Source organism: Actinomadura meridiana, from assembly GCF_039537545.1.
GTDB lineage: Bacteria > Actinomycetota > Actinomycetes > Streptosporangiales > Streptosporangiaceae > Spirillospora > Spirillospora meridiana.
Genome location: NZ_BAABAS010000007.1, coordinates 112,739 through 167,599, shown reverse-complemented (window position 1 = coordinate 167,599; position 54,861 = coordinate 112,739). Strand labels below are relative to the sequence as shown.

Annotated in this window: 58 protein-coding genes and 1 tRNA gene (2 of these 59 only partly in view); 28 read left to right on the top strand and 31 right to left on the bottom strand. The window is 67.0% G+C overall.

Annotation, left to right across the window (positions count from 1 at the left end; genetic code table 11):
* The 3 genes from ABD808_RS18735 to ABD808_RS18725 form a co-directional block, all read right to left on the bottom strand.
* Positions 1-559: the 5' portion of a hypothetical protein gene (locus tag ABD808_RS18735; protein WP_344898342.1), read on the bottom strand. It extends 164 nt beyond the left edge of the window; 559 of the gene's 723 nt are visible here — the first part of the coding sequence; the start codon lies at positions 557-559; the stop codon falls past the left edge of the window.
* Between the two features lie 110 nt (positions 560-669).
* Positions 670-1,809, bottom strand: coding sequence for a TerD family protein (locus tag ABD808_RS18730; RefSeq protein ID WP_344898340.1), 1,140 nt, complete (start codon positions 1,807-1,809; stop codon positions 670-672).
* A 413-nt stretch (positions 1,810-2,222) separates the two neighbouring features.
* On the bottom strand, positions 2,223-2,630 hold the full coding sequence (locus ABD808_RS18725; protein ID WP_344898337.1) for a MerR family transcriptional regulator: 408 nt from the start codon (positions 2,628-2,630) through the stop codon (positions 2,223-2,225).
* Between the two features lie 50 nt (positions 2,631-2,680).
* On the opposite strand from ABD808_RS18725, the gene ABD808_RS18720 reads away from it, so the two are divergent.
* On the top strand, positions 2,681-3,565 hold the full coding sequence (locus tag ABD808_RS18720; protein ID WP_344898333.1) for an NAD(P)-dependent oxidoreductase: 885 nt from the start codon (positions 2,681-2,683) through the stop codon (positions 3,563-3,565).
* Positions 3,566-3,611: 46 nt separating this feature from the next.
* On the opposite strand, the gene ABD808_RS18715 is transcribed toward ABD808_RS18720, so the two are convergent.
* Complete coding sequence (locus tag ABD808_RS18715) at positions 3,612-4,091, bottom strand: protein-tyrosine phosphatase family protein (RefSeq protein ID WP_344898330.1); 480 nt, start codon at positions 4,089-4,091, stop codon at positions 3,612-3,614.
* Positions 4,092-4,614: 523 nt separating this feature from the next.
* Between ABD808_RS18715 and ABD808_RS18710 the strand changes: the two genes are divergently transcribed.
* Positions 4,615-4,773 (top strand): hypothetical protein, encoded by a 159-nt coding sequence (locus ABD808_RS18710; protein WP_344898327.1) that lies wholly within the window; start codon positions 4,615-4,617, stop codon positions 4,771-4,773.
* Positions 4,774-4,794: 21 nt separating this feature from the next.
* Here ABD808_RS18710 and ABD808_RS18705 read toward each other — a convergent pair whose 3' ends face one another.
* Positions 4,795-5,919, bottom strand: coding sequence for an SEL1-like repeat protein (locus ABD808_RS18705; RefSeq protein WP_344898324.1), 1,125 nt, complete (start codon positions 5,917-5,919; stop codon positions 4,795-4,797).
* Between the two features lie 437 nt (positions 5,920-6,356).
* Here ABD808_RS18705 and ABD808_RS18700 point away from each other — a divergent pair, with 437 nt between their 5' ends.
* A complete protein-coding gene (locus tag ABD808_RS18700) occupies positions 6,357-6,629 on the top strand; it encodes a hypothetical protein (protein ID WP_344898322.1) in 273 nt (90 codons plus the stop codon).
* Complete coding sequence (locus ABD808_RS18695) at positions 6,626-7,201, top strand: nucleotidyl cyclase domain-containing protein (RefSeq protein WP_344898320.1); 576 nt, start codon at positions 6,626-6,628, stop codon at positions 7,199-7,201. Before ABD808_RS18700 ends, ABD808_RS18695 begins: the two co-directional genes overlap by 4 nt.
* Positions 7,202-7,326: 125 nt before the next feature.
* On the opposite strand, the gene ABD808_RS18690 is transcribed toward ABD808_RS18695, so the two are convergent.
* Together ABD808_RS18690 and ABD808_RS18685 are read right to left on the bottom strand one after the other, a co-directional pair.
* Positions 7,327-7,650 (bottom strand): HflX-like GTP-binding protein, encoded by a 324-nt coding sequence (locus ABD808_RS18690; protein ID WP_344898318.1) that lies wholly within the window; start codon positions 7,648-7,650, stop codon positions 7,327-7,329.
* A gap of 344 nt (positions 7,651-7,994) precedes the next feature.
* Positions 7,995-10,235 (bottom strand): ATP-dependent nuclease, encoded by a 2,241-nt coding sequence (locus ABD808_RS18685; RefSeq protein WP_344898316.1) that lies wholly within the window; start codon positions 10,233-10,235, stop codon positions 7,995-7,997.
* A 227-nt stretch (positions 10,236-10,462) separates the two neighbouring features.
* Between ABD808_RS18685 and ABD808_RS18680 the strand changes: the two genes are divergently transcribed.
* On the top strand, positions 10,463-11,122 hold the full coding sequence (locus ABD808_RS18680; RefSeq protein ID WP_344898314.1) for an HAD family hydrolase: 660 nt from the start codon (positions 10,463-10,465) through the stop codon (positions 11,120-11,122).
* Here ABD808_RS18680 and ABD808_RS18675 read toward each other — a convergent pair.
* Positions 11,103-12,380: a helix-turn-helix domain-containing protein gene (locus ABD808_RS18675; protein ID WP_486303654.1), complete on the bottom strand. Its 1,278-nt coding sequence runs from the start codon at positions 12,378-12,380 to the stop codon at positions 11,103-11,105. The two genes, ABD808_RS18680 and ABD808_RS18675, sit on opposite strands and share 20 nt — an antisense overlap.
* A 528-nt stretch (positions 12,381-12,908) precedes the next feature.
* On the opposite strand from ABD808_RS18675, the gene ABD808_RS18670 reads away from it, so the two are divergent.
* Both ABD808_RS18670 and ABD808_RS18665 read left to right on the top strand, forming a co-directional pair.
* Complete coding sequence (locus tag ABD808_RS18670) at positions 12,909-13,280, top strand: ATP-binding protein (protein WP_344898310.1); 372 nt, start codon at positions 12,909-12,911, stop codon at positions 13,278-13,280.
* Between the two features lie 305 nt (positions 13,281-13,585).
* A complete protein-coding gene (locus tag ABD808_RS18665) occupies positions 13,586-13,933 on the top strand; it encodes a hypothetical protein (protein ID WP_344898308.1) in 348 nt (115 codons plus the stop codon).
* A gap of 651 nt (positions 13,934-14,584) precedes the next feature.
* Here ABD808_RS18665 and ABD808_RS18660 read toward each other — a convergent pair.
* Positions 14,585-14,669: transfer RNA gene (locus ABD808_RS18660), tRNA-Tyr, on the bottom strand.
* Positions 14,670-14,818: 149 nt separating this feature from the next.
* On the opposite strand from ABD808_RS18660, the gene ABD808_RS18655 reads away from it, so the two are divergent.
* Positions 14,819-15,307 (top strand): YajQ family cyclic di-GMP-binding protein, encoded by a 489-nt coding sequence (locus ABD808_RS18655; protein WP_344898306.1) that lies wholly within the window; start codon positions 14,819-14,821, stop codon positions 15,305-15,307.
* A 134-nt stretch (positions 15,308-15,441) separates the two neighbouring features.
* Here ABD808_RS18655 and htpX read toward each other — a convergent pair whose 3' ends face one another.
* From htpX to ABD808_RS18620, 7 genes are all read right to left on the bottom strand, one after another.
* Positions 15,442-16,299, bottom strand: coding sequence for a zinc metalloprotease HtpX (gene htpX, locus ABD808_RS18650; protein ID WP_344898304.1), 858 nt, complete (start codon positions 16,297-16,299; stop codon positions 15,442-15,444).
* Positions 16,300-16,364: 65 nt separating this feature from the next.
* Complete coding sequence (locus tag ABD808_RS18645) at positions 16,365-17,846, bottom strand: NADH-quinone oxidoreductase subunit N (protein WP_344898302.1); 1,482 nt, start codon at positions 17,844-17,846, stop codon at positions 16,365-16,367.
* Positions 17,846-19,351 (bottom strand): complex I subunit 4 family protein, encoded by a 1,506-nt coding sequence (locus tag ABD808_RS18640; RefSeq protein ID WP_344898300.1) that lies wholly within the window; start codon positions 19,349-19,351, stop codon positions 17,846-17,848. Before ABD808_RS18640 ends, ABD808_RS18645 begins: the two co-directional genes overlap by 1 nt.
* Positions 19,348-21,363: an NADH-quinone oxidoreductase subunit 5 family protein gene (locus ABD808_RS18635; protein ID WP_344898298.1), complete on the bottom strand. Its 2,016-nt coding sequence runs from the start codon at positions 21,361-21,363 to the stop codon at positions 19,348-19,350. The genes ABD808_RS18640 and ABD808_RS18635 overlap by 4 nt, the downstream gene beginning before the upstream one ends.
* Positions 21,360-21,725, bottom strand: a complete 366-nt coding sequence (nuoK, locus tag ABD808_RS18630; protein ID WP_344898296.1) for an NADH-quinone oxidoreductase subunit NuoK — start codon at positions 21,723-21,725, stop codon at positions 21,360-21,362. Before nuoK ends, ABD808_RS18635 begins: the two co-directional genes overlap by 4 nt.
* Positions 21,725-22,270: an NADH-quinone oxidoreductase subunit J family protein gene (locus ABD808_RS18625; protein ID WP_344898294.1), complete on the bottom strand. Its 546-nt coding sequence runs from the start codon at positions 22,268-22,270 to the stop codon at positions 21,725-21,727. Before ABD808_RS18625 ends, nuoK begins: the two co-directional genes overlap by 1 nt.
* Positions 22,267-22,704 carry a 4Fe-4S binding protein gene (locus tag ABD808_RS18620; RefSeq protein ID WP_344898292.1) on the bottom strand — a complete coding sequence of 146 codons (438 nt, stop codon included), beginning with the start codon at positions 22,702-22,704 and terminating at the stop codon, positions 22,267-22,269. Before ABD808_RS18620 ends, ABD808_RS18625 begins: the two co-directional genes overlap by 4 nt.
* Before the next feature lie 312 nt (positions 22,705-23,016).
* On the opposite strand from ABD808_RS18620, the gene ABD808_RS18615 reads away from it, so the two are divergent.
* Entirely contained in the window at positions 23,017-23,691 is a 675-nt protein-coding gene (locus tag ABD808_RS18615) for a ComEA family DNA-binding protein (protein ID WP_344898290.1), read from the top strand.
* An 18-nt stretch (positions 23,692-23,709) separates the two neighbouring features.
* Here ABD808_RS18615 and ABD808_RS18610 read toward each other — a convergent pair whose 3' ends face one another.
* The 4 genes from ABD808_RS18610 to ABD808_RS18595 are packed head-to-tail and all read right to left on the bottom strand — an operon-like array spanning position 23,710 to position 26,606.
* Entirely contained in the window at positions 23,710-24,663 is a 954-nt protein-coding gene (locus tag ABD808_RS18610) for a complex I subunit 1/NuoH family protein (RefSeq protein WP_344898288.1), read from the bottom strand.
* Positions 24,656-25,393 carry an NADH-quinone oxidoreductase subunit C gene (locus tag ABD808_RS18605; RefSeq protein ID WP_344898286.1) on the bottom strand — a complete coding sequence of 246 codons (738 nt, stop codon included), beginning with the start codon at positions 25,391-25,393 and terminating at the stop codon, positions 24,656-24,658. The genes ABD808_RS18610 and ABD808_RS18605 overlap by 8 nt, the downstream gene beginning before the upstream one ends.
* The gene (locus ABD808_RS38520; protein WP_425548943.1) at positions 25,390-26,175 is read right to left on the bottom strand and encodes an NADH-quinone oxidoreductase subunit B; all 786 of its coding nucleotides are present in this window, start codon (positions 26,173-26,175) and stop codon (positions 25,390-25,392) included. The genes ABD808_RS18605 and ABD808_RS38520 overlap by 4 nt, the downstream gene beginning before the upstream one ends.
* Positions 26,176-26,234: 59 nt before the next feature.
* Entirely contained in the window at positions 26,235-26,606 is a 372-nt protein-coding gene (locus ABD808_RS18595) for an NADH-quinone oxidoreductase subunit A (protein ID WP_344898284.1), read from the bottom strand.
* 281 nt (positions 26,607-26,887) lie between these two features.
* Between ABD808_RS18595 and ABD808_RS18590 the strand changes: the two genes are divergently transcribed.
* The 5 genes from ABD808_RS18590 (at position 26,888) to ABD808_RS18570 (ending at position 34,431) form a co-directional block, all read left to right on the top strand.
* On the top strand, positions 26,888-28,087 hold the full coding sequence (locus tag ABD808_RS18590; protein ID WP_344898282.1) for a hypothetical protein: 1,200 nt from the start codon (positions 26,888-26,890) through the stop codon (positions 28,085-28,087).
* Positions 28,088-28,810: 723 nt separating this feature from the next.
* Positions 28,811-29,815: a LolA-like protein gene (locus tag ABD808_RS18585; protein ID WP_344898280.1), complete on the top strand. Its 1,005-nt coding sequence runs from the start codon at positions 28,811-28,813 to the stop codon at positions 29,813-29,815.
* Between the two features lie 575 nt (positions 29,816-30,390).
* Entirely contained in the window at positions 30,391-32,235 is a 1,845-nt protein-coding gene (locus ABD808_RS18580) for a 2-oxoacid:acceptor oxidoreductase subunit alpha (protein WP_344898278.1), read from the top strand.
* The gene (locus tag ABD808_RS18575) at positions 32,228-33,316 is read left to right on the top strand and encodes a 2-oxoacid:ferredoxin oxidoreductase subunit beta (protein ID WP_344898276.1); all 1,089 of its coding nucleotides are present in this window, start codon (positions 32,228-32,230) and stop codon (positions 33,314-33,316) included. Before ABD808_RS18580 ends, ABD808_RS18575 begins: the two co-directional genes overlap by 8 nt.
* A gap of 503 nt (positions 33,317-33,819) precedes the next feature.
* Positions 33,820-34,431: a SecDF P1 head subdomain-containing protein gene (locus ABD808_RS18570; RefSeq protein ID WP_344898274.1), complete on the top strand. Its 612-nt coding sequence runs from the start codon at positions 33,820-33,822 to the stop codon at positions 34,429-34,431.
* A gap of 73 nt (positions 34,432-34,504) precedes the next feature.
* Here ABD808_RS18570 and ABD808_RS18565 read toward each other — a convergent pair whose 3' ends face one another.
* The gene (locus tag ABD808_RS18565; protein WP_344898272.1) at positions 34,505-34,987 is read right to left on the bottom strand and encodes an ATP-binding protein; all 483 of its coding nucleotides are present in this window, start codon (positions 34,985-34,987) and stop codon (positions 34,505-34,507) included.
* A gap of 119 nt (positions 34,988-35,106) precedes the next feature.
* Here ABD808_RS18565 and ABD808_RS18560 point away from each other — a divergent pair, with 119 nt between their 5' ends.
* From ABD808_RS18560 to ABD808_RS18550, 3 genes are all read left to right on the top strand, one after another.
* Complete coding sequence (locus ABD808_RS18560) at positions 35,107-35,919, top strand: helix-turn-helix domain-containing protein (protein ID WP_344898270.1); 813 nt, start codon at positions 35,107-35,109, stop codon at positions 35,917-35,919.
* Positions 35,916-36,116: a DUF397 domain-containing protein gene (locus tag ABD808_RS18555; protein WP_344898268.1), complete on the top strand. Its 201-nt coding sequence runs from the start codon at positions 35,916-35,918 to the stop codon at positions 36,114-36,116. The genes ABD808_RS18560 and ABD808_RS18555 overlap by 4 nt, the downstream gene beginning before the upstream one ends.
* Positions 36,117-36,295: 179 nt before the next feature.
* A complete protein-coding gene (locus ABD808_RS18550) occupies positions 36,296-36,613 on the top strand; it encodes a hypothetical protein (protein WP_344898266.1) in 318 nt (105 codons plus the stop codon).
* Here the strand turns inward: ABD808_RS18550 and ABD808_RS18545 are convergent.
* Entirely contained in the window at positions 36,608-37,363 is a 756-nt protein-coding gene (locus ABD808_RS18545) for a DUF4352 domain-containing protein (RefSeq protein ID WP_344898264.1), read from the bottom strand. The genes ABD808_RS18550 and ABD808_RS18545 overlap by 6 nt on opposite strands.
* A gap of 290 nt (positions 37,364-37,653) precedes the next feature.
* On the opposite strand from ABD808_RS18545, the gene ABD808_RS18540 reads away from it, so the two are divergent.
* Both ABD808_RS18540 and ABD808_RS18535 read left to right on the top strand, forming a co-directional pair.
* Positions 37,654-38,061 (top strand): hypothetical protein, encoded by a 408-nt coding sequence (locus ABD808_RS18540; RefSeq protein WP_344898262.1) that lies wholly within the window; start codon positions 37,654-37,656, stop codon positions 38,059-38,061.
* Between the two features lie 244 nt (positions 38,062-38,305).
* Complete coding sequence (locus ABD808_RS18535; protein ID WP_344898260.1) at positions 38,306-38,494, top strand: hypothetical protein; 189 nt, start codon at positions 38,306-38,308, stop codon at positions 38,492-38,494.
* A gap of 85 nt (positions 38,495-38,579) precedes the next feature.
* Here ABD808_RS18535 and ABD808_RS18530 read toward each other — a convergent pair whose 3' ends face one another.
* Positions 38,580-38,984 carry a winged helix-turn-helix transcriptional regulator gene (locus ABD808_RS18530; RefSeq protein WP_344898258.1) on the bottom strand — a complete coding sequence of 135 codons (405 nt, stop codon included), beginning with the start codon at positions 38,982-38,984 and terminating at the stop codon, positions 38,580-38,582.
* Between the two features lie 117 nt (positions 38,985-39,101).
* On the opposite strand from ABD808_RS18530, the gene ABD808_RS18525 reads away from it, so the two are divergent.
* Together ABD808_RS18525 and ABD808_RS18520 are read left to right on the top strand one after the other, a co-directional pair.
* Entirely contained in the window at positions 39,102-39,665 is a 564-nt protein-coding gene (locus ABD808_RS18525; protein WP_344898256.1) for an SRPBCC domain-containing protein, read from the top strand.
* A 169-nt stretch (positions 39,666-39,834) separates the two neighbouring features.
* Positions 39,835-40,398 (top strand): NADPH-dependent FMN reductase, encoded by a 564-nt coding sequence (locus tag ABD808_RS18520; RefSeq protein ID WP_344898254.1) that lies wholly within the window; start codon positions 39,835-39,837, stop codon positions 40,396-40,398.
* Positions 40,399-40,623: 225 nt separating this feature from the next.
* Here ABD808_RS18520 and ABD808_RS18515 read toward each other — a convergent pair whose 3' ends face one another.
* The 3 genes from ABD808_RS18515 to ABD808_RS18505 form a co-directional block, all read right to left on the bottom strand.
* The gene (locus ABD808_RS18515; RefSeq protein ID WP_344898252.1) at positions 40,624-40,926 is read right to left on the bottom strand and encodes a hypothetical protein; all 303 of its coding nucleotides are present in this window, start codon (positions 40,924-40,926) and stop codon (positions 40,624-40,626) included.
* Positions 40,927-40,993: 67 nt separating this feature from the next.
* Positions 40,994-41,353 carry a hypothetical protein gene (locus tag ABD808_RS18510; protein ID WP_344898250.1) on the bottom strand — a complete coding sequence of 120 codons (360 nt, stop codon included), beginning with the start codon at positions 41,351-41,353 and terminating at the stop codon, positions 40,994-40,996.
* A 384-nt stretch (positions 41,354-41,737) separates the two neighbouring features.
* Entirely contained in the window at positions 41,738-42,109 is a 372-nt protein-coding gene (locus ABD808_RS18505; RefSeq protein ID WP_344898248.1) for a winged helix-turn-helix transcriptional regulator, read from the bottom strand.
* A 128-nt stretch (positions 42,110-42,237) separates the two neighbouring features.
* On the opposite strand from ABD808_RS18505, the gene ABD808_RS18500 reads away from it, so the two are divergent.
* On the top strand, positions 42,238-42,975 hold the full coding sequence (locus tag ABD808_RS18500) for an SDR family oxidoreductase (RefSeq protein ID WP_344898246.1): 738 nt from the start codon (positions 42,238-42,240) through the stop codon (positions 42,973-42,975).
* A gap of 104 nt (positions 42,976-43,079) precedes the next feature.
* Here the strand turns inward: ABD808_RS18500 and ABD808_RS18495 are convergent, their stop codons facing one another.
* Positions 43,080-44,678, bottom strand: a complete 1,599-nt coding sequence (locus ABD808_RS18495; RefSeq protein WP_344898244.1) for an MDR family MFS transporter — start codon at positions 44,676-44,678, stop codon at positions 43,080-43,082.
* A 126-nt stretch (positions 44,679-44,804) separates the two neighbouring features.
* Between ABD808_RS18495 and ABD808_RS18490 the strand changes: the two genes are divergently transcribed.
* Positions 44,805-45,398: a TetR/AcrR family transcriptional regulator gene (locus ABD808_RS18490; protein ID WP_344898242.1), complete on the top strand. Its 594-nt coding sequence runs from the start codon at positions 44,805-44,807 to the stop codon at positions 45,396-45,398.
* A 105-nt stretch (positions 45,399-45,503) separates the two neighbouring features.
* Positions 45,504-46,913, top strand: a complete 1,410-nt coding sequence (iaaH, locus tag ABD808_RS18485; protein WP_344898240.1) for an indoleacetamide hydrolase — start codon at positions 45,504-45,506, stop codon at positions 46,911-46,913.
* A gap of 242 nt (positions 46,914-47,155) precedes the next feature.
* On the opposite strand, the gene ABD808_RS18480 is transcribed toward iaaH, so the two are convergent.
* The 4 genes from ABD808_RS18480 to ABD808_RS18465 form a co-directional block, all read right to left on the bottom strand.
* Entirely contained in the window at positions 47,156-50,275 is a 3,120-nt protein-coding gene (locus tag ABD808_RS18480) for an AfsR/SARP family transcriptional regulator (protein WP_344898238.1), read from the bottom strand.
* Between the two features lie 49 nt (positions 50,276-50,324).
* Positions 50,325-51,557 (bottom strand): MFS transporter, encoded by a 1,233-nt coding sequence (locus ABD808_RS18475; RefSeq protein ID WP_344898236.1) that lies wholly within the window; start codon positions 51,555-51,557, stop codon positions 50,325-50,327.
* A gap of 118 nt (positions 51,558-51,675) precedes the next feature.
* The gene (locus ABD808_RS18470; RefSeq protein WP_344898234.1) at positions 51,676-52,254 is read right to left on the bottom strand and encodes a TetR/AcrR family transcriptional regulator; all 579 of its coding nucleotides are present in this window, start codon (positions 52,252-52,254) and stop codon (positions 51,676-51,678) included.
* A 24-nt stretch (positions 52,255-52,278) separates the two neighbouring features.
* Positions 52,279-52,734 (bottom strand): MFS transporter, encoded by a 456-nt coding sequence (locus ABD808_RS18465; protein WP_344898232.1) that lies wholly within the window; start codon positions 52,732-52,734, stop codon positions 52,279-52,281.
* 10 nt (positions 52,735-52,744) lie between these two features.
* Here ABD808_RS18465 and ABD808_RS18460 point away from each other — a divergent pair, with 10 nt between their 5' ends.
* The 4 genes from ABD808_RS18460 to ABD808_RS18445 all read left to right on the top strand — a co-directional run.
* Positions 52,745-52,954: a TetR family transcriptional regulator C-terminal domain-containing protein gene (locus tag ABD808_RS18460; protein WP_344898230.1), complete on the top strand. Its 210-nt coding sequence runs from the start codon at positions 52,745-52,747 to the stop codon at positions 52,952-52,954.
* A 103-nt stretch (positions 52,955-53,057) separates the two neighbouring features.
* On the top strand, positions 53,058-53,462 hold the full coding sequence (locus tag ABD808_RS18455) for a VOC family protein (protein ID WP_344898228.1): 405 nt from the start codon (positions 53,058-53,060) through the stop codon (positions 53,460-53,462).
* A 34-nt stretch (positions 53,463-53,496) separates the two neighbouring features.
* The gene (locus ABD808_RS18450; RefSeq protein WP_344898226.1) at positions 53,497-53,835 is read left to right on the top strand and encodes a YciI family protein; all 339 of its coding nucleotides are present in this window, start codon (positions 53,497-53,499) and stop codon (positions 53,833-53,835) included.
* Positions 53,835-54,861 carry the 5' portion of an RNA polymerase sigma factor gene (locus ABD808_RS18445; protein ID WP_344898224.1) on the top strand. It continues 188 nt past the right edge of the window, so 1,027 of the gene's 1,215 nt are visible here — the first part of the coding sequence; its start codon is at positions 53,835-53,837; its stop codon lies off the right edge, out of view. Before ABD808_RS18450 ends, ABD808_RS18445 begins: the two co-directional genes overlap by 1 nt.

Below are 54,861 nucleotides of genomic sequence, written 5' to 3'. Positions count from 1 at the left end.
GCCGGGACGCCCCGTCGCTGAGCACCGCGGCCCGCCGCACGTTTGTGACCGGCACCTCCCCCGTCAGCCCCTCGTAGGCGGCCTCCGGCCTCGTGCTCGCCACCCAGAACCCGCCCGGACTGTTCCGCGATTTCCGGACGCCTTCAAGCGTGTAGTCGGGCAGATGGTCGATGCGGGGGTCGCGAAACACCTGTATTTCGCCGACGTCCATCACGATGGGCGAATCGGCCAGGACGAACCATTCGACGGCTTCGTGCCTCCGCCGCAACAGGGACACAGTCGCGGACGGGCTGTCCGGATTCTCCAGATCGCACGTACCGGTGTGCGTTTCGCCCGTCACCTTGATCGCCTCGGCCACCAGATCCGGTAGGGGTTTGCCGTCCTCCAGCGCCAGCAGCGCCGCGATCCACCCGCCCAGCCGCCGCACCAGCCATGCCGGATCGTGCCGGCACCCGCTGTCCACCCCGGCGGGGGCGGTCGCCCCGTCCAGCAGCACGACCCATCCGGGCCCCGCGGCGACGAAGTCCTCGTTCTCCCGTCCCGGAGTCGCCTCACTCACATAACTAACCTGCACAGATGCAGGTCTACCCCCTATAAGGCGTTTCTGGGACGGATAGACCAAACACTCGCCCCGCGCCCCGACGACCCGTCCTGGTGCTGTATCTCAGGTCAGCCGTCGATGTCGACGCCGAAACCTTGGGCGAGCGCGTCCAGGCCGAAGTCGTATCCCTGCCCCACCATGCGCAGGCGCCAGCCGCCGCCCCGGCGGTAGAACTCGGCTAGCAGCATCGTCCGTTCGCTGGTTCCCGCATCGAGCGTCGCCTGCGCCAACGCCCGCTCACCGTCGTCCGGGCCCCTGGCCTCCGGCGGCTCCGGCGTCTCCGGAGTTCCGGAACCCGACGGTGCCATTGCGGGCGTCGGCTGCTTCGGCGTGCCATGCAGTGTCCCCGCCCGGACGTTATCGAGCAGTTTCAGAAACGTCCGCTCGTCGACGACCGGAACGCCTTCCGCGAGGGCCCGGCGCGCCTTGGCCGACCCCGAACTCACGTCGTTCGTGACCAGGACACTCGTGTGCCGACTCACGGACGTCATCACATTCAGCCCCGCAGCCACGGCACGCTCGACCAACTGCTCTCCAGGGACATCAGTCTCGCCAGTTATGGCCACCTTCATGCCCTGGACGAGTTCGCCGCGCAACGGACCAGGGCATCGATAGGCACAACGCGTCTTCGGGATTCGCTGCCAGGTCGCGCCCTGCTGCTTCGGCGGACATGCGACCAACGGCAACGACAGCCCCAGTCTGGCCGCTTCCGCGAGGGACCCGCGCAGCACACCCGTGAGGGTCCGGACGTCCTCCAGCGCGTCGTGGGCGACTCGCTGCCGTACACCGTAATGAGCGGCCAGGGTCGCCAATTTCAGATCGGGCGTGGCCGGGGAAAGCCGCCGGTTCAATGCGAGAGTGCACAAGCGCCGCTCCACCGGAAGGCGCGCATTCGCGCGCCTGAACTCCTCCGCCAGGAAGCCATAGTCAAAGGGCGCATTATGCGCGACGAGAACGCGCCCGACGAGCATATCCGACACACGCTGTGCCACGTCCGGAAATTCCGGCGCACCTTTCAGTCGCTGCGCCGTCAACCCATGAACATGGACCGGCCCGGGATCACATCCAGGGTCGAGCAGTGTGGAGAACTCGCCGTTCGTCCGACCGTCTGCGTCCATGGTCACCACGGCTACCGATAGAACCCGGTGCTGAACCGCCCGAAACCCCGAAGTCTCAACATCAACAAGCGCCCACTCATGCCCGAACATGGGGGCAAGGCTAATCCGCCTCAAACCCTTCCTGTGGGCGTTCCCACAGCCTGCCCACATGCGGACAACCAGCACTCATCGCACGGCACGCACCGCCCACCCTCCGCTAGAAAAAGCGATTACCTCTGAGCCAGACCAGACGCCGGTAGCGTCATTAAAACGCAGCAGCCCTCAAATAGCCAAGTCTTCAATCGAGATGAAGTCTGAGCGCTAAAATTTCGCGCCACGAACACTACGACAATCCTGCCAAGAATAGTCACCAGCGCGAACGATCTTACGCTCTGACCCGAGCACCCAACGCAACCGACGACTCCATCAGAGAAGCTACCCGCGATACCACCCACAGCGCACCCTGAACCTGGACAGCTGCAGAGGCGGCGTTAGGGAAAGCTGGTTCGGGATCGACAACTCACTCAGGTCGGGATGGGCTCCCGTCCAATATGGTCAAAGGGTGGATAGGTCTCGTAGCCCGTTCGCTCAGCCGCGCTGATGTAGTCGACAAGGGCGCCACGGGACTGGGCGAGCACGGCCATCTGATCGTCCAACCGGCGCAGTCTGGTCCGCATCGCCGCCAACAACTCGGGACATCCGGGCAGGTCCGGGGCCTCCCCGACCGCACAGGGCAGCAGGTACGCGATGTCCTCGGAGGACAACCCCGCACCGAGCAGATGCCGGATCTGCTTCACCCGCAGGACGGCACTCTCGTCGTACACGCGATAGCCGTTCGCTCCCCGATCCGCCTCAAGCAGCCCCTGGGCCTCGTAATAGCGCAACTGGTGGGCGTTGACGCCCGTCCGACGGCTCAGCTCCCCGATCAACATCGAATCCCCCGCTTGACCTTCACACCGGTATCAACGTTAACGATGCTGCCATGACCAGCAACGAAAACGCCCCCGTGACAGTCATCGGGCTCGGCCTGATGGGCCAGGCACTCTCCCGCGCGTTCCTGAAGGCCGGGCACCCCACGACCGTGTGGAACCGCACCCCCACCAAGGCCAAGCCACTGGTCGCTGAAGGCGCGCAAGTGGCACCAACCATCAACGACGCCCTCAAAGCGGCGCCCCTGACGATCGTCTGCCTCACCGACTACGAAGCCGTGCACGAGTTGCTCGGCGGAAGCGACATCGACCTGGACGGCACGACCTTGGTCAACCTGACATCAGGCACGTCCGCCCAGGCCCGGCAAGCGGCCCAGTGGATCGAGCAACGCGGCGCCCGCTACTTGGACGGCGCCATCATGGCCGCCCCACCGGCGATCGGAACCGCCGAAGCCGTGATTCTGCACAGCGGACCACAACGGGACTTCGAAGCGTCCAAGCCAACACTCGACGCCCTCGGCATGATCACTCACCTAGGCGCGGACCACGGGTTGGCGTCCCTGTACGACGTGGCGGGTCTGGCCATGATGTGGAGCGTGCTCAACGCCTGGCTGCAAGGCACCGCCCTACTCCAAACCGCCGGTGTTGACGCCACGACCTTCGCACCCTTCGCCCAACAGATCGCCACCGGCGTAGCCGAATGGCTCCCCGGATACGCCGAGCAGATAGCCGACAACGCCTTCCCAGCCGAAGTATCGGCCCTGGAGACCGACGCCCGAGCGATGGCGCACCTGATCGACGAGACCAAGGCCGCAGGGATCAACACCGAGCTACCGACCTTGATCAAGAAAATGGCCGACCGCTCAATCTCGGCCGGACATGGCAAAGAGCAGTATCCCGTGCTGATCGAAGAGTTCACCCACCCCAGCGACAACTGATCACTTCCCCACCACTTCAACCACAGTGACTCGCGGAAGGCGCAGATCAGGCTTCGAGCCCCGTCAGCAGTCGCGCGACATCGAGTCCAGTATTCAGGTAGTCGACAAAAAGCGCGTTATTCAGCGCCCACTTCGACCGGCGGTAGCGGATCAGGAAGATCGCATCATCGGCGCGATAGCCCAAATGCATAAGAGCTTGGGCGACGACCAGCCCAGACCGGTTGTAGCCAGAATGGCAGCGAACCAGCACACGACGACTGTCCCGGACGGACTCAGCAACCAACTCGGCCGCCCGGCAGACGGCCTCGATTTGCTCCGAGCTCAACGGCCCATCGGGGAGGTCCACACAATGGTGCGCGACGTCACCGCTCGGACCGTGTCCTTCACGCACGTACAGGCTGACCACGAGATCGAAGTCGCTACCGACAACGGCCGGTGCCCGCGTTCCCTCCGGGCCTTGGTAGTGATGGCCGCCCATCCACAACAGCGGAATGATCTCGTCCCAGGGCGCCCCGGCATCGGGCACCCGTCGACCCTCAGTTCGCATGGCCTCGCTCTCAGCACCGCCGCCCGACGCGACAGGCCGGGCAAGATCAGTAAGTCACGCGATCACCGTACAGCCTGAACCCACGTCCAGCACCACCAAACCACCCGACCACCGCGAACCACACGATGGCCGATCACTCAGCCCGACACCCGATGAATACACAGCGACAACCTCTAGAGACACACCCTCACACAAAAACCAGCGAAGCTGCGGTTGCCCAAATGGACCCCACGCCCACACTCCTCAGCCGCCCACCCCAGAATCCCGACACCCAGTAGCCCGCGAACCGCACACCCCGAAGGTACGGATGGACACACGAGCGCACGCTAGACCTAACGCAATCACCCGGCAGGACAAGACCGCCCACACCGCGCCAACACCGCCCCTATCCCAGGCTATAACCTTCTTTGAAAGCGCAATCGACGTCGGGTCCCCATAACACAGCGGGTCACCCCAACAACAGCAACCGTCGCCCTCAGTATCCGTCCCTTGTGCCGGTGAAATGGAGATGACAAACGCCGACTCCATTGGCGTCCTCGTGCTCAACGAGGCGACCGACAATGCCGAGCAACGCACCTTGGCGGCCCGAGCTGACCGCGTCCTGGAGCAGGACGGCACGTTGCCGATCGCATGCCCCCGGTCGTCCAAAGGAAGCGCCTGATGGGCGGCGCCGCCGGGGTGGCTAGTCGACCGGGGGTTGGTGCTGGGCGGCCTCAGTGAAGGCGAACAGCGCGGAGGCGGTCTCCCCGCGGGCCTCGTAAATCATTCCGAGCCGGGCAAGGGCGCCCAGATGTCCGGCGCACGCCGCAGCCTGGTAGTACGTCTCGGCCCCGGTCAACGTCGGTGACTCGGAGCGGTCCTGGCGATAACCGGGCAGGGTGAACTCGTAGGCGAGTTCAGCGGCCAGTTGTTGACGCTGGTCAGGATCGGCATTGATCAGGACCTCCGCGGCTTCGTCGCCGGACCGGGCCGCCGAGTTCAACCACGCGATGGCTTCCGCAGGCCTCCTATGGCACAGCAGCAGGATCCCAAGCCGACAGGCCGCGTCGGGGTCACCGTGCTCAGCGCCATCCAGTAGATCAACCCCGTGCTGGCTGAACAGCTGGTAGAAGCGGCGGTGCGCTCTGGAGGGCAGCTCAGGCAGCCAGCGCCCGAGTTCGTCCGCGTTCATCGAAGACCAGATGATCTGCCACGGCAACGGCGAATGGTGGCTGCCTGTACTAGGTGCCGTCCAGCGCCCATCGCGCTCCCGGGTCTCGTCAACGAGCCCGTCCGAGCCACCTCCCATGGGCGGTGCGGCGAGCACAACGGCCGGAACCGCGGGCAGCTCAGCGTCCCCCGTGCCAGCCCCAGCGGACGACGCGCCCGCCGACGCGGCCAGGTCGACCTGCGGGGCAGGTTCCAGTGCGAGGTCAGGCCGAGGCATCTCCGTACCTGCCTGCGCGGGAAGCCGAACCAGTTGATCACGCATGGCTTGGTAGCGGATGTGCCAGCCCTGAAGGTCGGCGGGACCAGGGAAATCAGGCGTGATCCCAGTCTTCTCGACGTAGTGCAGGCAGGTCAGTACATAGGTGGCGACCCATCCCCAGGACTGCGGCCCCTGCCGCTTTCGAGTCATCACGTTGCTGATCGCGGTGAGCGACAGCGTCCGCAGCACCGGGATGCGCTTCTTGTGGCGCGCCAGGACCTCGGGCGCGAGTTTGGCCAGCTCCCGGTAGTGAGGAGAGCCGCACGCATGCGTGAACTGGAGGAGATCGCGGATGAACTCGTCCAGCGGGGGGCTTACTCGCAGGGGGGTGGTCGACATCCCATGGCCCTAACGTGAAGATCATCATCGGCGCTGGATCGTTAACGGCGATGAGATGGTCTCATCACTGCGGCCTTTGCGTGCAAATAAGAGGCGAGTCATGCCGTTCCGGATTGTTCTGTCCCGCCCGGAACCATCCCCTGACGTGCGGTTCTAGCCCAGCCAGTACGACCCGGAACAGCCAAGAACACCCAGGAACAGTCGGGAACGCCGTCCTACCAAGGCTTTGTGTCACACGACACAAACACTAGAGAAATCGAATTGTGTTCGCACGAAAAAGACAGAAATGAGGCCATCTGTCCGATTACCCGACGACCGAAGCCGCAGCACACCGTTCCGATTGTTTCTGATCCCCGCCTCCCCATGGCCTGGCCCGGAACGCCACTGGCTTACTGGTGCCCATCACCCCCATGACAACCAACAGGGACACACCTCCAATGCCCATACGCATACCCGCCACCCCCACCACCGATCGCCAAGCCACCCACCACCACCCAGCCCTAGGAGGACACCCCGCCCCCACCACCCCCGCCCGATTCAGCGATGACGACATGCTCCTACTCCTACTGATCTCCACCTGGGAGCTGTACACCGCCCGCCCCGCACTACCCAGCCCGCCGACCGAAATGACCGAACAGGAGCTCATCGACTACTGGACCGACCCCGCCGACGGCCCGGCACAGGCGCCGAGCCCGGGGCAGCCCACATGACCCAGCCTCCACGACCACTGACGACCACACTTGCGGCAGTCGACATCTGCAGCTTCGGCACCCGCCAGGACGCCCAGACCCAACTGCACCTGCGACGCGAGATGTACACCCTGATCGCCGAGGCCTGCCGTATCACCGGCGTTCCCTGGCCCGCCTGCTACCGCGAAGACCGAGGAGACGGCGCGCTGTTCCTCCCCCCACCTGACGTCGCCGCCGATCACCTGGTCGACCCGTTCGCCCACCACCTGGTCGCCCTGCTACGCCGCCACAACCGTCTCGCCAGCCACACCGCCCAGCTACGACTACGACTGGCCGTCCACACCGGCCGCGTCTACCACGACGACAACGGCATAGCCGGCCCCGCCCTGGTCCACCTCTTCCGCCTCCTGGACGCCCCGGTCTTCAAGAAAGTCGCCGCCGAAATAGTCGCCGACCTAGCCATGATCGTCTCCGACCGCCTCTACACCGACCTAACCGAGTCCGGCGCCCTAATCGACCCAACCACCTACACCCAACACCGAATAGCCACCAAGGAAACCCGAACCCGAGCCTGGATCTGGTCCCCCCACTAACCTAAACCTCAAACCCAGTCGAGGCACCAGCATCCACGACATGCCTTCACCACCGCAAAGATCACACACCTCACCGAGCATTCGCTCGGACATCTACCAACGATCGCCCCTAACAGGCCACAGCATCAAAGCCTGCGGTTGTCACCACCATTAACGAGCTCACTGTGGCTAAAGACTGGGCAGCCGAGCAAGGATGCGAGGACGGTCCGTTGTCTGGCGGTCAGCTCGTTAGCGAAAACCACCGCCTTGGCATCCGTCTCGACTCGCACAACAGCCATCTCCTGCACCTTGCCGCTGCTCATCAGTGTCCGCGACGAGTAGGGCCTCTCCAAGTTCGCCCTGCCCCCAGGCGCATGGCCCTTCTTCTTACCTGAGACCCCTCGACGCTGCACGAACTGTTCCACCACACGACCGCCCAACCGCTCAACCTCACCCACCAGAACGCTCATGACCTCGGCGTAGTCCTTCTGCTTCGCAGAGAAGAGGCCAGCGACAAGAACACCACTCCCGTTGATAACAGTCCACGGCGATATCGGCGCGTCGAGCGGACGGCGACGAGACCACACTGTCGATCGAGTTGGGCGGCGACGACGTGCGCACCGTCCGGCGGACCACCACCCAACCCGTCCGCAGCATCAAAGCACACCGGCGGCCCCGCAAGGCCGCCCCATAAAACCAAGAACATCCGTCAAGCATGTCCTGGGACCAAAACGACAAGCATCTCGTGGGACTAGACAAGCTATTACGCCCAACGCGATCGCCGCTTACACTCCGAGACTCGGGCGAGGACAGGCTAGCTGTCGCCGATTTCCCGAAGAATCATTTGCAGCTCATGCGCAATGTGTTCCGGACCAAAATGCCGTGCGATGGTGGCGCCATCTCTCGTCTTCTTGAAATTGATTCCACATCGACGCAAAACACCCTTAAGCAATTCATCGCCAGGAATGAGATTGACTTTATTTGCAGCCCAACTACTTTCAACTTCTTCTTTGGCTTGACCGACAAGTGCAAGCGCGTCATTTTTGAACGACTTCAATCGCTCTTCATGTGAACGGAACTCGTGCTCTACGGCGCTCTCCAGATCGGAATCAGGGTCAGATCTAATGGCCTCTCGATCGAGGAACATGGGCTGACATATGCGTGATGAAACTCGGCGCGCTACCACATTGTGTTTTGAGGCTTCGCACACCTCATCAATCGTGTTAGTTATCTCTTCGGCACTAGGGGTTTTATCGGGGCTTCGCTCGGCTACGAAAGATTGAAGGCATTCTGGAACCGCCAAATAGTTCTCCAGTTCTCGGCGTTGCAAGACGTAGACCTTCCCCATGCCTCCGAGTAGTTGTTCCAATCGCTCGACATCGTTAGCATCTCGTTCATCACGATCAACAATGAAAAACACCTTAACGCGTCGTCGCGCCAGAAAGCTAAGCGTGTCCGCAGTTGCGTAGTGAGTGAAATTCCTTGACCCACCCGTGGCTACAAAGCCCACACTGGCTTGAGCAAAATTGACCCCAATTTGCTTAGCAAACTCTCTCAAAACCTGCTCATCTGAAGACCCTTCGACGAATACCAATCGGTCGTACATAAAAAGCGAGCTGAGTCGAATTCCCAGCTCTTCAGGTATGGCCTCTTCAGCCTCATCCATTTTGAGGAGTTGCAGACTAGTCGAATCGTCCACTTTTCTAACGAGATAAACGTTTCTAAGTTCCGCAGTGTCCAGAAAGTTCGTCGAATGTGTAGTTATAAAGACTTGGCAACGTTGAGATATTTGCCTAAGGTATTGCAGGAGAGCTATTTCAAGCGCGGGATGGAGATAGACTTCAGGCTCTTCGATAAGGATGATATCTGGCTGTTTGAACTCGTAATCCAAGATCAGGCGAAGGGACTGACGAATCCCGGAGCCGTTTATCTGAGCCAGGAACTCGTCAACGTCGAGTTCAGCAGGAACGTTGCTACGAATTCTCGTGATTCCATGGTTACGTTGCGTCGGCTGATCTGCTGCGAAGGCGTCGATCTCCACTCCTAGCAGGCTGCGCACAGTTTCTTGCAAGCCACGAAGCCTTTCTCCATGACCACGGCTCATCTTCAATTGGAGAATATCCGCTGCTTCGGACTCTCCAATAGGCGATCTGGTTTCGGGTAGATAGTGAACTTTGAGGCCCGCAACCATACCGATGAATAGATTCACATACTCAGGCACTGCGGTGACTTCACCTGAAAATGCTTGGAAGGGTATAGGATTTGGCCTCGATGCCAACGCTTGTGCCTCGTGTTGAAGCGTTTCTACTTGACTCCGTACAGCTTCCTTAAACGAGGTGATATTAGTTGAAGACTCGACAGCGTTGGTGATGATATCCACTACTTCGGAGGGAACACCTCCGGGAATAAGGTGCCTAAGGGAAACCGAGGGGCGGCGACCAGGAGTTGACGGGTCACCCTTAATCATCTGCCATTCGTCGAGATCTATTGGCTCCATTATTCCCAAAGCTCGTGTCGCCTGGGCCTCCAGCGCCCGCCTTTGCTGAAGCTGCCCCGCCATCACCTCAGCAGCTTGTTGGGACATCTTGAAAAGCATGTGATTTTTGTTTTGGAGGCCGGAGGCTTCACCTACAACCCCATCGAGGAAGACGATACTGTCGATATAGCCGATAGGGGTATCACTTTTCAGGAAAGAGACAACACATCTTACGATACTCTCCTCGGATATTTCAGCGAGGGCGTTCCTCATTTGGGGCGCGTGGTGACCAATGCTTTCACGCAGGGCCGAAGACTCGTCCAGCGCTAGTTCGAAGTCAATGGCGATGCTAATCTCACTCGTTTTTTCTTTCTTAAAACAATCCGTCACCTTGAGCGAGTTATCACGGACGGCAACACTTCCTTGAGCGAAAAAGCCAAAGAATCGCTCAAGCGCATTCAATACATTGGATTTTCCAGAATTATTTTTGCCGATCAGAACATTCAAATTTCCGGACTCTTCAATAGATGCCTGCCTTATACTGCGATAGTTCTTCATCTCTATCTTTGCAAGGCGCATATTTTTCTCCGTATAGGCTGATGGGCGTTAGTCTTAGACGCTTGACGAACGAAGTAGCTGGCCAGCTTACAGGGGAGAGTAGGACGTGTCCGTGGTATCAGACAAGTCGGATACCTAAGCGTGGAAGCCTAGCCCGACCCGCACATCACCCTTGAGATGCACGCTGTACCGCATAAGAGGCTCCGCCGCGCTCTACGGTTCTGGGCCGCCGTCGTAGGCTGGTGATCGTGATCCGAGCTGTGGTGTTCGATGTTGGTGAGTGCCTGGTGAACGAGACCCGAGAGTATGGGACGTGGGCTGACTGGTTGGGGGTGCCTCGGCATACGTTTTCGGCGATGTTTGGGGCGGTGATTGCTCGGGGGTTGGACTATCGGGAGACGTTCCAGGTGTTTGCGCCGGGGTTTGATCTGACGGGGCAGCGTGAGGAGCGGGCGTCGGTGGGGCGGGCTGAGACGTTTGGGGAAGAGGACTTGTATCCGGATGCGCGGCCGACGTTGGCGAAGTTGCGGGGTGATGGGCTGTGGGTGGGGATCGCGGGGAATCAGACGGTGCGGGCTGGGGGCATCTTGCGGTCGTTGGAGCTGCCGTGTGACATGGTCGCGACGTCTGATGACTGGGGGGTGTCCAAGCCTGATCCGGGGTTCTTCCGGTGTGTGGTGGAGGCTGCGCCGTGTGAGGCTGGGGAAGTGCTGTACGTGGGTGACCGGTTGGACAACGACATCATGCCTGCGGCTGAGGTGGGGTTGCGGACGGCGCTGATCCGGCGGGGGCCGTGGGGGATCATTCAGCAGGACGACCCGGAAGCCGACCGCGTTCCGACGATGCGGATTGATTCGCTGGCTGAGCTTCCGGGCCGTGTCGCTGGGTTCAACGCTGGAGCGCGCTGAGGGTCGTCTGCCATCCGTAGAGGCGGTCGTCCAGGTGGCGGACGTGATCGGTGTCGGCCCAGGGCTGGAGGGCGCGGCGCACTTGGTGGACGCGGTCCATGCCGGTGGCGTACCAGGTGATCGCGAGTTGATCTAGGGCCTGTTCGGCGTAGGAGCATGCGGCCTCGGGGTTGCGTTGGGCGACCTCGACGGCGGCCAGGTCGCCGAGGATGACGGTGCGCTGTTTGGCGTTGGTGTCGCCGATCGCGTCCAGGACTCCCACGAGGGTGGCTTTGGCTTGGGCGGGCTGACCGGCTTTGAGCTGGGTGTCTCCCTTGAAGGAGGCAAGGCTTATCGGGGAGAACCAGTTGAACCAGTCGGGGGCCGGTTGTCCGGTGCTCTCGGAGAGCGTGTGTTCGGCGTGGTTGATGAGGCGGAGTGCCTCGCGGGGGTGGCCGCATCGGGTTTCGCACTCGGCTTCGACGGCGTCCAGCCATGCCAGGAACTCGGCGGGTGCGGTGCCGCGTCGGGCGTAGGTGCGAGCGGCGCGCATGCGTTCGGCGGCTTCGTCGCGTCGGCCGTCCCATCCGGGGATGAAGGCGGCGTGAGCGAGGATCGCGGCTCCTAGTAGGGGGTCGTCGGCTTCGCCTGCGGCCTGGAGGGCTCGGACGTAGGAGGCGTCGGCGTCCTCGGGGCGGCGTAGGTCGAAAAACTCGATGCGGCCGACGAGTAGCAGGGACTCGGCGAGTGCGGTCGCCAGGATTCTTCGTGGGACGCCTGCGGTCTCGGCGAGAAGCTGCGTGCCCAACTTGGTGTGTTCGACCACGGTGGGGTGGAGCTGGGCGGGCTGGACGGAGAAGTAGAGGCGGCGCAACGCTCCGTTGATGGCGGCGAAGTCGGCTCCGACCGTGGGTGGCTGAACGGCGGAGTTGGCCGTAGGTAGGGGCAGGGTGGCGCCCGTGCTCTGGCCGGTGGTCGTAGGAGTTGGCGCGCTGGGTCGTGGAGCCGTGGGAGCGTCGGCCGTTTCCCAGGGTGGGGTGAAGCCCAGTTCTTCGATCGGCAGATGGAGTAGATGGGCCAAGAGGCGTTGGTGGTCGGCGCGGGGCCATGGCGGTGATGCGGACTCCCATCGGCGTATCTGCCGTGCGCTGATCTGAAGGTTGCCCAAGCCCAGCAAAGGGGCGGCTGTCGTCATGGCGTCGGCTAGCGCCTGCTGCGACGCATACCCGGCGTGCTGTCGAGCGGCCTTGAGACGTGCGTTGCCCGCTGGGCGAACCATCTTCGTTCCCTCCACTGTGAGTCCTCTGCGAGTCCGACTCTAGCTCTCATAAGGGCCATGGGCGGACACGTTGACGCCTGGATCTAGTGAATAGGTCCTCATAGCGTCCTCACAAGGACCTTTATAGGACCTTCAATAGGACGTTACGAGGCGCGAGAGTTGGCCTCATGCGTGATGAGCAGGCAAGTGACGGGGCCGGGTACGGCGACGGAACGAACAACTGTGCTGCGTGCATGGGGCGCGGGTGGTCGTGGGTGTCGTCTCGGGTCAATCTGTTGCTGGCGCGGCGTGGTTCTGTGCGTGGTCCGGAGCGGCGCCGGGAGCGGTGCGTGGACTGTTCCGGGCCCGCTCAGGCTGACGTGGCCTGATCAAAAGCTGCGGGTCCGGTGATACGGCGCGGGTCTCCGATGTCTGGTCTGGCTTGCCCCCGGCGCCAGCGGACGGAGGTGACGGGTGGGGCCCCGTATCGCCGGACTCGCTTCCACCCCGTTGAAAGGCGCGGGCAGGTGCCCGGGAGGCTGATGTCTGATGATCGAGTTCAAGCCTGATCCGGTGAAGGTGAAGGTGGCGCGGGAGCATGTCGCGGAGATCACGGCTGATTGGCCGATTGATCCCGATGACGTGGGTCTGGTCACCTCGGAGCTGGTGAGCAACGCCGTCCGGCATGCGGGCACCGACACGATCCAGGTGGACGCCTTCTCCGACGCTGACGACCACGAGGGCGTGTACGTGGTGGAAGTCTGGGACGCCGACCCCATGCGTCCCGTGGCGGGCCGCCCTTCGGCTGAGTCGGTGGGCGGGCGCGGGTTGTGGGTCGTCGCGCAGGTCGCCGACGAATGGGGCGTGCGCTTCGACCATGAAGACGGCGGCAAGGTCGTCTACGCGGAGTGGGTGCGATGACTCCCGATGATGTCCTGGTCGACACGTGGTTTCAGCTCGCGGTGGTGCGCGTGTATGGGCCGTGGCTGTCTCGCGGCTTCGCTGTGCCGGACGCTGAACGTGGGTGGGCCACCCGCCGCGTGGAGCATGCGCGTCTCGTCTTGGCGCTACGCGAGGTAGAGACTTCCTCGCCCCCTTACGCCCGTGTGGCGTTCAACCCTTCGGAGGACTCATCGTGATCACCCACGACTCGGAATTCGGCCCCGACCAGAGATTCAACTGTCAGCGGTGGAGTACCTGCGGGGATTCCGTAGGGAGGCGTGTTGATGGGTGAGGCCCAAGACCAGTTCGACTTGTTGTCCGCCTGGGTCGAGGGTGTTGGTGATGCGGTGCGTGGCGGGGCCATGGATGAGCTGACGCTGTCTGAGGTGGCGTCCGCGCTGGACACCCTGACCGATGTCATTGGACACGTGACGGACCTGGTCGCAATGGTTCACGAGCGTGGTACGGCGGTCCGGGAGAGCGAGAAGGCGCGTCGGGACCAGGAATGGTTTGCTGTGACAGGGATCGCGCTACTGGAGGTGGAGCACACCGGAAACATGCTCATCGTGGCGCATCACCTATCAGCGCGGGCGCATAGTGCGCTGACCGAGGTAACTGGCAGTAAAACCTGAGCAGTGCTCGGGCCGTGGCGTGGTCTGGGTTCGAGGAGCGACCGTCAGTTCATAGGGGCGGGACTCGTGACATACGGGTGGTTCCGCCGGTCTTGGTGCAGATCCTTCGGGAACATCTCGCCGAGTTCGGAACGGCCGACGACGGGAGAATCTTCCAGACTGAGCGGGGCGGCGTCGTCGGATCGACTGCCTACGGCGATGTATGGGCAGCGACTCGGGCTCTGGCCTTCACGCCGGAACAGGTTGCCTCTCCCCTGGTGCGGCGGCCGTACGACCTACGGCACGCGGGGGTGTCGCTGTGGCTCAACTCCGGGTGTTCCGGCAACTGAGGTGGCCGAACGGGCGGGGCACAGCGTCAAGGTTCTCTTGCAGGTCTATGCCAAGTGCATCTTGGGACAGTACGACAGGGCGAACCAGCGGATTGACGATGCGCTCGACGACTGATGCGTCCTACCCTGTGGGGGCTCCGGTCTATGCCGGGCCCCTTCTCCGTTCCCCGTCCGACCTGCGGGAACGCTCTCGGATTCATTCCGCGTATATTCCGGGACCAGTGACATACGGGTGCATCCGGTGGCGTCTGGCTGCGTGTGGAGGATCTTGGAATGCGAACAGCCTCTGACCGTTTGCGCTGGTCAGAGGCTGTTACTGCGGTGGTGGCGGGTGCAGGGTTCGAACCTGCGTAGGCTAAGCCGACGGATTTACAGTCCGCTCCCATTGGCCACTCGGGCAACCCGCCGTGGTGTCGCTGGCGCGACGGCTGTGAAGAGGATAGCGGACCGTGGGAGTGGGTGTGACATCGAGGCGTGGCGCCGTGGTGTGGGGCTGATCTTCGGGCGCTAGGCTCTCTGGATCCGTGAACGTTGCTGGTTAGGGGATGTGTGTGCGATGGCCGACAGCTCTTTTGACATCGTCAGCAAGCTCGACCGGCAGGAGGTCGACAACGCGTTGAACCAGGCCGCCAAGGAGGTGGCGAACCGGTTCGACTTCAGGAACGTGGACGCGGGAATCAAGTGGTCCGGGGAGTCGATCGAGATCCAGGCGAACTCCGAGGAGCGGGCGAACGCGGTGCTCGACGTGCTCAAGGACAAGCTCGTGAAGCGGGGGATCTCGCTGAAGGCGATCGATGCGGGCGAGCCGAAGGCGTCGGGGAAGGTGTACAAGCTGGGCGTGGCGCTCAAGGAGGGCATCGCCCAGGAGGACGCGAAGAAGATCGGCAAGATCGTCCGGGACGAGGGGCCGAAGGGCCTCAAGGTGCAGATCCAGGGGGAGGAGCTGCGCGTCAGCTCGAAGAAGAGGGACGATCTGCAACAGGTCATCGCGCTGCTCAAGGGGAAGGACCTTGATGTGGCGTTGCAGTTTGTCAACTACAGGTGACGTTGTGGACGTAGGGAGCGCGCCGGCCTCATCCCCCGCAGAAGTGGCCGGCGCGCTCTCGTGGGTTATGACGCGGCTTCGTTCGAGATAGTTCGGTCGAATTCGTCCGAGTTCCACGTCCCCCGTGGCCTGCTTCAGTGGCGGTGGCCGGCCATGCGTTCTAGGCGGGCTATGCGTTCGGCGGTGGGGGGGTGGGTGGAGAAGAGCTTGCCTATGCCGCTGCCGGTGAAGGGGTTGGCGATCATCAGGGAGCTGGTGGTGGCCAGTTCGGGGTCCTGGGGCAGGGGCATGGCGCGGGTGCCCGCGTCGATCTTGCGGAGGGCGGAGGCCAGGGCCATGGGGTCGCCGGTGAGGCGGGCGCCGGCGGCGTCGGCGGAGTATTCGCGGGTGCGGCTGATGGCCATCTGGACAACGGCGGCGGCCAGGGGGCCGAGGATGACCATCAGGAGGGCGCCTAGGAGGCCGGGGCCCTCGTCGTCGTCGGAGCGGCCCAGTGGGATGAAGATGGCCAGGTGGGAGAGGTACGTGATCACCGTGGCTATGGCGGCGGCCACCGAGGAGATCAGGATGTCGCGGTTGTAGACGTGGGACAGTTCGTGGCCGAGGACCGCGCGTAGTTCGCGTTCGTCCAGGATCAGCAGGATGCCGCGGGTGCAGCAGACGGCGGCGTTGCGGGGGTTGCGGCCGGTGGCGAAGGCGTTGGGCTGGCGGGTCTCGGAGACGTAGAGGCGGGGCATGGGCTGGTGGGACGACGTCGCCAGTTCGCGGACGAGCCGGTACAGAACGGGGGCTTCGACCTCGCCGACCTGGTGGGCGCGCATGGCGCGTAGGGCGATGCGGTCGCTGAAGGCGTAGGCGACGCCGTTGGTGGCGAGCGCGATGATGAGGGCGATCGTCAGGCCGGTGCCGCCGCCGACCACCCAGCCGACGGCGAGCATCAAGGCTGACAGCGCGGCGATCAGCGCTGCCGTTTTGACGCCGTTGAACTGCACTTCCGCCTGCCTCCCCGTCGACCCCGACATGAGCGTCAACGGTTTGACCTGGGTCAACGTTCCCGCTAGGTAGCTTGCGACACCGTCTGTAGGACGATTTGCGGGGCCGCTGAGAGTACAAGCGCGGCGGTGGCGGTTGAGAGGATTGCGGCGCGGACGGGTACGCCGCGCACAGGGTCGTAGGACGGGCCCGGCGCGGGCGTGAACAGACGGGCGGCCCAGACCAGGTAGTAGTACAGACCGATCACCGTGTTGACGGCCATGACGGCGGCCAGCCAGGTGACCCCGCCCGCGACGGTGGCGCGGAATACGACCACCTTGGCGAACAATCCCATGACGCCGGGTGGGAGTCCGGCTAGGCAGATGAGGAAGAACGCTAGGGCGGTGGCGACGGCGGGGCTGCGGCGGGCGAGGCCGCGGTAGTCGTCGAGGGTGTCCCAGCGGCGGGCGCCGAGGCGGCGGTTGAAGCCGATCACGACGGCGAACGCGCCGAGGTTCATGACGGCGTACAGGGCGACGTAGGCGGTGGTGGCGGCGACCGCCTCGGGGAGCCGGTCATCGCCTACGGCGAGGGGCGCCAGCATGTAGCCGGACTGGGCGACCGATGACCAGGCCAGGAGTCTGATCGCGGTGCGTTGGCGGAGCGCGACAAGGTTGCCGACGGTCATGGTGACGGCCGCGATGATGCCGATGGCCGGGCCCCACACGTGGGCGTAGGAGGGCAGGCCCAGGGCGAGGACGATCGCGAGGCCCGCGAAGCCGGACGCCTTCGAAACCACTGAGAGGAACGCGGCGACGGGCAGTGGGGAGCCCTGGTAGACGTCGGGCGCCCAGAAGTGGAACGGGACGGCGGCGACCTTGAACGCGAATCCGGCGAGGATGAGCACCGAACCGGCGGTGGCGACGGGGTCCAGGTCGGACGGCAGGTCGGCGAGGGCGGGTGCGATGCGGTCGAGGTGCATGGCGCCGGTCGCGCCGTAGACGAGGCTGATCCCGAACAGCATGACCGCGGTGGAGACGACGGAGACGAGGAACAGTTTCAACGCCGCTTCGGACGCCGTCCCGTCGTAGCGGCGCAGCGCCGACAGGGCGAAGACGGGGAGGGAGAGGGTCTCCAGCGCGACGAGGAGGAGGACGAGGTCACGCGCGGCGACGAGTGTGAGGGCGCCGATGACGGCGGCGAGGAGAAGGAAGTGGTATTCGCCGACCGGCATCTTCGAGTCGGTGATCTCCTGGAGGGACAGGAGGACGACGATCACGGCGGCGCCGAGCACGATGCCCTGGAACAGGAGGGTGAAGTCGTCGGCGACGTAGGAGCAGGAGCGCGGGCCGTCGCCGCGTAGGCCGTCCGGGAGGCAGAACGTGGCGCGGCGGTCGCCGGGCGCGAGGACGATGACGGCGGCCAACGCGGCGACGAGGGATCCGCCGCTGAGCAGGGACAGGACGCGGCGCGGCGCGTCGAAGGCGTCGGCGAGCAACAGGGCTATCGCGGCGACGGCGAGGATCAGCGGCGGCGCGATCGCCGCGTAGTCGATGCTCTGGATCATCAGCCGCCTCCGAACAGGGCGCGGACGGGGTCGGTCGTCACGTCCAGCAGGGTCTTCGGCCAGAGGCCGACCAGGAGGGTGAGCGCGATCAGCGGCGTCCAGGCGGCGTATTCCTGGACGGACACGGCGGCGGGGGTGCGGGCGGACGCGGTCCCGTCCGCCGGGCCGTGGGTGAGTTTGGCGAGCATCCGCAGGAAGTACGCGGCGGTCAGTACCGCACCGAGGGCGGCGACGGCCATGAACGTTACGAACGTTTCGCGCGGCAGGTCGGCGTGGGGACGGTACGCGCCGAGTAGTGCCAGCATCTCGCCCCAGAATCCGGCAAGTCCCGGCAACCCGAGGGACGCGACGGACGCGAACGTCAGGATCGACGCCAGGCGCGGGGACGTGCCGAGCATCCCGCCGCCGATCGCGTCCATGTCGGCGGTGCCCCAGCGTTCCTTGACCGATCCGGCGAGGAAGAACAACAGGCTGGTGATGAGGCCGTGCGCGATGTTTCCGAACAGCGCGGCATTGATCCCGACCGGGGTGAGCGTCGCGATGCCGAGCAGGACGAAGCCCATGTGTCCGACGGACGAGTAGGCGATCATCCGTTTCAGGTCGCGTTGGGCGAGGCAGGCGAGCGCGCCGTAGATGATCCCGATGACGGCGAGGAGTCCGAGCCACGGCGCCCAGAACTCGGCGCCGTCGGGGGCGAGCGGCAGCGCGATCCGGACGAGCCCGTAGGTGCCCATCTTCAGCAGCACCCCGGCGAGCAGGACCGAGCCGACGGTCGGCGCCTCGGTGTGCGCGTCCGGCAGCCAGGTGTGCAGCGGCCACATCGGCGCCTTCACCGCGAACCCGACGCCCATCAGCGCGAACGCCGCGACCTGGACGCCGTGCGAGAGGCCCGACCCGTGCCGGGCGGCCAGTTCCGTCATGTCGAGGGTGCCCGCCTTGGCGCCGACGAGCAGCATCCCGGCGAGCAGGAGTCCGGAGCCGAGGAGGGTGTAGAGGATGAACTTGTAGGCGGCGGCGCGGCGTCCCGTCCCGCCCCACAGCACGATCACCACGTACATGGGGATCAGGACGGTTTCGAAGAACACGAAGAACAGCACGAGGTCGAGCGCGACGAACGTGCCGATCATCCCGACCTCGAGGACGAGTATCAGCGCGGTCAGCAGCCGGATCAGGCCGCCCGCGGGCGGGTGCCGCAGCGTGTAGAGGAAACACAGGAACGTCAGCAGCGCCGTCAGCACGACGAGCGGGAGGGAGATCCCGTCGACGCCGAGGTGGAAGCGCAGGCCGATCGCGGGCGCCCACTCCCGGTCGACTTCGAGTTGCATGCGGGACGTGGCGCCGAAGTCGAACGCCATCAGCGCGGAGATCGCAACCAGCAGCGTGGCACCGGAGACCGCCGTCCCGAACACCCGGACGGCGGCGTCGGTGCGCAGGAACCGATTCCCGGGGACGAGCATCGCGAGCGCCCCGACCAGGGGGATCGCCATCATCAGCACGAAGATCACAGGAAGATCACCACCCCGGCCACGATGACGACGACACCGGCGAGCAGGCCGGTCAGGTAGGTCTGCGCGTTGCCGTTCTGCGGGACGCGCAGAAGCCCGCCGAGCCATCGGGCGCCGCGCCCCGTCCCGACGACGGCACCGTCCACCTGGCGCCGGTCGAAGGTCACGACATACCGCGCCAACGCCTGCACGGGCCGAACGATCGCAACCGCGTACAGCTCGTCCACGTAGAAGGCCCGCGCCAACACCGGACGAACGCCACCCAGAGCGCGCGCGGGATCAAGCGCCGGGTCACGGTTCCAGAGAAGGTACGCGGCACCCGCACCCACCGCGACCAGTAGCACGCTCAGTAGCGCGGCGCCCAGGTGCGGACGCAGGTCCTCCTTGCCGAGCCCGAAGAAACCGAGGATCGCGGCGGGGACGGCGAGCGCGGCGACCGTCCACGACATGAACCTGGACGGTTCCCGGATCTCGTACGTCCCGCGCGGCTCGCCGAAGAACGTCATCAGCCACGCGCGCATCGCGTACGCCGCCGTCAACGCGACCGTCAGCAGCAACCCCAGGTACACCAGCCACGCGACACCGGCGGGCAGGTCCACGACGGCGGTCGCAGCGCGCAGGTCAATCGAGAGCTCCGACTGATAGGCGCTTGGCAACTTCTGGAACGTGGGCACGACGTCGCCGGGCCACTGGAGCGACGAGGTGTCGTCGACGGAGAATCGGTGCAGCGCCGTCGCGGACGTGGACTCGCCGCCGTGCAGGGCCGCGTGCTGGGCGGCCTCGATGACGGAGTCCTTGCTGAACCAGCCGCTGAACGGCGGGACGCCCGCCAGCGCGGCGAAACCGACCGTCATCGACCAGAACGTGATGGGCATCCCGCGCCGCAGGCCGCCGTAGTGCGCCAGCAGGTTGGAGCCCGCGACCACGATCACGCATCCGGCGGACAGGAACAGCAGCGCCTTGAACGCGCCGTGCGTGAGCAGGTGGAAGATCGCCGGGTTGTAGGCGCCGACCGCGAGCCCGGCGGCCATCACGGCGAGCTGGCTGATCGTCGAGTACGCCAGGACCCGTTTCAGGTCGTCCTGGGCGAGGGCGGCGAGCGCCGCGCCGACCATGGAGATCACCGCGGCGACGGCGAGCACCGTCAGGGCGGCCGTGGACGTGACGAACACGTCGTACAGCCGGGCGACGACGTAGATGCCCGCCGCGACCATGGTGGCCGCGTGGATGAGGGCGCTGATCGGGGTCGGGCCCGCCATCGCGTCCGGCAGCCAGGTGTGCAGCGGGAACTGGGCGCTCTTGCCCGCGACACCGGCGAGGAGCAGCAGCGCCGCCACGGTCGTGGTCGTCCCGGACAGGGCGCCCTGGTCGCGCAGGATCTCGTCGATCTCGAACGAGCCCGCCTGGGTGCCGAGCACCAGGATGCCCAGGAGGAACCCGACGTCGCCGAGCCGCGTGACGAGGAACGCCTTGACCGCGGCCCGCGAGTTCGCCCGGTCCTCCCAGTGGTGGCCGATCAGGAAGTACGAGCAGATGCCCATGACCTCCCAGCCCGCGTACAGGACGAGGAGGTCGCCGGAGTACACGACCAGCAGCATCGCGGCCGTGAACATCGACACGAACGCGGCGTACGACGAGTACCGCCGGTCGCCCCGCATGTACGCGACCGAGTACACCTGGACGGCGAGCGCGACGCAGCAGACCATCAGCCCGACGACGGCGGCCAGCCCGTCCACCTGGAGCCCGACGCGAATCGGCACCGACCCGGTCTGGATGACGGTGAGTTCACCGGTCCGCTCGCCGGGGTCGCGCCACACGACGAAGGCGGCGACCGCCGCCAGCACCAACGAGACCGCGATCGGCAAACATGCGATCAAAGCGGGGCCGTTGCGCAACGGCGCGGGAGCCTCGGGACGCCCGCCGAGGACGCGAGTCAAAGACGGCCCGAACAACATCCCCGCGAACGCGGCGAGAAACGGCAGCGACACCGCCAGCGAGGCGAGCCAGATCACGGCGCCGCCTCCTCGACCGGCTCGGCCTCCCGCTCGACTTCGGCGGGACGAGCCGTGTCCTCAGCCAGATCGCGGAGCCGGTCAACGTCCACCATCCGCCGGTTCCGATACACCAGCAGCACGATCGCAAGCCCGAGCCCGATCTCCGCCGCCGCGATCACGATGGTGAACAGGGTGAGGACCTGCCCACCGTGCAACCTGTCCTGGTACCAGATGTCGAACGTGACGAGGTTGAGGTTCACCGCGTTCAACATCAGCTCGACCGACATCAGCACGAGGATCGCGTTGCGGCGCGCCAGCACCCCGTAAACGCCGACGGAGAACAGCAGCGCGGCGACGACGGTCGGGTAGGCGAGATGCATCAGCCGTCGCCTTTCTCGTCCGCCCGCGCCCCCGCCTCGGGACGGGCACGAATGTCAGATCGGGACAGCACGATCGCGCCCACCAGCGACGCGAGCAGCAATACCGACAGGACCTCGAACGGCAGCACCCACGTCCGAAACACCGCGGCGCCCAACTCGTCGGCGGACCCGCCGCCCTCGCGCAACGGCATCCGCTCGTCCCGGAAACCCATGGCCATCACGGTCACCAGGACGGCGGCGGTGGCGACGGCGACGGCCGCGGCCGCCCACCGGTTGCCGGAGTCCAGGTCGGCGGAGTCGCCGATCGGCGCCCGCGTCAACATGATCCCGAACAGCAGCAGCACGACGATCGCACCCACGTAGATCAGCACCTGCACCCAGGCGACGAACTCCGCGGTCAGGACGAGATAACCGCCCGCTAGCGCACCGAACGACAACACCAGCCACAGCGCCGCGTGGACGAGGTTCCGCGTCGTCACCACCAGGATCCCGGCCCCTACCGCTACGACGCCGAGCAGCACGAACACGACCTCCTGGCCGCTCATCGCGGATCCCGTCGCGAGGCGCGGGCGGCGGCCTTCTCGGCGGCGGCGATCTCCTTCGGCGGTTCGGCGGACGGGTCGTGCGCCTGCGGCGGCGGGACCGTCCACATCCACTCCCGCAGCCGTTCCTTCTCGTGCGTCAGTTCCGCGATGTCGTATTCGGCGTACTCGAACTCCGGCGACCAGAACAGCGCGTCGAACGGGCACGCCTCGATGCAGATGCCGCAGTACATGCAGAGGGCGAAGTCGATGGCGAACCGGTCGAGGACGTTGCGGGTCCTGGCCCGTCCGCCGCCCTCGGCCGGGAGGGTCTCCTTGTGGGAGTCGATGTAGATGCACCAGTCGGGGCACTCGCGGGCGCACAACATGCAGACAGTGCAGTTCTCCTCGAAGAGCGCGATGACTCCCCTGCTGCGCGGAGGCAGATCGGGCCGCACTTCGGGGTATTGACGCGTTATGGAACGCCGCGTCATCGTTCGCAACGTGACCGCCAGCCCCTTGGCCAGCCCGCCTCCTGGTAGCCGTCCCACGCGCCCCATGATTGCGCAGGATCGTCTTCGGGGGAACGCGGCCGGGCCTGCGTTCGTCCTACTGCACGTGGGGGGCGTGGTCGTGGCCGCGTTCGCGGGCGGGGAGGGCTTGTGAGCCAACACGGAGACCACCCTGGGCATGAGCAGGCGTCGCCGAGGTACGGGCAACCGGGATGGCGTCCGCCGTTCCCGGGGCGACCGTTTCCACCCGTTCCGCCGATGACGTCGGTGCCCCCGACGCCCGTCGCGCCCGTCCCGCCGCCGAGCGAGACGACGCGCGGCATCCTGTGGGCGTTCGTCCCGTTCATCACCCTCGGGTACGGGACGCCGGTGTCCTTCCTCTACGCGGCGGTCAAGCGCAAGTCGTGGAGCCTGGGCGCGACGGCCGCCGGATACGGCGTCGGGACGGCCGGGGTCGTGTCGCTGGTCGGGTCCGACGACCCGTTCTTCGTCGCCATCGGCGTGCTCATGGCGATCATGCTGTGGATCGCGGGCACCGGGCACGCCTTCGCCGTGCGGAAGTCCGTCTTCCCCCGCGAGGTGCCGCGCAACCGCCTCAACCAGCACGCCATCGAGGTCGCCAAGTACCGCCGGACGCTGCGCGAGGAAGCCCGCGCGCTCGCCACCGAAGACCCGGCCCTCGCCCGGGAGCTGCGGATCGGACGTCCCGACGTGCCCCGCACCTACGATGACGGCGGTCTCGTGGACGTCAACCACGCGCCGCCGGAGATCCTCGCCGCGCTGCCCGGCATGAAGGCCGAGTTCGTGGAACGGATCGTCCGCCACCGCGAACAGCAGGGCGGTTTCGTGTCCGCCGAGGAGATGGCGGTGGACGCCGACATCCCGCCCGACGTCCTCCCGGAGATGGCCGAGTTCACCATCTTCCTGCGCTGAGTCAGCCGACCAGATACGTCAGAGGACGACCCGCAGGACGCCGGTGAGCGCGAGCTGCGCCAGCGACAGCGGCACCAGCCACGCCCAGGCGAGCTTCTGGAGCTGGTCCTCGCGCATGCGCGGGTAGCTGACCCGCAGCCAGATCACGCAGAACGCGAGCACGCCGCCCTTGAGCAGCGTCCACAACCATCCCAGCTCGGTGTTGAGGAACGGACCCTTCCAGCCGCCGAGGAACAGCACGGTCGTCAACGCGCACAACACGACGATCCCGGCGTACTCGGCGAGGAGGAACAGCGCGAAACGCAGCCCGCCGTACTCCGTGTACGGGCCGAAGATGATCTCGGAGTCGGCGACCGGCATGTCGAACGGCGGGCGCCGCAGCTCCGCGAGCCCGGCGACGAAGAACACGACGGCGCCGACCGCCTGCCAGGGCAGCCACCACCAGCGCCACTCGTCCACGATCCCCTGCATCGACAGCGTGCCCGCCGCCATCGCCACCGACGACGCCGCGAACACCATCGGCAGCTCGTACGACATCAGCTGCGCCGCGACCCGCATCCCGCCGAGCAGTGAGTACTTGTTCGCGCTCGCCCAGCCCGCCATGATCGCGCCGATCACGCCGACACCCATCACCGCGAGCGCGAAGAAGATCCCGGGTCCGAGGTCGAGCGCGACCTGCCCTTCCGGCCCGACCGGAATCACCAGCAACACCAGCAGGTACGGGACGAGCGCCACGCCCGGAGCCAGCTTGAACACCCACCGGTCGGCGTCCCGGGGGACCACGTCCTCCTTCTGCGCGAACTTCACGCCGTCCGCGACGAGCTGCGCCCAGCCATGGAAACCACCCGCGTACATGGGTCCGAGACGCCCCTGCATGTGGGCCATCACCTTGTGCTCGGCCTGCCCGACCAGCAACGGCAACAACGCGAACGCGCCCGCGACCAGCGCCAGCTTGACGACAACCTCAACCATCGCGCCCCTCCCCCTCCGGAGGACGCTCCCCAGACCCCGGAGGCGGGCCGCCGGGACCGTCCTCGTTCGGCTGGCGCTCCGCCGCGGTCGCCGAAGCGCCCGCCTCCGGGGAAGGCTCGCCTTCTGGGGGGTGGGCGCGGCGGGGGCGGGCCGCGCGTTCGGCGGCGGCGCCCCAGGCGCCCTCGTCGGGTACGCCGGGTGGACGGACGCGGCGGCGACTCGGGGCGCCGTGGCCCGATTCGCCTGGTTCCTTGGCGCCCGGCCAGGGCTTGGCCACGCGGGCGGCGAGGACGAAGTCCTTGCGGAGCGGATGGCCCTCGAACCCGTCGGGGAGCAGCAGCGGGACGAGGTTCGGATGGCCCTCGAAGAGGATGCCGAACATTTCCGCTGTTTCCCGCTCGTGCCATCCGGCCCCGCGATAGACGCCCGTGGCCGTGGGCAGGACGGGCGCGCGTTTCGGGACGCGCGTCCGGATGAGGAGGTGGTGGCGGCGTTCCAGCGAGTACACGTGCACGACGACGGCGAAACCCTCGGCCAGCTCGTCGACGCCGGTCAGCCAGTCGAAGAAGGCGCAGGACAGGTCGTCGCGGGCGAAGGTCAGCGCGTCCAGCCAATGCTCGGGCGGCACCCCGACGGCCAGGCCGCCGTGCGTCTCCTCCATGGAGATCTCGTCGGCGAAACGGGCGGTCCAGGCCTCCGACAGCGCCTGGACGACCGGTTCGTCGCTCACCGGTGGCGTCCGATCTCGTCGTCGTGGCCGTCGTCGACGAGCCCCGGAATGATCGACGGATCGTGATCGCGCACGTCGGCGGCGACCGGCACCTCGTCCTCGAAGACCACTTCCTCCTCGACGAACACCTCGTCGGCGGGCGGCTCCTCCTCGGGCGGCGCCGGGTGCGGTTCGTCCGGCACTGGCGGCGGTTGGACGGGACGCCGCAACACCGTCGCAGCCAACGGACGCGGCGCGGGCGGCGGGCTCACCGGCTCGCCGGAGCCGTCACCGTCGCGGGGAGCGTAACGGTCGCCGAGCGACTCACCGGCGATCTTGTCCTGGAGCCGGACGATGCCCTGCAACAGCGCCTCCGGACGCGGCGGGCAGCCAGGCACGTACACGTCGACGGGCACGATCTGGTCGACGCCCTTCGTCACGCAGTAGGAGTCCCAGTACGGGCCGCCGCAGTTGGAGCAGGCGCCGAACGAGATGACGTACTTGGGTTCGGGCATCTGTTCGTACAGGCGGCGCACGGCGGGCGCCATCTTGTCGCTCACCGTCCCGGACACGACCATGAGGTCGGCCTGCCGGGGCCCGGGCGCGAACGGGATGACACCGAGCCGGATGAAGTCGTGGCGGCTCATCGACGTCGCGATGAACTCGATGGCGCAGCAGGCCAGACCGAAGTTGAAGACCCACAGCGAGTAGCGGCGGCCCCAGTTGAGCACGAACTTGACGGGCTTCGGCGCCAGCCGCGACAGCGGTCCCACGCTCGGCGGCGGTAGATCGATAGTGCCCACGGGAGCATTGTTACAGCCCACCGCGATCTGGCCAGAGGCCCAGAGGAATCAACCCGGGATCAGACCCAGGACAGCACGCCCTTCTTGCCCGCGTAGGCGAGCCCGACCGCGAGGAACCCCAGGAAGACGAACATCTCGCCGAGCGTCGCCGCGCCGTACCCAGGAGCGGAGAACACCGTCGCCCAAGGGAAGAGGAACACCGCGTCCACGGCGAACACCACGTACAGGTAGGCGAAGACGTAGTACCGGACGTAGGAGTGCGCCCAACCCTCCCCAACAGGGTCGACACCGCACTCGTACGTGGTCAGTTTCTCGGCCGTGGGACGGCTCGGACGCAGCATCCGGTTCGCCGCCAGACCGCCCCCGACGATCCCGGCGCCGACGAGGAGCAGGCCGACTACCACGACATACGTGTCGAAATAGTTATGCACCAGAGCCTCCCCGGCTGCGTCTCATCCAGTATCCCCTTCAACGGCGCTCGGGGGAATGTGACCTTGTACCTCCACATCGGAGGCGCGGGATGTCATGGTTTTACTACAGACTAGGCTTTGCATTGGGGTCAGTTGACCTGGAAGGACGTGACCAGATGAGCAACCCTCCGCCGCCCCCGGGGTGGGACTCTCCGGGCGGTGCCTCCTGGCCGCCTCCGCCGCCGCCCGCAGGGCCCGGCGGACCGGGTCCGGGCGGGCCCGGAATGCCGGGTGGGCCCGGAATGCCGGGCGTGCCTGGGCATCCCGGTGGAGCGGGAGCCCCCGGCGGCCCACCGCCCCCGCCCGGCGGATACGGCGGTCCGGGGACACCGCCGCCCTTCTTCCCGCCGCCTCCCGGCGCCCCGATGGGTCCGGGCATGCCGCCGCCCAAGCGCGGCAACGGCGCGCTGATCGCGGCCCTGCTGGGCGGTGGACTGGTCGTCCTCGTCCTGATCGGCGTCGTGGTGTTCGTGCTCGCCGCGAACGGCGGCAAGACGCCGGAGGAGAAGCTGACGGCCGCCGAGACGAGCGTGTCCACGGCCCGCGCCGTCGCGCTCAACGGCACGTTCGGCGGCGCCGGGACGCTGACCGGTGAGCTGACCGTGACCAAGGGCGGCCGCGCGACCGGCCCGGTCACCTGGAACAGCGACCGCGTCACCATCCTGTCGGCCGACGGCAAGCTGTTCGTGAAGGCCGACCAGTCCTACTGGAAGCGGGAGATCTCCGCCTCCGACGACCCGTACTACCTGACCGCCGGTCAGCAGTGGGGACGGATGGACACCGACGAGCTCAACATCGACTTCAAGGCGCAGCTGTCGCCGACGGCGCTGGCGAGCCAGCTCGCCTCCGCCCGACGCTCGAAGATCAAGCCGATCGAGACGAACTGGAAGGGCAAGAAGGCGCTGAAGTTCAGCACGTTCTCGTCCACGATCTACATCAGCGACGAGGACGAGTCGCAGCTGCTGCGCTACGAGGCCACCACCCCGCGCGTCCAGGTGGACGTGACCCCGAAGAGCGCCAGCGACGCCGCGTCCGTCATCTCCGACATGCGGACGAACATCGGCGAGCTGAAGGACTCCTTCAACAGCTCGGCGCAGCCTCGGGTCTCCGAGTGGAAGAAGGGCGGCTGCAACGGCAACTCCGGTTGCACGGTCGAGGCGCAGATCCGTCCGCCGTACGACGTGGAGACGCCCGTCACGATCGACGTCCGGTTCCGGATCACCGCCACGACGCTGACCGGCCGCGACCTCGGCAACTGCACGACCCGGATCACCATCACCAGCTCCAGCCCGCAGTGGGCGAGCTGCCGGGTCACCAGCAGCGCCTGGACGAGCTGGGCCAAGGGAACGGGCGGAACGTTCTACAAGCACGCCTCGTACAAGGTGATCGGCGCCACGTCCGAAGAGGTCCAGGCGATGCAGAACGGCCTGGACAGCGAGTAACCCCCAGGTCGGCCGCACCGCGCGCTGATCCCGACAGGGCCACCGCCCGGTGGCGTTTCCCCCGGTTCCGGGGGAAACGCCACCGGGCACCCTTATGCTCATAAGGCGCCCCCCGGGACCGACGGCGCCCCCCTTGCCGCAGCGCACCCGTCGGCACCACCCGGAGGCCGCCACCAAAACCCCTTGCTTTGTGCCTGACTGTCGGGCCCGATGTGCGGGCCCCAAAAGTGAGCAGAGTGAGACCCAGTGAGCGCTGACCAGGACCCCCCGCCCCCGGCGGACCCCTCCCGCCCCCCACTCCCCGAACACGGCCCACGCGTCGGCCCACCACTCAGGCCGGGAGACACGCCGCGGGACGGAATTCCGCTCATACCGGCAGCCGGTCCCGCGCCGGGCACCGGAACCGGACCGCAACTCAGACCGCAGGCCGCGCCGGGACCCAGGCCGCAGGCCGCGCCGGGAGCCGGGCCACAGGTCGGGCTGCTCGGCGGACCACAGGCCGGGCCGGGTGCCGGGGCCGGGGCGGCGGTTGGGGCTGACGCCGGGGGCCGAGGTGGTTCGCGGAGGCGGCGGGTGGTCGCCGTGGCGGGGGCGGCGGCTGGAGCGCTTGTCGTGGGCTCGGTGTTGGCTGTGGTGTTGACCGGGGGTGGGGAGCCGTCTGGGAAACCGGTGAAACCGGCGGCGCCTGCCGGGCCTCCGGGTTGGTCTGTTCAGGCGGGGCAGTTGCTCACGTCCGGTAAGGGCGTGCGGTACGACGGGACGTTGACGGTGGGCGGCAGGCCCGTCCAGGCGCATCTGCGGGTGACTCCGGCGGGCTTGGCTACGGGCGCGCTCACGGCGGGCACTCTGCGGGCGGACGTCGTCGCCGTCGACGGTGACACCTTCATCAAGGCGGGCACGGTGTTCTGGCGTGACTACGCCGGGGAGACCCGCCACCCCGAGTACTACGCGGGACGCTGGTCCAAGGCGCCCGCCGCCCTGCCCGGCTTCGACGTGCCGGGCGTGCTCGGCCCGAAACACATCGCCCAGACGCTCACCAAGACAACAGCGAAAACACCCACGGAGAAGGTCAACGGCGTCCCCGCGTACCGGGTGAAGACGCCGGGCGCGGAGTACCTGGTGGCGACGGCGGCGCCGCATCGGCTGCTGTCCGTGCGGCCGTCCGGGCAGAACACGGCATGGTTCACGGCCGCGCCCTTGGCCGCACCGGCGACGCTGTTCGCGGAGTTGCGGCCGCGTGTCGCCAAGCTCGGCGGCGCCGCCGACCCGTGGCTGCTGTTTCGTCCCGGCACATTGACGTTCGACAACTGCGACCAGAACACCAACGGCTGCACCGTGAACGTCCCGGCCACGCTGACGACGCCCTCGGGCTCGGTGCCGTCGGGGGCGCGGGCGGCGTTGTGGGCGTCCATCACGTCCCGGGGCAAGGCGCTCGGCTCCTGCCGGACGTCGGGGCCGGTTCCGGCCGCCCGGTCGCTGGCGCTGCGCTGCACGGTCACCAGCAGCCAGTGGCGGCACTGGGTGCGGGACGCGCTCGACAACCCCGGCTCGTACCCGTACCAGGCGACGGCCCACGTGATCGGCGAGGCCGTGGGCACGGCGGACGTGTCCAAGCTGCTCGCCGCCGTCGACCGCGAGCGCCGCGCCGTCCTGAAGCCGAAGCCGAAGCCGTCGCGGAGCGCGCCGCCGCCGGAGGTCGCCCAGTCAGCGTCCCCGCCAACGCCGTGACCTGCCCGGTCGCGACGTTCCCGCCCGTGACAACCTCCTGCCGGAGACGTCAGGAGGGTAAGGCGCGGGGGCGGTGCCGCCGACCGGAATTGGCGCTGTCTACACTTCGGAGCGTGAACTCCACGCCCCCGGGGAGCCTCGGCTCCTCGACGATCCCCGCGCGTCGGCTGGTCAGGCGGTTGCACGTCGACCTGTGCCGTCAGCGCAGCTGCCTGTGTTCGGCGTGAACTAGAGGGCCCGTCCAGGTCGTACCAGCCGATAGGGTCTGCCCGAATCCGGAAGACCCGCCTGAACCCCGCCCCGAAGTGATACGTCTTGTGTTACGGGGTCACGACCTCCCTGAAAGCGGGACGTCACATGTCGGGTGGAATGCCGACCGCGGTCCATGCCTCTGCGGACCGGCGGTCACTGAGTAACGGGCGCCACGGGACCAGCCGTGTCATCGTCCCCGTGGGCCGTCCGTTCCCGCTAACACCATCTGATCCCGGACATACCATGAAGGTAAGCCTAAGTAGCGTCACGAACCTGGGTGCCTCCCCCAGGGCGGACGCTGCGCGTCGAGGAGGTCTTCCTCTGTGACCAAACAGGTCCAGCAGATCGACCGCGTCATCATCCGCTTCGCCGGTGACTCCGGTGACGGCATGCAGCTGACCGGCGACCGCTTCACCCAGGAGACCGCGGCGTTCGGAAACGACCTGTCGACGTTGCCGAACTTCCCGGCCGAAATCCGCGCCCCCGCCGGGACCCTCCCCGGCGTGTCCAGCTTCCAACTCCACTTCGCCGACCACGACATCCTCACCCCGGGCGACGCGCCCAACGTCCTGGTCGCGATGAATCCCGCCGCCCTGAAGGCCAACCTCGGGGACCTCCCCCGCGGGGCGGATCTGATCGTCAACACCGACGAGTTCACCAAGCGCAACCTCGCCAAGGTCGGCTTCGACGCCAACCCCGTCGAGGACGAGTCCCTGTCCGAGTACCGGGTGCACGCGCTGCCGCTCACCTCGATGACGGTCACGGCCCTCAGCGAGTTCGACATCTCCAAGAAGGACGCCGAACGAGCGAAGAACATGTTCGCGCTCGGGCTGCTGTCCTGGCTGTATGACCGTCCCACCGAGGGAACGACCTCCTTCCTTGAGAAGAAGTTCGCCAGCAAGCCCGTAATCATGAAGGCGAACCTCGCGGCGTTCCAGGCGGGCTGGTCGTACGGCGAGACGACCGAGGCGTTCTCGGTCCAGTACGAGGTCAAGCCCGCCGAGCACCAGCCGGGCCTGTACCGCAACATCACCGGCAACCTCGCGCTGGCGTACGGGCTCGTCGCCGCGGGCGTGCAGAGCGGGTTGCCGATCTTCCTCGGCTCGTATCCGATCACCCCGGCGTCCGACATCCTGCACGAGATCTCCAAGCACAAGCGCTTCGGGGTCCGGACGTTCCAGGCCGAGGACGAGATCGCCGCCGTCGGCGCCGCGCTCGGCGCCTCGTTCGGCGGGTCCCTCGGCGTCACCACGACGTCGGGTCCGGGCATCGCGCTGAAGAGCGAGACGATCGGCCTCGGCGTCGCGACGGAGCTTCCGCTGCTGGTCATCGACGTGCAGCGGGCCGGTCCCTCAACCGGACTGCCGACCAAGACCGAGCAGGCCGACCTGTTGCAGGCCATGTACGGCCGCAACGGCGAGGCGCCCGTCCCGGTGATCGCGCCGCAGTCCCCGTCGGACTGCTTCGACGCGGCGCTGGAGGCGGCCCGCATAGCGGTGAAGTACCGCACGCCGGTGATCGTGCTGTCGGACGGCTACCTCGCCAACGGCTCCGAGCCGTGGCGGTTGCCGGACGTCGCGTCCCTCCCGACGATCGAGCCGAACTTCGCGGCCCCGTCACCGGACGGGGAGTTCCAGCCGTTCCAGCGTGACCCCGAGACGCTGGCGCGGCCGTGGGCCGTCCCCGGCACCGAGGGTCTGGAGCACCGGATCGGCGGCCTGGAGAAGGCCGACGTCACCGGAAACATCTCCTACGACCCGGCCAACCACGACCACATGGTGCGGATCCGGCAGGCCAAGGTGGACGGGATCGCGAACGACATCGCGCCCCTCGACGTGGACGACCCGTCCGGCGCGGCGCGCGTCCTCGTGATCGGCTGGGGCGGGACGTACGGGGCGATCTCCGCCGCCGTCCGCCGCGTCCGGGCGCAGGGCCAGCACGTCGCGCAGGCCCATCTCCGGCACCTCAACCCGTTCCCCGCGAACCTGCCCGAGGTGCTGCGCTCCTACGACAAGGTCGTCGTCCCGGAGATCAACCTCGGCCAGCTCGCGATGCTGCTGCGCGGCCGGTTCCTCGTCGACGTGATCGGCTACAACCAGGTCCGCGGCCTGCCCTTCAAGGCCGAAGAGCTCCAGGGCGTGATCCAGGAAGTGATCGACAGTGAGTGACAACGGAACCAACGGAAACGGCGCCGTGAACGGGAACGGGAAGAAGACCCTGCTCTCGCTCGTCCCGAAGACCGACGTCAAGCAAACCTTGAAGGACTTCAAGACCGACCAGGAGGTGCGCTGGTGCCCCGGATGCGGTGACTACGCGATCCTCGCGGCCGTCCAGTCCTTCCTGCCGGAGCTGGGGCTTCGCCGCGAGAACATCGCGTTCATCTCCGGCATCGGCTGCTCGTCGCGGTTCCCGTACTACATGAACACCTACGGGTTCCACTCGATCCACGGCCGGGCGCCCGCGATCGCGACGGGGCTCGCGACGTCCCGTCCCGACCTGTCGGTGTGGGTCGTGACCGGGGACGGCGACGCGCTGTCCATCGGCGGCAACCACCTGATCCACGCGCTGCGCCGCAACGTCAACCTGAAGATCCTGCTGTTCAACAACCGGATTTACGGCCTGACGAAGGGCCAGTACTCGCCGACGTCCGAAATCGGCAAGATCACCAAGTCGACCCCCATGGGTTCGCTGGACGCCCCGTTCAACCCGCTGTCGCTCGCGATCGGCGCGGAGGGCACGTTCGTCGCCCGCACCATCGACTCCGACCGCAAGCACCTCCAGTCGGTGCTGCGCGCCGCCGCCCAGCACCGCGGCACCGCGCTGGTCGAGATCTACCAGAACTGCAACATCTTCAACGACAACGCCTTCGAGCCTCTGAAGGACGCCTCCGTCCGCGACGACATCACCGTCCGGCTGGAGCACGGCGAGCCCATCATCTTCGGCGCGGACCGGTCCAAGGCACTGCGCCGCAGCCCGTCCGGCTCGTTCGAGGTCGTGCAGGTCGCGGACGTCAGCACGGACGAGATCGCCGTGCACGACGCCCACAACCCCGACCCGTCGATGGCGTTCGCGCTGTCGCGGCTCGACCAGCCCGCGTTCGAGCACACCCCGATCGGGATCTTCCGCGACGTGGACCGTCCGTCCTACGACGAGCTGATGGCGGCCCAGCTCGCCGAGGCCACCGAGACGCAGGGCAAGGGCGACCTCGCGGCCCTGCTCAGCAGCGGCGACACCTGGCAGATCGACTGAGAACACGGCCTACCAGGCTTCACGCAGGCCCGGCCCCGGATTGCCCGGAGCCGGGCCTGTCACTTGTCTGAGAAGACCACCAGAAGAGATCATCTTGCGTATTGAAACCCGTGGAATGGGGCACGGTTCACACGTAGGCAGGCGGCCACCGGTCTTCCGGGCAGTCCCGATGCGGGACGGCGTCGCGTCCTGCAAGACTGGCGGGATCAGGTGACCGGGAGGTGACGATGCGCGTCAATCCGCGCCGCAGCAGGGGTCGTCGGCGGGACGATCCTCCCGTACCCGCCCCTACTCCTCCCAACCCCGCCCGGCCAGCCGTCGACGCGACACAGCCGTACCACCCCGGCCGCGTGCCCGCCCGACCACCCGAAGCTCGCGGACCGGTGACGGCCGTCCTACCACCCGCCCCGAACGTCCCCCCACCTCCGCCGCCACCCGTGCCGCCGCAGCCGGTGGCCCCACGCTCGGCGGCCGAGATCACGGCGGCGCGACGCCGTGCACAGGTGGCCGAGCGTCGGCGCGCGGCGCAGGAGGCCAAGCGCAGCCGAGCCGCGCGAAGGCAACAGCACCCTTACCCCGCCCCAACGGTCAAGGCCGCCGACCAACACCGCTCGGCCCTGCTGGTCATGGTCCTGACGCTCGGGCTGCTGATCGCGGCGGTCGTGGTGACCGGCGGCATGATCGCGTCCTCGATGCGAACGCGCCCGGTGACACTTGCCTCACCGCTACAGATCTATCCCGTCACACAGGTGATACCGGGCCAGTGCCCAGTAGGGACGCAGGGCATCACCGGAAGATCCGCCGCGGGCCCGACCTGCTACCGCCTCGTACAGGGCATCGTGATCTACAAGGTCGCGGACATGCGCGTCCAGAAGTCACGCGCACGATCCGGCGGCTACGACGTCGCGGTCACTCTCCGCCCGGTCGACCGAGACGCCTTCGCCAAACTGACCCGCAACACCATCGGCCGCGACCTGGCTTTCGTCGTCCGAGGACGGCTCATCATCCTCCCCCGCGTCGACATGGCGATCCTGGACGGCAAGATCGCGCTGACCGGCAACCCCGACAAGGCGTCCGCGAACAAACTGGCCCGCGAACTCAAGGGCCGCCGCTAACGGCCCCCGCCTCTGCGGCGCGTCCGAGGGGGCCGGACGCACATGGGGGACGATCGCAGAGGCGAGGACCCGCCTATGAGGACGGCGCGATGCGCTGCCCCCGGTCCACATGCGGAAGCCTGCCGACGATCGGCCGTCCCGCACCCAAGGCAGCGGCCCGCATGACCCGCTCCTCAATCGCGATCCGCGCCCACACGAGCTTCCCAGTCGCCAGTTCGGTCCACCCGCAGCCGCCGGACGCGAATGCCTGCACCAGGATCAGGCCCCTACCGTGCTGGCTGAATTGTCCGGGCGTCTGCAACACGGGACGGCCGGGATGGTCGTCCCAGACGCACATCTCGACACCGACGTCGAGCCGACTGACCCACGCGCGCATCTTCTCGCTCACGCAGTACCGCGCGGCGTTGGACGCCAGCTCAGACATGATCTGGCATGCGTCACTGCCGTAGGCGTCGAGCCCCCACGCGCTGAGGCCGCTCCGCACGAGGTCGCGAGTCAGGTAGACGGTTTCGCGGCATGCGGTCACTATTACCGCAAATTGGTTGGTTTGTTCCACCTTGCCTTTGGTGACGTTCACGGGGTGGCCTTTCGCAGTTCCGTTTCCAGGACACACCCTGCCGCGAGCAAGTACCGTTGTCCTATTGCGTTTCAAGATCGCCAATAAGGAGATCTCAGATGACAAGAGTGGACAACCTCGATCCGGACAACAACTCTTGGCACTGGCTGGCCGCTGACCTGCGGGTTTGGCGCCTGGAGCGCAACCTGTCGCAGGCCGACATCGGCCGGATCTGCGGGGTGGATAATTCTCGGGTTGCCAACTGGGAATCGGCTGGAGCAAAAATGCCGCAGAAGCACGCCGAAACTCTTGACCGAGTATGGAAGACTCGTGGCCATTTCGCCCGACTTCGCCGTTTGGCGGAGAGTGCTCACGACCCGAACTGGTTCGATCAGTACACGCAGTACGAGGAGAGGGCGGATGCAGTCTGCGCGTATTCCGCGCTCGTGATACATGCGCTCTTCCAGACCGAGGACTACGCGCGGGCGCTGATCGAGGGTGCGCAAGTTGTCGACGACGTCGAGGGCACGCTTGCCTCGCGGATGGCGCGACGCAGGATCTTGGACTCCCCTGATGCCCCTGACCTGCGATTGTTCGTGCGGCAGTCAGTGCTAGAAGACCCGGTCGGTGGCCCCGATGTTATGCGGGGACAGCTCGCGCACTTGTTGGAGCTGAGCCACCGCAAGGGTGTCGTGGTGCGAGCTCTCGCGAAGGCCAAAGCCACGCACGCAGGGGTTGATGGTTCGTTCACACTCTTGCGTTCAGAGCAGGTGGAACACGCCTGGTCGCCCGCTGTGAACGGCGGGCGGCTCGTAACCGACCCCGCAAAGGTAAAGGACTACCGGCTACGGTGGGACCTCATAGGGCATGATGCCCTATCCCGAGACTCGACCCGGAGTCTCCTGCGCGACCTGATGGAGGCCATGAAGTGAGCGAACCCGTGTGGCGTAAGTCCACCCGTAGCGGGGGCGCCAACGGTGGTGGCGATGGATGCGTGGAGCTGGCCGCCTTCTCCAGCACAGTCGGTGTCCGTGACAGCAAGGCCCCCGGGGCCGGGCACCTCACGCTCACAGCCGAGAACTTCACCCAGCTCATCACCGCCGCAAAAGCGGACAAGCTGAACATCTGACCTGACGCCCCCGGCAGCGGCCTCGTCCTTCTCAAGGATGGGGCCGTTCGTCATAGGAGCGCCCTCAGCCCGAGTGACGGAACAGCGGGGTGGCGGAGTGAAGGGGCGAAGAGGGCGGAGTGACGGGGTGGCGGAGTGACGGGGAAGGGGCCCCACAGCAGAGTGGCTAGGGTCGCGATGTGCGTCAGATGCCGTCGTCCGACATGGTCATCCTGATCTCGTTTCTCGCCGTTTTGTTGATCTTTTTCAGCATCGACGTGCGTTCGCGGGATTCGGCGGACTCGAAGCCGTGGCACGCACAACTCTTCGAATGGGCCTCCCGCATCGGCGGGGTTTCGGCCGCAGTGTCCCTGGCCCTGGGCTGGGTGGACCTCTTCATCCCGGACGAGAGCAGCCCGATCCACGTAGCACTCGTAGCCGTCCCCGGCTCCCTGGCCGTCCTATGCGCGATCATTCTGGGCTTGGAGATGCTCTGGCAACGCAGAGACCCGCTATGACTTCCCAGGCCGAGGCAACTCAGCAGGAACAGGAAGCCGCACTCCCCGGCTCTCTCCATCCGCATGCACTTCGAGCGAGCGAAGCACCGACCCACGCGGAACGTCAAAAACCAGAACACCCCGCACTTCCGCACCAGCCTCGACTCCCCAGGCCGTCCCCCTCCGCCGCCCCTCGATCAGAAGCAGCCCGGGATACTCATCACCCTCGTCCCGCAACCGCTGCACCTTGGCCTCGACAAGCACTTTCGCCGACCCCGTGTTGGCAACGTTGAGCTTCACCCGACACAGCGTCCCGCGCACGGTCACCCTCTTGATCTTCCCACCGCACCGAAACTCCGTCGCCGTGAACCTGATGTCACGGTCCATCACCGGCGAGCCAAAAACCCCCTCGGCCGGACGATTGACGTAACGGTAGACAGCAAGGGCTCCCACCCCCGCCCCACCAAGCAAGGCGACGACCAGGAGCACCAAAAAGACGCGAACTCCAACAGTCCGTCTCCCAGCGAGACGAATATCCCGAACAGCCAGCCACCCGATTTGCAGCGTGACCAGCGCATCAACAACCCCGACCAGAGGCAGCAGCCACCCAGCGGCCGCCCTCCGGTAACTAGTGATCACCAACAGCGCAATGCCAACCGCCAGAACCTGAACCCCAACGATGGCGGCGCCCGCCTGCACAGCCCGCCTCACAACCCCGAACGACGGCACACCCACATCAGCGGGCCGCTCAACGGACGGCCACCCGTCCAACCCCACAGGATCCGGCCGAGTACTTTGCGGGTCCAACACCCCACAAACCCTACTGATCTCCCACCAAAACCACGAACCAATCCCCCACGATCACCACCCTCGCCGCACCCCCATTACATTGAGCTACCGCATAATCACCACCCCGCGTCGAACCGACGTACCCGACCCCGTGGACGTCGAAAAGCCCCACCCTTACCAGAATCCCACCCAGGAAACTCCCGTATAGCATAAACTTGCTCAAGAAGCAGCACTTCCGCGCTTACCCACAACCGAAGCGTGAGTGATCCCGGATGTCTTACATGATTAATGGATTGAGAGTTCCGAAGGAACTGGTGTCGACCATCGAATCTGGCCGCTGGACTCCGCCACGAGAAGAAGAACCAACGTATCTGGCCGTCTTCGGCGAGCCGGCCGTGCACCCAATGTTCTACGACCTCGATACGATGGCACGAGAAAATAGTCATTGGCCCGGTCTGAGCGAGGACGAGGTATTTGGAAAAGAACGACCAGGAGAAAGCCTGGGAGTCGACTCCCGGAAGTCCCTCCTCGTTGCAGATCTCGGCCCCGACATGCCAATCGCTCTGGACTACCGCCTCAGCGAGAATCCCCGGGTAATCTACCTAAGAAATCAAAGTCCGACCGCCTGGGTGTACATCGCACCTGACATTGGATCCCTGATTTCTCAACTGGAACTCTAGTTTCGCTGACCACCCCACTCCCCTGTTATCTTTTTCACGTCCCCGCCGACCGCTGGTTGGTGGGCAGCCAGGTCACCCGGCCCGAAATGCCTTAAGCCCCCCTGTCGCAAGCATGATCCGGGGGGTGTTGTCACCGGGACGGGTGGCGTCGGTGGACCGCTCATTGGGACGAGGCAATCGTCTGTGACCAAGTCATCGTCTCGCCATAACGTGGGTGCGGTAACCGTCTGAGAAGATCACCAGCATGACCGAGTTCGATCTGGCCACCCTCGCGGCCGCCGTCCAGGAACGCAACGTCTGGACCAGCGGCGAAGCAGAACTCGACACCGGCGACCTCACCACCGGGGCCAGCACCAGCACCCACTACGAACTCGCAACCCCACAAGACCTCACGTCCCGCCTCGACGACCTCACCAAACACCTAAACCCTTGACGAATCCCAGGGGGAAACCCCCCGCCAGTAGGCGCCAATCAAGACGGGCGATCTCGGACGTCGGCGGGGTCAGGTTGGTTGGAGGTCAGGGGCGGGGGTGTGTTGCTTCGAACTTGGTTCTGTTTTGGACGACCTCTGCCTGGTGTTCCTGGACCCAGTGGACGATGCCGTCTACGGCGTTGCTGAGCGATCGGCCCAGTGGCGTGAGGGTGTACTCGACGCGGGGTGGGATTTCCGCGTACGCCGTCCTTGTCACCAGACCGTCCTTGGTCAGGAGCCGCAAGGTTTGGCTGAGCATCCGCTGTGAGATGCCTGCCACCTGTTCGTGGAGGGCAGTGAAGCGTAGCGGCCCGGAGGCGAGCGCGGCGATCACCAGGACGGTCCATTTGTCGCCCACCCGGGCGAGCACATCCCGTACAAGGTCGATGGTCTCGATGCACTCCGGGGCGACTCCCCTTGCCGCGAGATCAGAACGGAGGGTGGTGTCCATACGATTCTTCCTCTCGCGTAAGCAAGTGACGTCAAAGTGCGTGAGCCCGCGCCGGACTAATCCCAAAGGTCACGCCGTTTCCTACTGATCGTAACTGGCAGACAGGAGGACACGGCCATGACCAAGGATCGAGACCGCGCAGTACAGCAGGCCCACGGCACGCCGCCCGAGTCGGCTCCCGGTGGCGTCCGGCACGACACGTTCACGGTGACGCTCCGCCTCTCGGCGCCCCCCGGCGAAGTGTTCCGTGCGTTCGCCGACTCCGGCCTCCGGCGGCGGTGGTTCAAGCTCCCCGGCAGCGGAGCAACGTACGAACACGACTTCCGCGTCGGCGGCGGTGAGACCGCGTACAGCACCTTCGCGACTCTCGATACGCCACCGCAGCGGCTCAAGTACTGGTCGCGGTATCTCGACATCACCCCAGACGTCCGAATCGTTTATGTCTACGAGGCTCACGTCGACGGAGTCCTGCGCTGGACGTCCCTCGCGACCGTCGAGCTGCATGCCGAGCCTGATGGGACCGAACTCGCCTGGACGGAGCAGCTCACGTTCGTCGCACCGACAGGCGACGGAAGCGACGACCTGCGGCATGTCCACGGCGGGACACGCCTGCGGCTGAACGGCCTCGTAGCCGCTCTCGAACCAGCTGACACGCCGAGGAGGGCAACCTCGGATACGTAACGTGCGGCGCCTAGGTCAGTGCTGGCGCGATTCCGCCCTGAGAATGCGTGACTGACTTCAAAGTGCGTAATGGCGAGCGGGGCCGGTCCCGGCATTTTCAGCTCATACTGATAGTAAGTTGTGGCGTGCTCGTTCCACATTTTACTTCTCACCACCGCTTGGAATGCACATGACCAGAATTGGGATCATCCTCGGCACCACCCGTCCCGGCCGCGTCGGGCCGCAGGTCGCGCAGTGGGTCGAGAAGATGGCCGGAACACGTGTGGACGCCGACTTCGAACTCGTCGACCTCGCCGACTATGACCTGCCCCTGTTCGACGAGCCACGATCCCCACTGACGGGCGAGTACGAGCATGCCCATACCCGCGCTTGGAGCGCCAGGATCGCCGAACTCGACGGGTTCGTATTCGTCACCCCCGAATACAACCGGTCGATCCCAGCCGCACTCAAGAACGCCATCGACTTCCTCTACCGCGAGTGGAACAACAAAGCTGCGGGCTTCGTCGCGTACGGCAGCAACGTCAGCGGCGCCCGCGCCGTCGAACACCTCCGGCTCATCGCCGGGGCACTGCAACTGGCAACCGTGCGCACCCAGGTCAACCTGTCGCTCATGACCGACTTCGAGAAATTCGCGACCTTCACGCCTACCGAATTCCACGACGCCATGCTCCAACAGATGCTCACCGAAGTGACCACCTGGGCCAACGCCCTCGCACCACTTCGCCGAGCCTGAGCCTCGCCACGACGCGCGTCCGCAGGCACACGGCACCCGTGCGGGATGTTGGGCAGTCTTCTCCCCGACCATGCCCCCCGCCCACAGAATGGGTCGCAGTGCGCGGCCGTGACGATCATAGGGGAGCCGCCGGGCCGGGTTACGTTCAATGCTCTCAGCGATGACGGGCCAGGCGTTGGTTGGACGCGAACCCGAGGCCACACAGCCCTCCAGCTCGCCGGGATGCTAGTCCAGCGCGTTTCCGTCGGCGTCCTCGAGCCAACCGTGGCCATTTGGAGACACCATGACCCATGCCGGGCCATGATAATGCACGTAGAAGTGCTGCGCCGAGGAGGTCCCCGATTCGGGCCTATCATGTTTTTCGTTAATTGCTTTGACGACGTAGACGGTTTCACCTGGCGCCAGCCAGTAGTCGGAGGCGTATGGCTCCAAGGTCAGCCTGAGCACGTCGTCGCTGTCGTTGGCTATCGACATGCGGGCTACAGGGGTTAGCGTGTTGGCCTCGTGCTGCGGGTCACCGAGAGACATGACGCCAATATAGTGCAGCGCTTGAGAGTTGTTGGGTGAATCAGGCTGGCGAGCCAAGGCCTGCCCGCTAGAATGGGTCAGCAATTCTTTCGATTCCCCCTTTCCATGGGAGAAGGTCCTCGAAGTCACAGGCGACCACTACGGGGATACCGACCTCCCACAGGCCAACTATGACTCGCGACGTGATCTCTACGATCGAATCCGTCACACCGGACTCTTCGTCCTCTATTTCCACAAAAACTGGCCAGAACGTGAAGTCGCCTATTGTCTGTCCACTGGAAGCTCGATCCGAGTTGCGGCGAATCTCGACTTCTACTCCACCAATGACGGTCGTCGCCGTGGAATCAAAGTGGACCAGCAAGGTTCGAGACAGATTCTCCTGGACGACGGAGATCCGCTCTTCGTTGATAAACGCTTTACCGAACATGAATTACTTCTTCATTTGAGACTTGGCGTGGTGGCAATGGCGCCCTGCGGACGTGGCTGACGATCCGGGGCTGACGACCGTCGTCCATATCCACAGGCGTGAAGATCGGCCATCTTGACGTTGCAGGTCGTGGGCCTGGTGTGAGGGTGTCTGTCGGTGCTCGGGCTGGTTGGTGGTGTGTTCCGAGCGAGTGGTCAGCTGCCGTGACCATGCGGGGGTGGTTTTGGGCTTGCCTGCGATCGTGGGCACTGATCTGTATCTGCGGTTTCAGGGTGGTGCGGGTTCCTGCGACCGCTCCCCATCCCTTGTTGCCGGTGGGTCGGTCGCGGCGGGCCGGTAGTCACCGGTGGTTGCTCTGCTCGCGGCCGGTGCCGGGGCGATCGGTCACTGTTGGGTGGGTCGGGGCGCATTGGCTGTCGCGTCCGCCTGGGCGGTGTGGATCTCGGCCGCGTGTTCGCCGATCCAGGTCATCAGTCCATGCAGGAGCTGGGTGAGGCCGCCGCCGAGTTCGGTCAGCCCGTAGCTGACCGTCGGCGGTGTCGTTGGATGCACCGTACGGATGACCAGGCCGTCGTGCACCAGCGTGCGCAGTGTCTGGGACAGCATCTTCTCGCTGACGCCCTCGATCTTGGTGTGCAGTGCGGAGAACCGCAGGGGCCCGTCGCGCAGGGCGGTCAGAATCAGCGTGGCCCAGCGGCTGGTGACATGGTCGAGCACCGCGCGGGCTGGGCAGTCGACATGAAATACGTCACTCATCGTCCGCGTCGGCCTCTCCTCACCTAGACACCGTCGTTGGGTTCCTGGGCTTACCCGAAGGTACGTCCTTACGAAAGGTTAGCTTGTTCCGTACGTTCAGCCAGGACAACCCGACACGGAGGTGGCACATGGAACGAACCGCTTTGATCACCGGCGCGAGTCGTGGGATCGGCGCCGCGACCGCGGTCCGGCTGGGCGGTTGCGGATTTCACGTGATCGTCAATTACCGCAGCGACGAGACCGCGGCGCGTGCTGTGGTTCAGGAGATCGAGAAGGTCGGCGGCACGGCCGAGGCGGTCCAGGCCGACGTGCGCGAACCGGCCGAGGTGGCCAGGCTCGTCGCCGCCACCACCCGCGTCGACCTGCTGGTGTGCAACGCCAACATCCCGCCCACCTTCGCTCCGCTGAGCATGATGAGCTGGGCGGACTTCGCCGGAAAGGTCACCGGCGAGTTGGCGGCCGTCTTCCACGTCACCCAGCGGGTGCTCGAGCTGATGCGCGAGCAGCGGTCCGGGCAGATCGTGTACGTCTCCAGCGTGGTCGCCGATATGACCATGCCGAACGCGATCTCGCACGCCACCGCGAAGGCCGCGCTCAACACCTTCGCCCGGCAGGTCGCGGCCGAGGCCGGCCACTATGGCGTGACCGCCAACACCATCGCCCCCGGCATGGTGCGCACCGAGGCGAGCAGCGCGGCGCGCACCCCGGACAGCGAAGTGCGCTTCGCCAAGAACTCCGTCCTCGGCCGGATCACCGAACCCGACGATGTCGCGGCACTCATCACCACGATCGCGGAAGGCGGATTCCACGCCGTCTCCGGCGCCCTCATCCCGATCGACGGCGGGTTCCGGATGTTGAACAGCTAGGAAAGCTCGGCGGCGGATCTTGAGCCTGGTCGACCCGGGTTGGCAGGAGGTCTGTGGGCTCCGGGCCGGGTCGAGGCTGAAGCGGTGGAGTGATCACGCAGTGGTTAGGGGGTGGGCTCGGGGGTCGTTGGGGTGGGGGTGTCCTTACCTCGGTGACTGGAGCCTCTTAGGGGGAGTTCCTTCATGGCGAAGACCGCCAGGAGGCCCAGGAGGGCTACGGGGACGCCTACCAGGAAGACGGTTTCGAGGGAGCTGGTGAAGGCGTCTCGGACGATGTCTCTGATCGGTTGTGGGAGCTTCGCGATCTCGTCTGGGGAGCCCAGAGTGCTGCCGCCGGAGGGGCGGGAGATTCCGGCGGAGCGGAAGCCGGAGGCGATCTCGGACGCCACTCGGCTTGTGAGGATCGCGCCGAAAGCGGCTACCCCCATCGCGCCGCCCAGGTTGCGGAAGAACGAGACGCCGGACGTCGTGGACGCCAGGTCGGCGGTCGAGGCGGCGTTCTGGGCGGCGAGGATCATGATTTGCAGGGTCAGGCCCATGCCGATGCCGAGGATGGCGACGTCCACGCCGATGAGCACCTTCGACGAGTCGGTGTGCAGGCGGGACAGGAGGAACATCGCGGTGGCCACGCAGGCCATTCCGGCTATTGGGAAAAGCTTGTAGCGGCCCGTCCTGGTGACCACCTGGCCGGAGCTGGTGGACGTGACCAGCATGCCGAGGACCAGGGGCAGCGTCATCAGGCCGGACGCCGTGGGGCTCATGCCCTTGACGATCTGTAGGTACTGCGGCATGTAGATCATCGTCCCGAACATCGCCATGCCGAGGCAGATGGAGATGAACGACGTCAGGACGAACGTCGGGTTGCGGAACAGGCGGGGCGGGAGGATCGGGTCGCGGGCGCCGCGTTCGGCGACGACGGAGAGCACGATCAGTACGACGGCGGCGATGACCAGGCCGTACGTCCACACGGAGTTCCAGGCGAACTGCTTGCCGCCCATGGAGAGCAGCAGCATCAGGACGGCGGCGCCACCGGTGATCGTGAAGGCGCCGAAGACGTCGATGCGGGTGTCGCGGCGGATCTTCGGCAGCGTCAGCACCCGCTGGATGACGAGGAACGCGACGATGGCGATCGGCACGCAGACGTAGAAGCACCAGCGCCAGCCGAGGGCGTCGGCGTCGACGATGAAGCCGCCGACCAGCGGTCCGGCGACGGTCGCGACGCCGAACACGGCGCCCATGAAACCGGCGTAGCGGCCGCGTTGGCGGGGCTCGACGACGTCGCCGAGAATGACCTGGGCTAGTGCGGACAGGCCGCCCGCGCCGAGGCCCTGGCCGGCGCGGGCCGCGATGAGCTGGCCGATGCCCTGGGAGAGTCCGGCGCCCATCGAGGCGATCACGAAGATGCCGAGTGCGGTCTGGAACATCAGCTTGCGTCCGGCGATGTCCGAGAGCTTGCCCCACAGGGGCGTGGACGCGGTCATGGTCAGCAGGGACGCGCTCGCCACCCAGGACAGCTTGTCCTGGCCCCCGAGGTCGCCGACGATCGTCGGCAGCGCCGTCGCGATGACCGAGTTGGAGAGCATCGCGGTCAGCATCGCCAGCATCAGGCCGGAGAGGATCTCCAGGATCTGGCGGTGCGTGTACTGCGGTCTCGCTTGCTCTGACGCCGCCGGGCCGTGCGACGCCACGCTCGCCTGAGCCACCCTGCCCCCATGCTGGAATACATTCCAATGAATTAGCTGTGCTCTGCATGTATCTTATGTAGACACCTGTTTACTTGCAACTCCACGGAACTGGACACGGGCGGTGACCATCGCCAGGATGTGGTGATGCAGGTCAAGGAGGAGGCCGAGCGCGCCAGGCCGAAGCGCGACCGGGAGGCGACCCGGCGGCGCATCCTGGACGCGTCCCGTGACCTGTTCGGCGAGCACGGGTACGACGGCGTCACCGTCCGCATGATCGCGGCGCGGGCGGAGGCGAACACGGCGCTCGTGCACCGGTACTTCGGCTCGAAGGCGGCCTTGTTCGGCGAGGTCCTGGCGGGTGAGTCCCTGTTGCGCGAGGTCATCGCCGGGGAGCCCGACAGCCTGCCGCGCCGCCTCGCCGAGCACTTCGTCGCGCAGCTCTACCGTCCGTCCGGGACGCCCGTCTCGCGGATGCTGGACCGGTCGGCGGGGCAGCCCGAGGTCCAGGAGATCCTGCTCCACCACCTGCGGGACATCATCGTCGAGCCCCTGATCGAGCAGCTGGACGGACCGGACGCCCGCGCCCGCGCGCACCTCGCGACCACGATCATCATGGGCGGCGGGCCGCTTCGACGGCTGCTCGGACTGCACGATCTGCGCGCCACCGACCAGGCGGCGCTCACCGACCGGCTCACCGCCATGTTCACCGCCGCGCTCGCCGCGCCCGCGGACCACTGACACCCCCGCCGCGACCGATTTCGAGTGACCCAGCGAGGAGCGCGACTTGACGAACATCACAACCGCCGAGGCCGGACGTCCCGTCCGGCGGGGCCGGTGACCACGGTGAGTGACGATCTGCACTGGCTGTCGGCGGTGGAGGCCGTGCGGCGGCTGCGCGAGGGGGAGCTCAAGCTCGACGAGTACGTCGAGGCGCTCATCGACCGGACCGCGCGGCTCTCGGAGCTGAACACCTACATCAGCCACGAGCCCGATCTCGTTCGGCGGTCGGTGGCCGAGGGGGGTGCTCCGTCCGGGCCGCTCTACGGGCTGCCGTTCGCGCTCAAGGACATCATCGACACCGCTGATCTGCCTACTACGGCGGCTACTCCGGCGCTGCGGGAGTGGCGTCCCAAGCGTGACGCGCCCATCGCGCGGGCGCTGCTGGACGCGGGCGGGACGCTGATGGGCAAACAGGCGCTGGGTGAACTGTCGTTCGGGATGACGGCGAACAACCCCGCGTTTGGAACGGTCCGCAATCCCTATGGGGAGAACCACATTCCCGGTGGGAGCAGTGGGGGGACGGCTGCGGGAGTCGCCGCCGGGCTGGTTCCGGTGGCTATCGGTGCCGATACCGGTGGGTCGTGTCGTATCCCGGCTTCGTTGTGTGGGTGCGTGGGGTTCCGGCCCACGCATGGACGGTATGACGGACGGGGCGTTATCCCGATCTCCACAACGCGGGACACCCCTGGCCCGCTGGCACGGTCGGTGGCGGATGTTCGGTTCGTTGACGCCGTGTGCGCGCCTTCGGGGGCTGATCCTGAGGCGTCCGTGGATCTGGCTGGGGTGCGGCTCGGGGTGCCGCGCGGGTTCTTCTACGAAGACCTCGACCCTGACGTCGCCACGGCCACTGAATACGCGCTGTCCGCGTTGGCCGCGCGGGGTGCTGTTCTGATCGAGCGTGACATCCCCGACCTGGTGGAGTTGAACGAGCTGGTTGACCTGCCCGTGGTGTTGTACGAGGTGGGACGCGAGCTGTCGGCCTACCTGTACCAGCACGACGTGCCGGTGACGTTGCGCGAGTTGGTCGCGCAGGTCGCGATTCCGCAGGTTCGGGAGACGCTCGAATCCATCCTGGACAAGGACTGGGTGTCGGCGGCCGAATACCGGGAGGCGCTCACCGTCCACCGACCGGCGCTGCGCGGCATCTACGCGACGTACTTCACCGAGCATGAGGTGGACGCGCTGGTCGTGCCGACGACGCCGCTGCCCGCGCGTCCGCACCGGCCCGCCGGGGACGACCGGACGGTCGAGCTGAACGGCCGCGAGGTCGACACGTTCCTCACCTACATCCGCAACACGAACGCGTCGAGCAGCGCGGGGCTTCCGTGCTTGTCGATCCCGTCGGGGATGTCCGGGGACGGGATGCCGACCGGCCTCGAACTCGTCGGACGCGACTCGGACGACGCCCGGTTGCTGGCGATCGGCGAGGCCGTCGAGGCGGTGCTGCCGCCGCTGCCGCGTCCCGCTCTCTGAGGTCGTCACCTGCGGTGATCCCGTCCAGGACGGGACGGCGGGCCGGGGTGCCGTGAGGTTCCCGGCCCGCCGTCCGGTTCGGTGTTCGGCGGCCCCGTGGCCAACTGCGCCCCCGCGCCAGTCGGGCCACGTGGGGAAGGTGGCTCGCCGTTCACCGCACCGGGATTCGGGGTTTCCCGCGGTACGAGTCCGAAGCTATAGGGGGGTGCCTTACCGATCGCTAACCGAACGGGCCCGTCCCGTTAGCCGATCTTGTCTCCGGACGCCAACCGCTGCTCGACGGAGGTGTGTCCCGCGGGGTCGTCGATGCGGTCGAACAGCTCGCGGGCCTCCGTCCAACTGGCCCTGGCCGCCTCGTGGTCACCGGCGGCGGTCTGCGCGTCGCCCAAGGTCAGCAGGGTGCGGGCCAGGAACGGGATCCAGCCGCGGGTGCGCCACATCTTGACCGCGCGGCCGAGGCAGGAGATGGCCTCCGGCACGTCGCCCTCGGCCAGGTTCAGTTCGCCGAGGACGCTCAGCGCGTCGGCGAGATGGTGGCCGAAGTTGCCCGCCTGGCTGTAGGTCAGCGCGAGGTCCAGGGTCGGCCTGGCCCGGCCGTCGCCGGTCGCGATGAACAGCCGGGCGAGGTAGAGCAGGGAGAACGTCTCCAGGTAGCGGTCGCCGAGGTTGCGGGCCATCAGGATCGACTCGTCGAGGAGTTCCTTGCCGCCCGCGATGTCGCCGCACAGGGCACGGGCCGCGCCGAGGAACTGGACGATCGTCGCGGTCAGCCGGGGGTTGCCCAGCTCGCCCGCGATCACCCGCGCCTGCTCCAGGCATTCGAGCGCCTCGTGCGGACGGCCCTCCCCGTACGCGACGGCCATGACGTGCAAAGACCGCGCCTGCCCGCCCGTGTAACCCGCCTCGCGCGCGAGACGCAGGGCGCGTTCGGCCACGTCCAGCGCCTCGGCCTGGTCGCCCTCGGCGACCTTGGCCCAGACCATCGCGACCATCGCGTCGACGATGCCGATCGTGTCGTCCTGGCTGGTGAACAGGTCGAGGAGCAGCATGGCGAGCCGGTGCATGCGGGTCATCGCCGGTCCGGAACCGCCGGGCGACGACCAGGTGGTGACCTCCAGCAGGCCGCGCAGCACGACGGCCGCGCCGCGCCGGTTGCCGGTCTCCCGGCACAGTTTGAGCGCGGCCCGGTGCATCCGGCGCCAGTCGTCGTAAAGGCCGCGGACGTCGCAGTACTTCTCCAAGGAGGCCGCGAGGTCCCAGGCGTACTCGGTGAACCGCATCTCGCAGGCTTGGCCTACTTCGGCCACGAGTGCCGCGCGTTCGGCGTCGAACCATTTCATCGGGTCGGCGAGGAGCCGGGTGGTGACGTGCCCGGGCGGTGACCATCGTTCCGCCGGGCCGTGGATGGCGGCGTAGCAGGGGCCCGGCACGTGTTCGGCGGCCTCCTCCGCCAGCGCGAGCCAGCCGCCGAGGGCGCGGCGCAGTGCCGCCGCGCGCTGCGGAGCCGGGTCGTCGCGTTCGGCGAGTTCCCGCGCGTAGAGGCGGAGCAGGTCGTGCAGGCGGTATCTGAGCTGGCCCGTCTGGTCGGTGCCGGTGACGCTCACCAGATGCGCGTCGATCAGCGTTTCGAGGTGCGCCTGCGCCTCCGGGACGGACCGGTCGAGCAGCGCGGCAACCGTCCAGCACGCGAAGTCCGGGGCGTCGAGCAACCCGATCAGCCGGAACGTGCGGCGGGCCTCGGCGGACAGCAGCCGGTAGCTCATCTCGAACCCGGCCCGCACCTCCAGGTCGCCCGCGACCAGCTCGTCGAGGCGGCCCCGCTCCTCGCGAAGGATGCCCGCGAGGCGCGACAGCGTCCAGTGGCCGCGGCCCAGCAGCCGGGCCGCCGCGATCCGCACCGCCAGCGGCACGTGCCCGCACAGCCGGGCGATCTCGGCGGCGGCCTCCTGCTCGGCCGCGACGCGCTGCTCCCCCACGATGTTGGTGATCAGCTGGACGGCCTGGGCGGACGGCAGCACGTCGAGGTTGAGCGGCTTGGCCCCCTCCAGTCCGATCAGGGCGTTGCGGCTGGTGATGAGGACGGCCGCCTCCGGGTTGCCGGGCAGCAGCGGCCGCACCTGGCGTTCGTCGGCGGCGTTGTCGAGCACGACGAGGATCTTCTGCCCGGCCAGGCGGCTGCGGAACAGCGCGACCCGTTCGTCCAGCGTCGCGGGGATGCCGACGCCGGTCATGCCGAGCGTGCGCAGGAACCGTCCGAGCAGCTCGACGGGGTCGGCGGGGGCGGACGAGTCGCCGTGCAGGTTCACGTACAGCTGACCGTCGGGGAAGAAGTTCGCGACCTGGTGGGCGACGTGCACGGCCACCGTGGTCTTGCCGACGCCGCCCATCCCGGCGACGGTCGCGATGGCCACCGTCCGGTGGCGGGCCGCCCCGCCGCCCCCGATCAGGATCTCGGCCAGCTCCACCACCTCGGTGCTGCGTCCGGTGAAGTCGGGAATGTCGGGCGGAAGCTGGGCGGGCGGCGGCACCGGCGGCGCCCCGGTCGCCGCCTCCGGGTCGTCGACCGTGCGGGTCGCGGACAGGACGCGGAAGTGCGCCCGCTGCACCTCCTCGCTCGGTTCGACGCCGAGTTCGGCGGAGAGCAGCTCACCGAGCCGCCGGTAGGTCTGGAGGGCTTCGGCCGGACGTCCGCTTTCGGTGAGGAGGTCGATGAGCGCGGCGTGCAGGGGCTCGTCGAACGGCAGTTCCGCGGTCATCGCGCCGAGTGCCGTGACCGCTCCTTCGGGGGCGCCCGCGCGCAGGGAGGCGGACGCGAAGTCCAGCGCGGCCCGCCGGATCTCCTCCTCGACGCCCCGGACGAGCGTGTCCTCCCGGTCGATCCGCGAGAGGCCCGACAGCAGCGCGCCCCGGCGCTCGGCGAACGCCGACGACAACGCCCGGTACTGGTGATCGGGGTCGTTCCGCGGGGTCGTCCCCTCGGACGAGCCCTGCTCGGTCAGACCGCGGGCCTCGCCCGCGAGCGCGAGGAAGCGGCCGAGGTCGGACCGGTCGGACGCGCAATGCAGGAGGTATCCGTCCTGGTAGCGGATCTCGAACCGGCCCGGTCGTCCGGTGTCGAGACGGGTCAGCCACTTGCGCAGCCGGGAGACGCCGACATGGACGGATTCGCGGCTCGTCTCGCCCGCGCGGTCCGTCCAGACCAGCTCGGCCAGCCGGGCCGTCGTGAGCGGCTCGCCCCGCGCGAGGAGCAGCACGCCCAGCAGGCCCTGGAGGACCGGGGACCGGGGCGGCGCGACGGCGACACCGTCGACGCTGACCGTCAACGGCCCGAGGACCCGGAAGAACACGCCCTCCGTCGCCATGCCTTCCACACCCCCGCCGAACGCATCAGAGCCCCTCACACCAGTCCCGTCAGGGAACCGATCTGATCGGCTGGATCAGTAGCCCGCCGATGACGGCCACGGCCGCCGCGAGCAGGAACAACAAGGAATAACCGCCGCGGTCGACGCTGCCCGCGGCGACGATGGGCGCGACCGCGACGGCGCCGCTGCCCGCCATGTTCATCAGCCCGAGGTCCTTGCCCCGGTCGTCGTCATTCTTCAGCAGTTGCGTGACGAGCGCCTGGTCGACGGCGAGGTAGGCGCCGTATCCGCCGCCGAGCGCCGCCGCGGCGACGACGGCGACCGTCCAGGTCGGGACCAGGGCCATGGCCGCCAGGCCCGACGCCATCAGGAACGCGGCGACGATCACGAACACCTTGCGGCGTCCGGCGCGGTCGGACGCGCGGCCCGTCAGCAGGCCCACCACGATGATCCCGGCGGCGAACATCAGGCTGAGCACCGCCACGCCCCGCGCGGGATCGTCCATCTTGATCTCGTCGCGCAGGAAGTACAGCAGGTAAACGGTGGCGAGCGACGTCGCGAACTGGGCCGCGAACCGTCCCGCCCATGCCCAACCGAAGTCGGGGCCGAGGGCGGTGAGGCTCGGCAGGCCCTGCCAGACGGGCGACGGGCGGGACGTGCGGGGGACGTCCCGTCCGATCAGCGCGTACGGCAGGGCGAGCAGTGCGACCAGGATGACGACCAACAGGTAGCCGGAGCGAAAGGACACGCCGGAGACCAGCAGCGTGCCGAACACCAACCCGACGGGCTGGGCGAACCCGACGACGGCGAAGACCGTCCCGCGCCGGTTGACCGGCACCTTGTCGGAGACCACCGCGCACAACGCGGCGGAGATGCCGCCCACGCCGCCGTGGACGACCGCCCAGCAGGCGCCGACCGCGACGAGCGAGGACTGCCAGGGAAGGATCAGAAGCGCCGCACCACATAACCCGGAACAGCCGATGATCCAGGACCGGCGCTTCCCGAACCGCCATCCGGTGCGGTCGGAAAGGGCACCCACGATGGGCCCGCAGAGCACGGCCGCGACGGCACCGACGGCGGTGACCACGCCCATGGCCCAGACCTTGTGGTCAGGGTCGATCGTGGCGATCTGACTGGGCAACAGGACCTGCGCGGACGCCAGAAGACCGATCCACATCCCCAGAGAGACGGCGAACAGCGCCAGCACCCACGCGTGGGACGGCGAATCGGAGGTCGGAAGGCTCTCGGCGGGGGACGGCCTTACAGCAAGGGGTTTGTCCATTGCGAGTCCACGGATCCCGTACCCTCGGCAAGATGGGGCAGGCCTACGTGGCCTCAAGGTAGCACAATCGTGCCCGGTGACCACCGGGCCGTAATCAGCGTCACTCGCCGTCCGTATGTCAGGACGCCTGCGGCGGATAGCGCAGCAAACCGTGCGTGAGGGTGCGGGCCCAGGGCTCCTCCACGTTCCCCGCCCCCAGGGCGATCACGCTGTTGCACCAGAACCCGCGCATGAAGAACATCTGGATGGCCTCGTCCGGAGCGCCGGACGCCGTCCGCACGTATTCGACGGCCCGCGCGTACATACCGCGCATCGCGGCGCCGATGGCGGGCTCTCCCGCTGCGGAGACGGCCTGCATGAACACCATCACCAGGTCGTGGTCGGCGGCCACCATCCGGGCGTACTCGTCCCCCATAGCGAACAGCACCGCCTCGGGGTCACCGCTCCGCACGTGCGACGCGCCCTCGGCCACGCACTCCAGGATCCGCGTCCCGCAGTACTCCACCACCGCGACGAACAGCGCCTCCTTGTCGGGATACAGGCGATACAGGTACGCCTGCGACATGTCGGCTCGCTCGGCCACCTCGGTCGTCGTCGTCCCGTAGTAGCCGCGTGCCGCGAACACCCCGGTCGCGGCCCGCATGACGGTGGCGCGACGCTCTTCGCGGGTCGAGAGCTTGCGATCGGCGTCAGTCATCCGAGTAATAAACCACTCCCCCTTTTAGGACGGCAACCCGGCACCCGGGGACCGCGCCGGAAGGACGACGGACGCCGCCGCGACGACGGCGAGCATGGCGGCCATGATCAGGAAGGCGTCCCCGTAGGCCCCGGCGAGCGCGGCCGGTGCGGTGCCGTGGCCCGCGACGGCGGCGGTGAGCACGGCGAGCCCGAGCGCGCCGCCGACCTGCTTCGCGGTGTTCATCAGCCCCGCCGCCGCGCCCGCGTCCCGCTTATTGATCCCGGACGTGACCGTGCTGGTCAGCGGCGTGTTCAACAGCCCACCGCCGATCGAGACGAGGACGGCGGGCCCGAGCAGACCGGACACGTAGCCGCCGTCGGCGGTGATGGCGCTCTGCCAGAGGAAGCCCCCGGAGGCAATGAGGGCGCCGACGATGACGAGCGTCCGGTCGGGGACGCGCCGCATCAGCCGTGGCGTGACGCGCAAGCCGACGATCATGGTGAGGAGGGTGTGCGAGTACGCCCGCTTCCACCGGCAGATCGCCGACCTGATCCGGCGTGATCGGGACGCCGGGCTGATCACCACGGCCGACCCGGAGCGCGCGGCCGTCGACCTCGTCGCCCACGCCGAAGGGCTCGCCTACTACGTGCTGATCGGTGTTGTTGGGGTGGAGGCGGCACGGGTCCGTGTTCTGGCGGCGGTCGCGACGCTCTACTGAGAAATTCGGTGGGGAAGATGTCGGATCGGGATGTGGGTCGTTCGTCTAGGGGGTGAAGTGGTCGGGGCGTTGGCATGCGTCCTGGCCGTGTCGAGAGGAGCGGATGATGAAAGCGACGTTCAACGTCATCGACATCGTGGTGTCCGAGATCCCCGCCGCGATCGCCTTCTACGCCCGGCTCGGGCTGGAGTTCACGGTCGATGACGCCTACCCCGACCACGCGGGATGCGACCTGCCGAACGGGCTGCACGTGATGTTGGATACCGAGAAGTTCCGTGGGAGCAGCCAGACGCGCGGGTGGACGCGTCCGTCCGGCGACCCTCGCACCTTCTTGGCGTTCCAGTTCGAGGACCCGGCGGGCGTGGACGCCAAGTACGCCGAGCTGACCGAGGCGGGGTACACGGGCGTCCAGGAACCGTGGGACGCGTTCTGGGGAATGCGGTACGCCACCGTCGTCGACCCCGACGGCAACGGCGTCGACCTGTACTGCCCACTGGCGTCCAAGTAGCCTCCGCCTGGCCTTCTACGGGAAGGATCCGCACATGAAGTACGTGCTGCTGTTCGTCGAGACCGAGGAGTTCGCCCGCGAGCTGGAGGAGATGAACGAGAGCGAGCGGGAGGCCGCGTTCGAGGCGGTCGGACGCTGGTTCGCCGAGAACGCGGCCGTGATCACGCACCATTCCCATCTGCATCCCGCCGAGACCGCGACGACGATGCGGTTGAGCGGCGGTGACGCGCTGATCACCGACGGGCCGTTCGTGGAGGGCAAGGAGGTCGTCTCCGGCTACGCCGAGATCGAGGTCGCCGACCTGGACGAGGCCCTCGCGGTGGCGAGGACGTGGCCCGCCTGTCCCCTCATCGAGATCCGCCCGATCACCTGATGGACGAGGTGCACGCCGAACTGGCCCGTGTGGTCCGCGAGCACACGGGCCGGTTGACGGCGTGCCTCGTGCGGGTGCTGGGCGACTTCGCCGCCGCCGAGGATGTCGTGCAGGACGCCGTCGAGACCGCTCTGCGACGCTGGCCGGAGGACGGGGTCCCCGACCATCCGGACGCCTGGCTGCTGACCGTCGCGCGGCGGCGGGGCCTGGACGTCCTGCGCCGCCGGGAACTGCACCGCGACAAGTTGGCCCGGCTGCGGGGGCCGGTGCCGTCCGAGCCCGACGACCGGCTCAAGCTGATCTTCATGTGCTGCCATCCCGCGCTGTCCCGCGCGGCGCAGGTCGCGCTCACCCTGCGGGCCGTGTGCGGGCTGACCACCGCGCAGATCTCCGCCGCGTTCCTCGTCCCCGAACCGACCGTGGGGCAACGCATCACCCGCGCCAAACGGAAGATCGGCGCGGCCGGAATCCCGTACCGGATGCCGGACGACGCCGACCTGGACGACCGCGTCAACCAGGTCCTGGCCGTCATCTACCTGCTGTTCAACGAGGGCTACCTGCCGACGACCGGCGACCGACCACACGCCCGCGACCTCGCCGACGACGCCGAATGGCTCACCGCCCAACTCGCATGGCTCCTGCCCCGGCAGCCGGAGGTTCTCGGTCTGCTGGCGTTGATCCGGTTGCACCAGGCCCGGACCGGGGCGCGGTTCACCGTGGACGGCCGTCTCGTCCCGCTCCCCGACCAGGACCGGAGCCGTTGGGACCACGACGCCATCACCGACGCGATCCACCTCATCGAACGGGCCGCCAAGCTGCGGCATCTGGGCCCCTACCAACTCCAGGCCGCCATCGTCGCCTGCCACGCCGAATCCCCAACCTGGGCGGAAACCGACTGGCCACAGATCGTCGTCCTTTACGACATGCTGCTGGGCCTCGTGCCGTCCCCCGTCCACCGGCTGCACCGCGCCATCGCCCTGCACCACCACCCCGGCCAACGCGGCGGCCCCCGCAACGCCCTCGCCG

Bases quoted from the DNA above. Each gene is read 5' to 3' on its own strand.
- ABD808_RS18730 (WP_344898340.1), bottom strand. From the start codon at position 1,809: ATGTTCGGGCATGAGTGGGCGCTTGTTGATGTTGAGACTTCGGGGTTT.
- ABD808_RS18725 (WP_344898337.1), bottom strand. From the start codon at position 2,630: ATGTTGATCGGGGAGCTGAGCCGTCGGACGGGCGTCAACGCCCACCAG.
- ABD808_RS18720 (WP_344898333.1), top strand. From the start codon at position 2,681: ATGACCAGCAACGAAAACGCCCCCGTGACAGTCATCGGGCTCGGCCTG.
- ABD808_RS18710 (WP_344898327.1), top strand. From the start codon at position 4,615: ATGGAGATGACAAACGCCGACTCCATTGGCGTCCTCGTGCTCAACGAG.
- ABD808_RS18705 (WP_344898324.1), bottom strand. From the start codon at position 5,919: ATGTCGACCACCCCCCTGCGAGTAAGCCCCCCGCTGGACGAGTTCATC.
- ABD808_RS18700 (WP_344898322.1), top strand. From the start codon at position 6,357: ATGCCCATACGCATACCCGCCACCCCCACCACCGATCGCCAAGCCACC.
- ABD808_RS18695 (WP_344898320.1), top strand. From the start codon at position 6,626: ATGACCCAGCCTCCACGACCACTGACGACCACACTTGCGGCAGTCGAC.
- ABD808_RS18690 (WP_344898318.1), bottom strand. From the start codon at position 7,650: ATGAGCGTTCTGGTGGGTGAGGTTGAGCGGTTGGGCGGTCGTGTGGTG.
- ABD808_RS18685 (WP_344898316.1), bottom strand. From the start codon at position 10,235: ATGCGCCTTGCAAAGATAGAGATGAAGAACTATCGCAGTATAAGGCAG.
- ABD808_RS18675 (WP_486303654.1), bottom strand. From the start codon at position 12,380: ATGGTTCGCCCAGCGGGCAACGCACGTCTCAAGGCCGCTCGACAGCAC.
- ABD808_RS18670 (WP_344898310.1), top strand. From the start codon at position 12,909: ATGATCGAGTTCAAGCCTGATCCGGTGAAGGTGAAGGTGGCGCGGGAG.
- ABD808_RS18665 (WP_344898308.1), top strand. From the start codon at position 13,586: ATGGGTGAGGCCCAAGACCAGTTCGACTTGTTGTCCGCCTGGGTCGAG.
- ABD808_RS18655 (WP_344898306.1), top strand. From the start codon at position 14,819: ATGGCCGACAGCTCTTTTGACATCGTCAGCAAGCTCGACCGGCAGGAG.
- ABD808_RS18645 (WP_344898302.1), bottom strand. From the start codon at position 17,846: ATGATCCAGAGCATCGACTACGCGGCGATCGCGCCGCCGCTGATCCTC.
- nuoK (WP_344898296.1), bottom strand. From the start codon at position 21,725: ATGCATCTCGCCTACCCGACCGTCGTCGCCGCGCTGCTGTTCTCCGTC.
- ABD808_RS18625 (WP_344898294.1), bottom strand. From the start codon at position 22,270: ATGAGCGGCCAGGAGGTCGTGTTCGTGCTGCTCGGCGTCGTAGCGGTA.
- ABD808_RS18615 (WP_344898290.1), top strand. From the start codon at position 23,017: ATGACGTCGGTGCCCCCGACGCCCGTCGCGCCCGTCCCGCCGCCGAGC.
- ABD808_RS18610 (WP_344898288.1), bottom strand. From the start codon at position 24,663: ATGGTTGAGGTTGTCGTCAAGCTGGCGCTGGTCGCGGGCGCGTTCGCG.
- ABD808_RS18590 (WP_344898282.1), top strand. From the start codon at position 26,888: ATGCCGGGCGTGCCTGGGCATCCCGGTGGAGCGGGAGCCCCCGGCGGC.
- ABD808_RS18560 (WP_344898270.1), top strand. From the start codon at position 35,107: ATGACAAGAGTGGACAACCTCGATCCGGACAACAACTCTTGGCACTGG.
- ABD808_RS18540 (WP_344898262.1), top strand. From the start codon at position 37,654: ATGTCTTACATGATTAATGGATTGAGAGTTCCGAAGGAACTGGTGTCG.
- ABD808_RS18535 (WP_344898260.1), top strand. From the start codon at position 38,306: ATGACCGAGTTCGATCTGGCCACCCTCGCGGCCGCCGTCCAGGAACGC.
- ABD808_RS18530 (WP_344898258.1), bottom strand. From the start codon at position 38,984: ATGGACACCACCCTCCGTTCTGATCTCGCGGCAAGGGGAGTCGCCCCG.
- ABD808_RS18525 (WP_344898256.1), top strand. From the start codon at position 39,102: ATGACCAAGGATCGAGACCGCGCAGTACAGCAGGCCCACGGCACGCCG.
- ABD808_RS18520 (WP_344898254.1), top strand. From the start codon at position 39,835: ATGACCAGAATTGGGATCATCCTCGGCACCACCCGTCCCGGCCGCGTC.
- ABD808_RS18515 (WP_344898252.1), bottom strand. From the start codon at position 40,926: ATGTCTCTCGGTGACCCGCAGCACGAGGCCAACACGCTAACCCCTGTA.
- ABD808_RS18510 (WP_344898250.1), bottom strand. From the start codon at position 41,353: ATGTTCGGTAAAGCGTTTATCAACGAAGAGCGGATCTCCGTCGTCCAG.
- ABD808_RS18505 (WP_344898248.1), bottom strand. From the start codon at position 42,109: ATGAGTGACGTATTTCATGTCGACTGCCCAGCCCGCGCGGTGCTCGAC.
- ABD808_RS18500 (WP_344898246.1), top strand. From the start codon at position 42,238: ATGGAACGAACCGCTTTGATCACCGGCGCGAGTCGTGGGATCGGCGCC.
- ABD808_RS18490 (WP_344898242.1), top strand. From the start codon at position 44,805: ATGCAGGTCAAGGAGGAGGCCGAGCGCGCCAGGCCGAAGCGCGACCGG.
- ABD808_RS18480 (WP_344898238.1), bottom strand. From the start codon at position 50,275: ATGGCGACGGAGGGCGTGTTCTTCCGGGTCCTCGGGCCGTTGACGGTC.
- ABD808_RS18475 (WP_344898236.1), bottom strand. From the start codon at position 51,557: ATGGACAAACCCCTTGCTGTAAGGCCGTCCCCCGCCGAGAGCCTTCCG.
- ABD808_RS18470 (WP_344898234.1), bottom strand. From the start codon at position 52,254: ATGACTGACGCCGATCGCAAGCTCTCGACCCGCGAAGAGCGTCGCGCC.
- ABD808_RS18465 (WP_344898232.1), bottom strand. From the start codon at position 52,734: ATGATCGTCGGCTTGCGCGTCACGCCACGGCTGATGCGGCGCGTCCCC.
- ABD808_RS18455 (WP_344898228.1), top strand. From the start codon at position 53,058: ATGATGAAAGCGACGTTCAACGTCATCGACATCGTGGTGTCCGAGATC.
- ABD808_RS18450 (WP_344898226.1), top strand. From the start codon at position 53,497: ATGAAGTACGTGCTGCTGTTCGTCGAGACCGAGGAGTTCGCCCGCGAG.